At 67.4% G+C, this 52,935-nt stretch carries 63 protein-coding genes and 2 pseudogenes (2 of these 65 running past the window's edge); 57 read left to right on the top strand and 8 right to left on the bottom strand.

Going from position 1 to position 52,935, the window contains the following annotated elements; genetic code table 11:
• From rplX to AB0M15_RS02700, 14 genes are all read left to right on the top strand, one after another.
• Nucleotides 1–56 carry the final stretch of a 50S ribosomal protein L24 gene (gene rplX, locus AB0M15_RS02765; protein ID WP_343976436.1) on the top strand. Its footprint begins 352 nt before the window's first position, so 56 of the gene's 408 nt are visible here — the last part of the coding sequence; its start codon lies beyond the left edge, outside the window; its stop codon occupies nt 54–56.
• Nucleotides 56–628: a 50S ribosomal protein L5 gene (gene rplE / locus AB0M15_RS02760; protein WP_343976439.1), complete on the top strand. Its 573-nt coding sequence runs from the start codon at nt 56–58 to the stop codon at nt 626–628. The genes rplX and rplE overlap by 1 nt, the downstream gene beginning before the upstream one ends.
• Nucleotide 629: 1 nt before the next feature.
• Nucleotides 630–815, top strand: a complete 186-nt coding sequence (locus tag AB0M15_RS02755) for a type Z 30S ribosomal protein S14 (RefSeq protein WP_132167346.1) — start codon at nt 630–632, stop codon at nt 813–815.
• 94 nt (nt 816–909) lie between these two features.
• Nucleotides 910–1,317 carry a 30S ribosomal protein S8 gene (gene rpsH / locus AB0M15_RS02750; protein ID WP_164598719.1) on the top strand — a complete coding sequence of 136 codons (408 nt, stop codon included), beginning with the start codon at nt 910–912 and terminating at the stop codon, nt 1,315–1,317.
• A gap of 27 nt (nt 1,318–1,344) precedes the next feature.
• Nucleotides 1,345–1,887 (top strand): 50S ribosomal protein L6, encoded by a 543-nt coding sequence (gene rplF, locus AB0M15_RS02745; protein ID WP_343976443.1) that lies wholly within the window; start codon nt 1,345–1,347, stop codon nt 1,885–1,887.
• On the top strand, nt 1,887–2,270 hold the full coding sequence (gene rplR, locus AB0M15_RS02740; protein WP_020388094.1) for a 50S ribosomal protein L18: 384 nt from the start codon (nt 1,887–1,889) through the stop codon (nt 2,268–2,270). Before rplF ends, rplR begins: the two co-directional genes overlap by 1 nt.
• A gap of 33 nt (nt 2,271–2,303) precedes the next feature.
• A complete protein-coding gene (rpsE, locus tag AB0M15_RS02735) occupies nt 2,304–2,903 on the top strand; it encodes a 30S ribosomal protein S5 (RefSeq protein ID WP_328329388.1) in 600 nt (199 codons plus the stop codon).
• Nucleotides 2,903–3,085: a 50S ribosomal protein L30 gene (gene rpmD / locus AB0M15_RS02730; RefSeq protein WP_328329386.1), complete on the top strand. Its 183-nt coding sequence runs from the start codon at nt 2,903–2,905 to the stop codon at nt 3,083–3,085. The genes rpsE and rpmD overlap by 1 nt, the downstream gene beginning before the upstream one ends.
• A 1-nt stretch (nt 3,086) precedes the next feature.
• Nucleotides 3,087–3,527, top strand: coding sequence for a 50S ribosomal protein L15 (rplO, locus tag AB0M15_RS02725; protein ID WP_343976453.1), 441 nt, complete (start codon nt 3,087–3,089; stop codon nt 3,525–3,527).
• 135 nt (nt 3,528–3,662) lie between these two features.
• Entirely contained in the window at nt 3,663–4,964 is a 1,302-nt protein-coding gene (gene secY / locus AB0M15_RS02720; RefSeq protein ID WP_363813224.1) for a preprotein translocase subunit SecY, read from the top strand.
• Complete coding sequence (locus tag AB0M15_RS02715; RefSeq protein WP_363813222.1) at nt 4,964–5,536, top strand: adenylate kinase; 573 nt, start codon at nt 4,964–4,966, stop codon at nt 5,534–5,536. Before secY ends, AB0M15_RS02715 begins: the two co-directional genes overlap by 1 nt.
• Before the next feature lie 19 nt (nt 5,537–5,555).
• Nucleotides 5,556–6,380, top strand: coding sequence for a type I methionyl aminopeptidase (gene map / locus AB0M15_RS02710; RefSeq protein ID WP_363813220.1), 825 nt, complete (start codon nt 5,556–5,558; stop codon nt 6,378–6,380).
• Nucleotides 6,381–6,464: 84 nt separating this feature from the next.
• On the top strand, nt 6,465–6,917 hold the full coding sequence (locus AB0M15_RS02705; RefSeq protein WP_363813218.1) for a DUF1707 domain-containing protein: 453 nt from the start codon (nt 6,465–6,467) through the stop codon (nt 6,915–6,917).
• Nucleotides 6,914–7,726 carry a hypothetical protein gene (locus AB0M15_RS02700; protein ID WP_363813216.1) on the top strand — a complete coding sequence of 271 codons (813 nt, stop codon included), beginning with the start codon at nt 6,914–6,916 and terminating at the stop codon, nt 7,724–7,726. The genes AB0M15_RS02705 and AB0M15_RS02700 overlap by 4 nt, the downstream gene beginning before the upstream one ends.
• On the opposite strand, the gene AB0M15_RS02695 is transcribed toward AB0M15_RS02700, so the two are convergent.
• A complete protein-coding gene (locus AB0M15_RS02695) occupies nt 7,723–8,592 on the bottom strand; it encodes an NAD(P)-binding domain-containing protein (protein ID WP_363813214.1) in 870 nt (289 codons plus the stop codon). The two genes, AB0M15_RS02700 and AB0M15_RS02695, sit on opposite strands and share 4 nt — an antisense overlap.
• An 84-nt stretch (nt 8,593–8,676) precedes the next feature.
• Between AB0M15_RS02695 and AB0M15_RS02690 the strand changes: the two genes are divergently transcribed.
• The 13 genes and pseudogenes from AB0M15_RS02690 to AB0M15_RS02630 all read left to right on the top strand — a co-directional run bounded on the left by AB0M15_RS02690 (nt 8,677) and on the right by AB0M15_RS02630 (nt 15,886).
• Nucleotides 8,677–9,015, top strand: a complete 339-nt coding sequence (locus AB0M15_RS02690; protein ID WP_363813212.1) for a helix-turn-helix domain-containing protein — start codon at nt 8,677–8,679, stop codon at nt 9,013–9,015.
• Between the two features lie 143 nt (nt 9,016–9,158).
• Nucleotides 9,159–9,380 (top strand): translation initiation factor IF-1, encoded by a 222-nt coding sequence (gene infA / locus AB0M15_RS02685; RefSeq protein ID WP_012923661.1) that lies wholly within the window; start codon nt 9,159–9,161, stop codon nt 9,378–9,380.
• 34 nt (nt 9,381–9,414) lie between these two features.
• Nucleotides 9,415–9,528 carry a 50S ribosomal protein L36 gene (gene rpmJ, locus AB0M15_RS02680; RefSeq protein ID WP_008361054.1) on the top strand — a complete coding sequence of 38 codons (114 nt, stop codon included), beginning with the start codon at nt 9,415–9,417 and terminating at the stop codon, nt 9,526–9,528.
• Between the two features lie 187 nt (nt 9,529–9,715).
• On the top strand, nt 9,716–10,087 hold the full coding sequence (rpsM, locus tag AB0M15_RS02675; protein WP_012923660.1) for a 30S ribosomal protein S13: 372 nt from the start codon (nt 9,716–9,718) through the stop codon (nt 10,085–10,087).
• Nucleotides 10,088–10,125: 38 nt separating this feature from the next.
• Entirely contained in the window at nt 10,126–10,533 is a 408-nt protein-coding gene (gene rpsK, locus AB0M15_RS02670; protein ID WP_012923659.1) for a 30S ribosomal protein S11, read from the top strand.
• A gap of 25 nt (nt 10,534–10,558) precedes the next feature.
• Nucleotides 10,559–11,167 carry a 30S ribosomal protein S4 gene (gene rpsD / locus AB0M15_RS02665; protein WP_328329366.1) on the top strand — a complete coding sequence of 203 codons (609 nt, stop codon included), beginning with the start codon at nt 10,559–10,561 and terminating at the stop codon, nt 11,165–11,167.
• A gap of 114 nt (nt 11,168–11,281) precedes the next feature.
• Entirely contained in the window at nt 11,282–12,307 is a 1,026-nt protein-coding gene (locus tag AB0M15_RS02660) for a DNA-directed RNA polymerase subunit alpha (RefSeq protein WP_112243143.1), read from the top strand.
• A gap of 59 nt (nt 12,308–12,366) precedes the next feature.
• A pseudogene (rplQ, locus tag AB0M15_RS02655) lies at nt 12,367–12,705 on the top strand (50S ribosomal protein L17); the annotation flags it as partial.
• A gap of 204 nt (nt 12,706–12,909) precedes the next feature.
• Nucleotides 12,910–13,071 (top strand): annotated as a pseudogene (locus AB0M15_RS02650) (50S ribosomal protein L17); the annotation flags it as partial.
• Nucleotides 13,072–13,144: 73 nt separating this feature from the next.
• Nucleotides 13,145–13,957 carry a tRNA pseudouridine(38-40) synthase TruA gene (truA, locus tag AB0M15_RS02645; RefSeq protein ID WP_363813209.1) on the top strand — a complete coding sequence of 271 codons (813 nt, stop codon included), beginning with the start codon at nt 13,145–13,147 and terminating at the stop codon, nt 13,955–13,957.
• The gene (locus tag AB0M15_RS02640) at nt 13,950–14,570 is read left to right on the top strand and encodes a methyltransferase (protein ID WP_363813207.1); all 621 of its coding nucleotides are present in this window, start codon (nt 13,950–13,952) and stop codon (nt 14,568–14,570) included. Before truA ends, AB0M15_RS02640 begins: the two co-directional genes overlap by 8 nt.
• A gap of 52 nt (nt 14,571–14,622) precedes the next feature.
• Entirely contained in the window at nt 14,623–15,144 is a 522-nt protein-coding gene (locus AB0M15_RS02635; RefSeq protein ID WP_363813205.1) for a SigE family RNA polymerase sigma factor, read from the top strand.
• A complete protein-coding gene (locus AB0M15_RS02630; protein WP_363813203.1) occupies nt 15,137–15,886 on the top strand; it encodes a hypothetical protein in 750 nt (249 codons plus the stop codon). Before AB0M15_RS02635 ends, AB0M15_RS02630 begins: the two co-directional genes overlap by 8 nt.
• On the opposite strand, the gene AB0M15_RS02625 is transcribed toward AB0M15_RS02630, so the two are convergent.
• Together AB0M15_RS02625 and AB0M15_RS02620 are read right to left on the bottom strand one after the other, a co-directional pair.
• Nucleotides 15,872–16,879 carry a hypothetical protein gene (locus AB0M15_RS02625; protein WP_363813201.1) on the bottom strand — a complete coding sequence of 336 codons (1,008 nt, stop codon included), beginning with the start codon at nt 16,877–16,879 and terminating at the stop codon, nt 15,872–15,874. The genes AB0M15_RS02630 and AB0M15_RS02625 overlap by 15 nt on opposite strands.
• Nucleotides 16,876–17,298: a hypothetical protein gene (locus AB0M15_RS02620; RefSeq protein ID WP_363813199.1), complete on the bottom strand. Its 423-nt coding sequence runs from the start codon at nt 17,296–17,298 to the stop codon at nt 16,876–16,878. Before AB0M15_RS02620 ends, AB0M15_RS02625 begins: the two co-directional genes overlap by 4 nt.
• A 71-nt stretch (nt 17,299–17,369) precedes the next feature.
• On the opposite strand from AB0M15_RS02620, the gene AB0M15_RS02615 reads away from it, so the two are divergent.
• Together AB0M15_RS02615 and AB0M15_RS02610 are read left to right on the top strand one after the other, a co-directional pair.
• A complete protein-coding gene (locus tag AB0M15_RS02615; protein WP_363813197.1) occupies nt 17,370–19,052 on the top strand; it encodes an ATP-binding cassette domain-containing protein in 1,683 nt (560 codons plus the stop codon).
• 9 nt (nt 19,053–19,061) lie between these two features.
• Entirely contained in the window at nt 19,062–20,822 is a 1,761-nt protein-coding gene (locus AB0M15_RS02610) for a hypothetical protein (RefSeq protein WP_363813195.1), read from the top strand.
• Here AB0M15_RS02610 and AB0M15_RS02605 read toward each other — a convergent pair.
• The gene (locus AB0M15_RS02605; protein ID WP_363813193.1) at nt 20,815–21,843 is read right to left on the bottom strand and encodes a hypothetical protein; all 1,029 of its coding nucleotides are present in this window, start codon (nt 21,841–21,843) and stop codon (nt 20,815–20,817) included. The genes AB0M15_RS02610 and AB0M15_RS02605 overlap by 8 nt on opposite strands.
• Nucleotides 21,840–22,403: a TetR/AcrR family transcriptional regulator gene (locus AB0M15_RS02600; RefSeq protein ID WP_363813191.1), complete on the bottom strand. Its 564-nt coding sequence runs from the start codon at nt 22,401–22,403 to the stop codon at nt 21,840–21,842. The genes AB0M15_RS02605 and AB0M15_RS02600 overlap by 4 nt, the downstream gene beginning before the upstream one ends.
• A gap of 92 nt (nt 22,404–22,495) precedes the next feature.
• On the opposite strand from AB0M15_RS02600, the gene AB0M15_RS02595 reads away from it, so the two are divergent.
• Nucleotides 22,496–22,951: a nuclear transport factor 2 family protein gene (locus AB0M15_RS02595; protein ID WP_363813189.1), complete on the top strand. Its 456-nt coding sequence runs from the start codon at nt 22,496–22,498 to the stop codon at nt 22,949–22,951.
• Nucleotides 22,952–23,027: 76 nt separating this feature from the next.
• On the opposite strand, the gene AB0M15_RS02590 is transcribed toward AB0M15_RS02595, so the two are convergent.
• On the bottom strand, nt 23,028–24,314 hold the full coding sequence (locus AB0M15_RS02590) for a citrate synthase (RefSeq protein WP_363813187.1): 1,287 nt from the start codon (nt 24,312–24,314) through the stop codon (nt 23,028–23,030).
• 283 nt (nt 24,315–24,597) lie between these two features.
• Here AB0M15_RS02590 and rplM point away from each other — a divergent pair, with 283 nt between their 5' ends.
• From rplM to AB0M15_RS02565, 5 genes are all read left to right on the top strand, one after another.
• Entirely contained in the window at nt 24,598–25,041 is a 444-nt protein-coding gene (rplM, locus tag AB0M15_RS02585) for a 50S ribosomal protein L13 (protein ID WP_343976510.1), read from the top strand.
• A gap of 37 nt (nt 25,042–25,078) precedes the next feature.
• A complete protein-coding gene (gene rpsI / locus AB0M15_RS02580; RefSeq protein ID WP_328329332.1) occupies nt 25,079–25,600 on the top strand; it encodes a 30S ribosomal protein S9 in 522 nt (173 codons plus the stop codon).
• A 7-nt stretch (nt 25,601–25,607) separates the two neighbouring features.
• Entirely contained in the window at nt 25,608–26,954 is a 1,347-nt protein-coding gene (glmM, locus tag AB0M15_RS02575) for a phosphoglucosamine mutase (protein WP_363813184.1), read from the top strand.
• Nucleotides 26,955–27,018: 64 nt separating this feature from the next.
• Complete coding sequence (locus tag AB0M15_RS02570) at nt 27,019–27,528, top strand: SigE family RNA polymerase sigma factor (protein WP_363813182.1); 510 nt, start codon at nt 27,019–27,021, stop codon at nt 27,526–27,528.
• 11 nt (nt 27,529–27,539) lie between these two features.
• Entirely contained in the window at nt 27,540–28,562 is a 1,023-nt protein-coding gene (locus AB0M15_RS02565) for a hypothetical protein (RefSeq protein WP_363813180.1), read from the top strand.
• Between the two features lie 24 nt (nt 28,563–28,586).
• Here AB0M15_RS02565 and AB0M15_RS02560 read toward each other — a convergent pair whose 3' ends face one another.
• Nucleotides 28,587–29,588 carry a LacI family DNA-binding transcriptional regulator gene (locus AB0M15_RS02560; RefSeq protein ID WP_363814546.1) on the bottom strand — a complete coding sequence of 334 codons (1,002 nt, stop codon included), beginning with the start codon at nt 29,586–29,588 and terminating at the stop codon, nt 28,587–28,589.
• A 239-nt stretch (nt 29,589–29,827) separates the two neighbouring features.
• Between AB0M15_RS02560 and AB0M15_RS02555 the strand changes: the two genes are divergently transcribed.
• From AB0M15_RS02555 to AB0M15_RS02495, 13 genes are all read left to right on the top strand, one after another.
• The gene (locus AB0M15_RS02555; protein ID WP_363813178.1) at nt 29,828–31,057 is read left to right on the top strand and encodes an ABC transporter substrate-binding protein; all 1,230 of its coding nucleotides are present in this window, start codon (nt 29,828–29,830) and stop codon (nt 31,055–31,057) included.
• Entirely contained in the window at nt 31,054–31,956 is a 903-nt protein-coding gene (locus tag AB0M15_RS02550; RefSeq protein ID WP_363813176.1) for a sugar ABC transporter permease, read from the top strand. Before AB0M15_RS02555 ends, AB0M15_RS02550 begins: the two co-directional genes overlap by 4 nt.
• A 13-nt stretch (nt 31,957–31,969) precedes the next feature.
• A complete protein-coding gene (locus AB0M15_RS02545; protein ID WP_363813174.1) occupies nt 31,970–32,785 on the top strand; it encodes a carbohydrate ABC transporter permease in 816 nt (271 codons plus the stop codon).
• A 28-nt stretch (nt 32,786–32,813) separates the two neighbouring features.
• Nucleotides 32,814–33,605 carry a ThuA domain-containing protein gene (locus AB0M15_RS02540; RefSeq protein ID WP_363813172.1) on the top strand — a complete coding sequence of 264 codons (792 nt, stop codon included), beginning with the start codon at nt 32,814–32,816 and terminating at the stop codon, nt 33,603–33,605.
• Nucleotides 33,598–34,701, top strand: coding sequence for a Gfo/Idh/MocA family oxidoreductase (locus AB0M15_RS02535; RefSeq protein ID WP_363813170.1), 1,104 nt, complete (start codon nt 33,598–33,600; stop codon nt 34,699–34,701). The genes AB0M15_RS02540 and AB0M15_RS02535 overlap by 8 nt, the downstream gene beginning before the upstream one ends.
• Before the next feature lie 58 nt (nt 34,702–34,759).
• Nucleotides 34,760–35,200, top strand: a complete 441-nt coding sequence (locus AB0M15_RS02530) for a hypothetical protein (RefSeq protein WP_363813168.1) — start codon at nt 34,760–34,762, stop codon at nt 35,198–35,200.
• A gap of 84 nt (nt 35,201–35,284) precedes the next feature.
• The gene (locus tag AB0M15_RS02525; protein WP_363813166.1) at nt 35,285–36,322 is read left to right on the top strand and encodes a hypothetical protein; all 1,038 of its coding nucleotides are present in this window, start codon (nt 35,285–35,287) and stop codon (nt 36,320–36,322) included.
• Between the two features lie 317 nt (nt 36,323–36,639).
• A complete protein-coding gene (locus AB0M15_RS02520) occupies nt 36,640–38,433 on the top strand; it encodes a glycoside hydrolase family 3 protein (protein ID WP_363813164.1) in 1,794 nt (597 codons plus the stop codon).
• A gap of 23 nt (nt 38,434–38,456) precedes the next feature.
• Nucleotides 38,457–39,743 carry a DUF1343 domain-containing protein gene (locus tag AB0M15_RS02515; protein ID WP_363813163.1) on the top strand — a complete coding sequence of 429 codons (1,287 nt, stop codon included), beginning with the start codon at nt 38,457–38,459 and terminating at the stop codon, nt 39,741–39,743.
• 35 nt (nt 39,744–39,778) lie between these two features.
• Nucleotides 39,779–41,464 (top strand): serine hydrolase domain-containing protein, encoded by a 1,686-nt coding sequence (locus AB0M15_RS02510; RefSeq protein WP_363813161.1) that lies wholly within the window; start codon nt 39,779–39,781, stop codon nt 41,462–41,464.
• A gap of 35 nt (nt 41,465–41,499) precedes the next feature.
• Nucleotides 41,500–42,402 carry a MurR/RpiR family transcriptional regulator gene (locus tag AB0M15_RS02505; RefSeq protein ID WP_343976550.1) on the top strand — a complete coding sequence of 301 codons (903 nt, stop codon included), beginning with the start codon at nt 41,500–41,502 and terminating at the stop codon, nt 42,400–42,402.
• 32 nt (nt 42,403–42,434) lie between these two features.
• Entirely contained in the window at nt 42,435–43,328 is an 894-nt protein-coding gene (gene murQ / locus AB0M15_RS02500) for an N-acetylmuramic acid 6-phosphate etherase (RefSeq protein ID WP_363813159.1), read from the top strand.
• A gap of 382 nt (nt 43,329–43,710) precedes the next feature.
• The gene (locus AB0M15_RS02495) at nt 43,711–45,111 is read left to right on the top strand and encodes a class I adenylate-forming enzyme family protein (RefSeq protein ID WP_363813157.1); all 1,401 of its coding nucleotides are present in this window, start codon (nt 43,711–43,713) and stop codon (nt 45,109–45,111) included.
• Here AB0M15_RS02495 and AB0M15_RS02490 read toward each other — a convergent pair.
• Entirely contained in the window at nt 45,042–45,800 is a 759-nt protein-coding gene (locus AB0M15_RS02490) for a 4'-phosphopantetheinyl transferase superfamily protein (RefSeq protein WP_363813155.1), read from the bottom strand. The genes AB0M15_RS02495 and AB0M15_RS02490 overlap by 70 nt on opposite strands.
• A gap of 17 nt (nt 45,801–45,817) precedes the next feature.
• Here AB0M15_RS02490 and AB0M15_RS02485 point away from each other — a divergent pair, with 17 nt between their 5' ends.
• The 9 genes in view from AB0M15_RS02485 to AB0M15_RS02445 are tightly spaced (at most 14 nt apart) and all read left to right on the top strand, a layout consistent with a single transcriptional unit that may run on beyond the window.
• Entirely contained in the window at nt 45,818–46,072 is a 255-nt protein-coding gene (locus AB0M15_RS02485) for an acyl carrier protein (RefSeq protein ID WP_363813153.1), read from the top strand.
• Nucleotides 46,072–46,323, top strand: a complete 252-nt coding sequence (locus tag AB0M15_RS02480) for an acyl carrier protein (protein ID WP_363813151.1) — start codon at nt 46,072–46,074, stop codon at nt 46,321–46,323. The genes AB0M15_RS02485 and AB0M15_RS02480 overlap by 1 nt, the downstream gene beginning before the upstream one ends.
• Nucleotides 46,316–47,344 carry a beta-ketoacyl synthase N-terminal-like domain-containing protein gene (locus AB0M15_RS02475; RefSeq protein WP_363813149.1) on the top strand — a complete coding sequence of 343 codons (1,029 nt, stop codon included), beginning with the start codon at nt 46,316–46,318 and terminating at the stop codon, nt 47,342–47,344. The genes AB0M15_RS02480 and AB0M15_RS02475 overlap by 8 nt, the downstream gene beginning before the upstream one ends.
• Complete coding sequence (locus tag AB0M15_RS02470) at nt 47,341–47,868, top strand: beta-ketoacyl synthase chain length factor (RefSeq protein WP_363813147.1); 528 nt, start codon at nt 47,341–47,343, stop codon at nt 47,866–47,868. Before AB0M15_RS02475 ends, AB0M15_RS02470 begins: the two co-directional genes overlap by 4 nt.
• Nucleotides 47,865–49,478, top strand: coding sequence for a class I adenylate-forming enzyme family protein (locus AB0M15_RS02465; RefSeq protein WP_363813145.1), 1,614 nt, complete (start codon nt 47,865–47,867; stop codon nt 49,476–49,478). The genes AB0M15_RS02470 and AB0M15_RS02465 overlap by 4 nt, the downstream gene beginning before the upstream one ends.
• A complete protein-coding gene (locus AB0M15_RS02460) occupies nt 49,475–50,734 on the top strand; it encodes a beta-ketoacyl-[acyl-carrier-protein] synthase family protein (RefSeq protein WP_363813143.1) in 1,260 nt (419 codons plus the stop codon). The genes AB0M15_RS02465 and AB0M15_RS02460 overlap by 4 nt, the downstream gene beginning before the upstream one ends.
• Nucleotides 50,734–51,807, top strand: a complete 1,074-nt coding sequence (gene hppD, locus AB0M15_RS02455) for a 4-hydroxyphenylpyruvate dioxygenase (RefSeq protein ID WP_363813142.1) — start codon at nt 50,734–50,736, stop codon at nt 51,805–51,807. The genes AB0M15_RS02460 and hppD overlap by 1 nt, the downstream gene beginning before the upstream one ends.
• Nucleotides 51,804–52,712: a phytanoyl-CoA dioxygenase family protein gene (locus tag AB0M15_RS02450; RefSeq protein WP_363813140.1), complete on the top strand. Its 909-nt coding sequence runs from the start codon at nt 51,804–51,806 to the stop codon at nt 52,710–52,712. The genes hppD and AB0M15_RS02450 overlap by 4 nt, the downstream gene beginning before the upstream one ends.
• Before the next feature lie 14 nt (nt 52,713–52,726).
• Nucleotides 52,727–52,935 carry the beginning of a DUF3050 domain-containing protein gene (locus AB0M15_RS02445; protein WP_363813138.1) on the top strand. The gene runs 607 nt beyond the window's last position, so only the first 209 of its 816 coding nucleotides appear in the window; the start codon lies at nt 52,727–52,729; the stop codon falls past the right edge of the window.

Below are 52,935 nucleotides of genomic sequence, written 5' to 3'. Positions count from 1 at the left end.
CGTACACCGGTTTCCGGAGCGTTCGGATCGCGCGGCGTACCGGCGAGGAGATCTGATGACCACCGCAGCCCCCGAGGCGAAGACGTTGCCCCGGTTGAAGACCAAGTACCGCGAAGAGATCGTGGCGAAGCTGAACGAGGAGTTCAACTTCGAGAACGTCATGCAGGTGCCCGGGCTCACCAAGATCGTGGTGAACATGGGTGTCGGCGAGGCGGCTCGCGACTCCAAGCTGATCGACGGTGCCATCAAGGACCTGGCCGCGATCACCGGCCAGAAGCCGTCGGTGACCAAGGCCCGCAAGTCGATCGCGCAGTTCAAGCTGCGTGAGGGCATGCCGATCGGCGCGCACGTCACGCTGCGCGGCGACCGGATGTGGGAGTTCCTGGACCGGTTGCTCTCGCTCGCACTGCCGCGTATCCGCGACTTCCGCGGCTTGTCGCCCAAGCAGTTCGACGGCAACGGCAACTACACCTTCGGTCTGACCGAGCAGGTGATGTTCCACGAGATCAACCAGGACAAGATCGACCGGGTTCGCGGAATGGACATCACCGTGGTGACCACCGCCAAGAACGACGACGAGGGGCGCGCGCTGCTGCGGCAGCTCGGCTTCCCGTTCAAGGAGAACTGACGTGGCGAAGACAGCACTCAAGGTCAAGCAGGCCCGGACGCCGAAGTTCGCGGTGCGTGGATACACGCGCTGCCAGCGCTGCGGCCGGCCCAAGGCCGTCTTCCGCAAGTTCGGCCTGTGCCGGATCTGCCTGCGCGAGATGGCGCACCGGGGCGAGCTGCCCGGTGTCACCAAGTCCAGCTGGTGACCATCCGCACTGCCCGCACTGTTCTTTCTACTCAAAATCTAGTCACCGTAGGTCGCCATGAGGCGAAACCACGGCGGGAAAGAGGCCCCAGGCCATGACGATGACCGACCCGATCGCAGACATGCTCACTCGTCTGCGCAACGCCAACCAGGCGTATCACGAGTCGACCCAGATGCCGTACAGCAAGATCAAGCAGGGCATCGCCGACATCCTCCAGCAGGAGGGTTACATCTCCTCCTACCAGGTGGAGGAGCCCAAGGAGGGCACCGTCGGCAAGACGCTCGTCGTTGATCTGAAGTTCGGCCCGAGCCGGGAGCGTTCGATCGCGGGCGTTCGCCGGATCAGCAAGCCCGGCCTGCGGGTGTACGCGAAGTCGACCAATCTGCCCAAGGTGCTCGGTGGCCTCGGCGTCGCGATCATCTCGACGTCGCAGGGACTCCTGACCGACCGGCAGGCCAAGAACAAGGGCGTTGGCGGGGAAGTCCTCGCCTACGTCTGGTGACGAAGAACCGGAAGGAGGACCACTCTCATGTCTCGCATCGGTAAGCTCCCGATCACGGTCCCGTCCGGCGTCGACGTCACGATCGACGGCCAGACGGTCACTGTGAAGGGCCCCAAGGGTCAGCTCTCGCACGTTGTTGCGGAGCCCATCGTGGTCGACCGCGACGAGGACGGCACGATCGCCGTCAAGCGTCCGGACGACCAGCGCAAGAGCAAGGAACTGCACGGCCTGTCCCGCACTCTGATCGCCAACCTGGTGACCGGCGTGACGGACGGCTACGAGAAGAAGCTCGAGATCGTCGGCGTCGGGTACCGCGTCCTGGCCAAGGGACCGACCCAGCTGGAGTTCTCGCTCGGATACAGCCACACCATCACCGTGGACGCCCCTGAGGGCATCACGTTCGTGGTCGAGGCCCCGACGAAGTTCTCGGTGCAGGGAATCGACAAGCAGTCGGTCGGCGAGGTTGCCGCCAACATCCGCAAGCTGCGTAAGCCGGAGCCCTACAAGGGCAAGGGTGTGCGGTACGCGGGCGAGCAGGTGCGCCGCAAGGTCGGAAAGGCTGGTAAGTAATGGCGATCGGATTGCGTCACAACAAGCACTCCGCCAAGAAGACCTCTTCCCGGCTGCGTCGCCAGATCCGCGTCCGCAAGAAGGTCAACGGCACGGCCGACCGGCCGCGCCTGGTGGTCAGCAAGTCGTCGAAGCACCTGTTCGCTCAGGTCATCGACGACGTCGCCGGCGTCACGCTGGTCTCGGCTTCCACGATGGAGGCCGACCTGCGCGGTGCGGAGGCGAACAAGACCGACAAGGCCAAGACCGTGGGTGGCCTGATCGCCGACCGCGCCAAGGCCGCTGGCATCGACGAGGTCGTCTTCGACCGCGCCGGGAACAAGTACCACGGCCGGATCGCGGCCCTGGCCGACGCCGCCCGTGAGGGCGGCCTCGGCTTCTGACATGGCGACACAAAAGGAAGAAGGTAGTTCGAAATGAGCGGAGGCCAGCAGCGTCGCGGAGGCGGCGCCGGTGGTGAGCGCCGTAACCGCGACGGTGGTCGTGGTGCGGCAGCTGACAAGACCGCCTACATCGAGCGCGTGGTAGCCATCAACCGTGTCGCCAAGGTCGTGAAGGGTGGTCGTCGCTTCAGCTTCACCGCCCTCGTGGTCGTCGGCGACGGTGAAGGCACCGTCGGTGTGGGTTACGGAAAGGCCAAGGAGGTGCCCGCGGCGATCGCCAAGGGTGTCGAGGAGGCCAAGAAGTCGTTCTTCAAGGTGCCGAGGATCCAGGGCACCATCCCGCACCCGGTCCAGGGCGAGAAGGCCGCAGGCGTCGTGCTGCTGCGTCCGGCCGCTCCGGGTACCGGTGTGATCGCGGGTGGTTCGGCGCGCGCAGTACTGGAGTGCGCCGGGATCCACGACATCCTGAGCAAGTCGCTGGGGTCCAGCAACGCCATCAACGTGGTTCACGCCACCGTCGCGGCGCTGCAGTCCCTGGAGACGCCGGAAGCCGTGGCCGCGCGCCGTGGCATGCCGGTCGAGCACGTCGCCCCGGCGGCGCTGCTGAAGGCGCGGGCGGAGGGGATCTCCTGATGGCACGCTTGAAGGTGACCCAGACCCGTTCCGGCATCGGTGGCAAGCAGAACCAGCGGGACACGCTGCGCACCCTGGGCGTCAAGCGGATCGGCGACACCGCCGTCCACGAGGACCGGCCCGAGGTTCGCGGAATGGTCCGTGCGGTTCGCCACCTCATCACCGTCGAAGAGGTTGACTGACATGGCGCTCAAGGTTCATCACCTGCGTCCGGCGCCCGGAGCCAAGACCGCCAAGACCCGCGTTGGTCGTGGTGAGGGCTCGAAGGGCAAGACGGCCGGCCGCGGTACCAAGGGCAGCAAGGCCCGTAACAACATCCCCGAGAACTTCGAGGGTGGCCAGATGCCGTTGCACATGCGGCTCCCGAAGCTGAAGGGCTTCAAGAGCAGGAACCGAGTGGAGTTCCAGGTCGTTAACCTGGACAAGCTCGGACAGCTGTTTCCCGACGGTGGCGAGATCGGCGTAGCCGACCTGGTCGCCAAGGGCGCGGTCCGTGACAGTCTCCCGGTGAAGGTGCTGGGCGACGGCGAGCTCACGGTTGCTCTGCAAGTTTCGGTCCACAAGTTCTCGAAGTCCGCCAAGGAGAAGATCGCGGCGGCCGGAGGAACCACAACCGAGGTGTGAGTACCCAGGGCTCGTGCGAGCCAGCGCTTGTATATTGTGCGCTGGAGTTCGGACGGGCCCTGGTTCGTCTCTTGCCCAGCTGCTTTGCTAGTGCCCTGCCCTGCCCGGGGCAAGGAAAACATGTGGGAGGACAGGGTGTTAGGCGCCTTTGCCAACGCGTTCAAGACTCCGGACCTGCGCCGGAAGATCTTGTTCGTGCTCTTCATCGTCGTGATCTTCCGGATCGGCTCCGTCGTGCCGGCGCCTGGCGTCAACGTCCAGTCGCTGCGCAGTTGCATCGACATCAGCAAGAACGGCTCGAACGCGAACCTGTACAACCTGATCAACCTGTTCTCCGGCGGGGCACTGCTGCAGCTCGCGATCTTCGCGCTCGGCATCATGCCGTACATCACCGCCAGCATCATTCTGCAGCTGCTCACCGTGGTCATCCCGCGGCTGGAGTCGCTGAAGAAGGAAGGCCAGGCGGGCCAGACCAAGATCACCCAGTACACCCGCTTCCTGACCGTCGGCCTGGCGATCCTGCAGGCGACCGCGTTCGTCGCGCTCGCCCGGACCCCCGGCCGGCTGTTCCAGGGCTGTAACGACCCACTGCTGTACAAGGACGGCTGGTTCCCGGTCGTCGTGATGGTGCTGACGATGACCGCCGGTACCGGCGTGGTGATGTGGCTGGGCGAGCTGATCACCGATCGCGGTGTCGGCAACGGCATGTCGATCCTGATCTTCACCCAGATCGTCGCCACCTTCCCGACCCAGCTGTGGAGCATCCGCAAGGCCAAGGGCATCCCGACCTTCGTCGTGGTGATCCTGATCGGGTTGGTGATCATGGCCGCGGTCATCTTCATCGAGCAGGCACAGCGCCGGATCCCGGTCCAGTACGCCAAGCGGATGGTCGGCCGCAAGATGTTCGGCGGCACCTCGACGTACATCCCGCTGAAGGTGAACCAGGCCGGCGTCATCCCGGTCATCTTCGCCTCGAGCCTGCTGTACCTACCGGTCCTGGTCAGTCAGTTCCGACAAGACAAGCCATGGGCCCAGTGGATCCAGGGCAACCTGGTCAAGGGCGATCACCCGATCTACATGGTGACGTATGTCGCCCTGATCATCTTCTTCACGTACTTCTACGTCTCGATTACCTTCAATCCGAAGGAAGTTGCAGACAACATGAAGAAGTACGGCGGCTTCATCCCCGGGATCCGGGCGGGCCGGCCGACCGAGGAGTACCTCTCCTACGTTCTGTCCCGCATCACGTTGCCCGGCGCGATCTACCTGGCGATCATCTCGATGATCCCGCTGGTCGCCCTCGTCCTGCTCAACGCCAGCCAGAACTTCCCGTTCGGTGGTACCTCGATCCTGATCATGGTCGGCGTCGGTCTGGACACGGTGAAGCAGATCGAGTCGCAGCTGCAGCAACGTAATTACGAAGGGTTCCTGCGCTGATGAGAATGTTGCTGATGGGTCCGCCCGGAGCGGGTAAAGGTACGCAGGCAAAGGTGCTTGCGGACCGGCTCGGGATCCCGGCCGTATCCACCGGCGACATCTTCCGCGCGAACGTGAAGGACGAGACCCCGCTGGGTCTCGAGGCGAAGCGGTACATGGACGCGGGCAACTACGTCCCCGACGAGGTCACCAACGCAATGGTGCGCGACCGGCTGTCGGAGGCGGACGCGGGTGCGGGCTTCCTGCTCGACGGGTACCCGCGGACACTGCCGCAGGTCGGCACGCTGGACGACATCCTGGCCGAGCACGGGCACCAGCTCAACGCTGTGGTCGCGCTGATCGCGGACACCGACGTACTGGTCGACCGGATGCTCAACCGGGCCAAGGTGGACGGGCGTACCGACGACTCCGAGGATGTCATCCGGCATCGCCAGGAGGTCTACACCGCCGAGACCAAGCCGCTGCTGCGGGTGTACGCCCAGCGCGGCCTGCTGGTCGAGGTGGACGGCGTCGGCGAGATCGAAGAGGTCAGCGAGCGCGTGCTCACCGCCCTCAAGACGCTGGAAGGCTGAAACAGCGAAGTGATCTGCAGTGATTTTTAAGGACCGCGGGATCGAGATCAAGACCCGCGAACAGATCATCTCCATGCGTGCGGCCGGCCTGGTCGTCGGCCGCACGCTGGAACTGCTCCGCGGCGAGGTCAAGCCCGGTATCACCACCGGTGAGCTGGACGCCATCGCCGAGGACGCGATCCGCTCGGTCGGCGCGACGCCTTCGTTCCTGGGCTATCACGGCTTCACCGGCTCCATCTGCGCGTCGGTGAACGACGAGATCGTGCACGGCATCCCGGGCGACCGGGTACTGGCCGACGGCGATCTGATCTCCATCGACTGTGGCGCGATCGTCGACGGCTGGCACGGCGACGCGGCCATCACGGTCGGCGTCGGCGAGACCGCTCCGGAGCTGCTCGAGCTGGCCCGGATCTGCGAAGAGTCGATGTGGCGTGGGTTCGCCGCCGCGAAGCTGGGTGGCCGGCTGACCGACATCTCGGCGGCGGTGGAGCGGCACGTGCGCGCCAACTCGTCGTACGGGATCGTCGAGGACTTCGTCGGGCACGGGATCGGGACGGCGATGCACCAGCCGCCGAACGTGCCGAACTACGGCAAGGCCGGCAAGGGCCCCAAGCTGGTCGAGGGTCTGGCGCTGGCGGTCGAGCCGATGCTCACGCTGGGCAAGCAGGACAACCACACGCTCGAGGACGACTGGACGGTCGTCACCGACGACAGCCTGGCCGCTGCCCACACCGAGCACACCTTCACCCTCACCCCGCAAGGGCCCTGGGTGCTGACCGCCCTCGACGGCGGCGAAGCCAAGCTCAAGGAGCTCGGGATCACGTTCGGCCCGCTGGCCGACTGACCCACTCGGTCCACTCACCGAGTGACTCCGGCATCCACCGGCCGGGGGACGCCGTGCGGTCCTGAGCTGAGGCACACTTGAGGCATGCCCAGTCAGTACCAGCCACACCAGCGCTTCACCGAGGCCGACCGCGACAAGATCGCCGGCCGGTTGCGGGACGCCTTCGCCGACGGACGGCTGGATCAGCCCGAGTTCAGCTCGCGGCTCGACCAGCTGTACGCCGTCCAGACGTACGGCGAGCTGGAACCGCTGGTCCGTGATCTGCCCCCGGTACGGACGTACCAGACCCCTGCGGTGGTACAGAACACGACGCCCGCGCCGGCTCCCGGTGACTTCCCGGAGCGGCAGCCGAAGAACAAGCGGGGCAACGGACTGGTCGCCCTCGGCGGTGGCTTCGGCGGCATCGTCTTGCTGAACGTGGTGATCTGGTTCGTGATCGGGATCGGCAACGGCGGCCACTGGCCGAACTTCTGGCCGGTCTGGCTGTTGATCCCGTGGGCCTTCATCGTCCTCGGCCAGCTCGGAAAGCGACGTTGACGGCGGCCCCGGTCAGCGGTCACACCCGGCGTCCACGGCTACGGCCGGACTGGGTGTGGCAACTGCGGCAGGGGTCCGCGCTGGTCTTCGTACTCTGGTTCGCGATCGCGTTCCCGCTGGTGATCGTCGGCCTGCTGGTCGAACCGCGCTGGGTCGGCTGGCTCGTACTGGCCTGGTTCCTCGTCCTGGTGATCTTCACACTGGCCATGCGACTGTCCGACGGCAAGCAGCGGCGGGCCTGGGTGGAGACCGCCGAGCAGCTCGGCTGGCAGACCGACGTGGCCGACTCGACCTTGCTCGAGCGCTGGCCGTTCCCGCCGTTCAGTACTGATCCCGCGGCCGAGGTCTTCGACGTCACCGCTGGCCGGCACCGCGGTCGTGAGCTGTTGACCGGCCGCTTCCGGCACCGGGTCCGCCGACGCCAACTGGGCTTCGACTTCCTCGACCTGGCCGTCGACCGCCCGCTGCCGCCACTGCAGGTGCTCCCGGCCGAACTCGCCCCGGTCGCGGCGGCCAGCCTGCTGCCGATCAGGCTCCAGATCGCTGGGCTTCCCGGTGCGTACCAGCTCTTCAACGGTCGCGAGGACCTGGCCGGCCAGGTCCTGCATCCCAGCGCGGCCGAGGTGCTCGCGCAGGTTCCACCGTTCGGCTTCAGCTGCGAAGGCCGCCGCTTCGTCGTCATCCTGCCCGCCTACCGCGATACAGGTACTGCGCTCGCCCAGCTCGACGCAGCCTGCGACCTCCTCGACCTGATGCCGGAGCACGTGTGGCGAGCCGGCGAGCAGTGGCTGGCCACCAGACCCCTTTAGTTCTTGGCGAGTAGCCGCACCAGCACCGCCAGATCCTCGTCACCGTGGCCCTCTGCGACAGCCCGGTCGAGCAAGCTGTGGATCGGCCGCAACACCATGGGATCGACTCCCTGAGCCTCCGACGCTTCGATGAAGTTGTCGAAGGCCGCTGCCTGCATAGCGAGGTTGGAGCCGGCCGCACCCGGCTCGGCGCCGTACTCGAGATCCTTGGCCAGCCTGGTGACCGAGCCGAGCATGGCGGTCAGCCAGGGGACCAGCAGGTCATCGGTGAAGGCGGTCGGTGAGAGCTTCTCGCTGGAGGTCATCGCGAGCGCATGCGCGACACCGCCGAACATTCCGTACATCGCGCTGAGCAGTGCTAGGTCCTGCAAGGCGGCCAGCCCCGCGTCACTACCGACGTACGTCGGCCTGCCCAGTACTGCGAGGTCGCCCCGGTACTGTTCGAACGCTTCCGCCGAACCGCTGTAAAGGATGAACGCGGCCGGCCCGCCGATCATCGCGGGGACTGCCATGATCCCGCCGTCCAGGTACTGCGCTCCGTGCTGTGCGGCCCAGTCGAGGCCGCGCCGGGCCTGCTCGGGGGTGCCGTTGGTGAGGTTGACCAGCGTCCGCCGGGAGAGCTCGGACGCGGCCGGCTGGAGCGTGCTGCGGACCGAGGCGTCGTCCAGTAGGCAGACGACGACCAATGGGCTCGCGACGACGGCGTCGATCACGCTCTTGGCGCGGACGACACCTTGGTCGTCGAGTTCGGGGGAGCGGCCGGGGCTGCGGTTCCAGACGGTGGTCGGGTGGCCGGCGGCCAGGAAGGTCCGGGCGAGGGCGGTGCCCATCGCGCCGAGACCGAGGACGGTGACAGGTGTCTTCATGTGGTCCAGACTTGCCGCCAGGCTATAAAGTCGACAAGTACCTACTAAATAGTCAGGTACTCACCAAAAGGTAAGGATGGGACGATGGTCGCGGTGAGGCCCTACACCTGTGGACTGGACGCCGCGGCGGACGTGATCGGCGGGAAGTGGAAGCCACGGATCCTGTGGGCGCTGCACCACGGGCCGCGGCGGTTCGGGGAGCTGCGCAAGGACGTGGCCGGCGTGACCGAGAAGATGCTGATCCAGCAGCTGCGGGAGCTGGAGAGCCGCAACGTCGTCCACCGCGAGGTGTTCCACCAGGTTCCGCCCAAGGTCGAGTACTCTCTTACCAAGCTCGGCGAGTCGCTCAATGTGGCCCTGATGCCCCTCGACCAGTGGGGTGCTGACCACCTGGCCGAGATCGAGGCCTCCCGCCCCTGTTAGGCGGTCCTGAGGCCCGATTGGGTTTTTCCCGGGTGGGTGGCGTAAACTCTTTCCTTGGCCCTTCGTGGCCTCTTCTCGTGCTGCCCACGGCGGTGCGGGTCGGTAGTACCCAATTCAGTTGTCGTCTACAGAAGTGCGAGGACATGCCCAAAAAAGAGGGAGTAATCGAACTCGAGGGCACCATCGTCGAGGCCCTGCCGAACGCGATGTTCCGTGTTGAGCTGTCCAACGGGCACAAGGTGCTCGCGCACATCAGCGGCAAGATGAGGCAGCACTACATCCGGATCCTCCCCGAGGACCGGGTCGTCGTGGAACTGTCGCCGTACGACCTCACCCGGGGTCGCATCGTCTATCGGTACAAGTAAGACCACCACACCACCTGTCGAAGAAAGAAGCTCGATGAAGGTCAATCCGAGCGTCAAGAAGATCTGCGACAAGTGCAAGGTGATCCGCCGTCACGGTCGGGTCATGGTGATCTGCGAGAACCCGCGGCACAAGCAGCGGCAAGGCTGATTCAGCCTTACTCGAGCAGCACACAGCACTTTCGCACCACAGCGCGCATGCTCGTCCAGCACAGGAACAAGCTGGACGCTGCCCCCGGAACAGAGGCCGGGGCCTTGCCGGTGACCAAAAAACTCACCGAGGCGGGCAAGGACGCAGCGCGCCACCACACCTCTGCCGACGAAAGGAACACCGCCACATGGCACGCCTCGTAGGAGTTGACCTGCCGCGCGACAAGCGCATCGAGGTCGCTCTCACCTACATCTTCGGTGTAGGTCGCACTCGCGCCCTGAAGACGCTCGAAGCCACCGGTATCTCCGGTGACAAGCGCGTCCACGAACTGGGCGACGAGGAGCTGGTGAAGCTCCGGGACTGGATCGAAGGCAACTACAAGATCGAAGGTGACCTCCGTCGCGAGGTGACCGCGGACATCCGCCGCAAGATCGAGATCGGGTCGTACCAGGGTCGCCGGCACCGCAGCGGCCTGCCGGTGCGTGGTCAGCGCACGCGGACCAACGCCCGCAGCCGTAAGGGTCGTCGCAAGGCGATCGCCGGCAAGAAGAAGAAGTGACCCGGATGACTTTCGACCACCCCAGGAGTATCTGACCTATGCCTCCCAAGAGCCGCACCGCGGCCGGCGCGAAGAAGGTGCGCCGCAAGGAGAAGAAGAACGTGGCCGCCGGCCACGCGCACATCAAGAGCACGTTCAACAACACGATCGTGACGATCACCGACCCGACCGGCGCGGTCATCTCGTGGGCCTCCGCGGGCACCGTCGGCTTCAAGGGCTCGCGTAAGTCGACCCCGTTCGCCGCGCAGATGGCCGCCGAGGCCGCTGGGCGCCGCGCGATGGAGCACGGCATGCGCAAGATCGACGTGTTCGTCAAGGGTCCGGGCTCCGGCCGCGAGACCGCGATCCGTTCGCTGGGAGCTGTCGGCCTCGAGGTCGGCACCATCCAGGACGTCACCCCGACCGCCCACAACGGCTGCCGCCCTCCCAAGCGGCGCCGGGTCTGACCCAGAGAGAGGCAGGTAACCAACAATGGCCCGTTACACCGGACCCATGACCAAGAAGTCGCGCCGTCTCGGGGTCGACCTCGTCGGTGGCGACAAGGCGTTCGAGCGTCGTCCGTACCCGCCGGGTATGCACGGCCGCGGCCGTCCCAAGGAGAGCGAGTACCTGCTCCAGCTTCGTGAGAAGCAGAAGGCCCGCTACGCCTACGGCGTGCTCGAGAAGCAGTTCAGCCTGTACTACAAGGAGGCCTCGCGGCGTCCTGGTAAGACCGGTGACAACCTGCTGATCATCCTCGAGTCCCGCCTCGACAACGTCGTGTACCGCGCCGGTCTGGCCCGGACCCGTCGTCAGGCCCGTCAGCTCGTCGTACACGGTCACTTCACCGTGAACGGCATCAAGGTGAACATCCCGTCGTACCGCGTGTCCGCGCACGACGTGATCGACGTCCGGCCGAAGTCGGTCGAGATGACCCCGTTCATCATCGCCAGGGAGACCCACTCCGAGCGAGTGGTTCCGGCCTGGCTGGACGCGCTGCCCGAGCGGCTGCGCATCCTGGTTCACCAGCTGCCCACCCGGGCGCAGATCGACACCCAGGTCGCCGAGCACCTGATCGTCGAGCTCTACTCGAAGAACTGATTCCGTCGCCGCCGGTGGCTGTGCAGATGGCCACCGGCGGCGCGGATCGTAGAGTTCTTCGGTTCGCGACCTCAAATAGTGGTCGTCGCGGAAATCTAGAAGGAAGAACACACAGTGCTTATTGCGCAGCGTCCCACCCTGGCCGAAGAGGTCGTCGACGAGCACCGCTCGCGGTTCGTGATCGAGCCGCTGGAGCCGGGCTTCGGTTACACCCTCGGCAACTCCATCCGCCGTACCCTGCTGTCGTCCATCCCGGGCGCGGCCGTCACCAGCATCAAGGTCGACGGGGTACTGCACGAGTTCTCCACCGTCGCCGGGGTGAAGGAAGACGCCACCCAGCTGATCCTGAACCTCAAGGACCTGGTCGTCTCCTCCGAGCACGACGAGCCCGTCACCATGTACCTGCGCAAGCAGGGCCCCGGTGACGTGACCGCCGCCGACATCGCGCCGCCGGCCGGTGTCGAGGTGCACAACCCGGACCTGAAGATCGCCACCCTGAACGAGAAGGGCCGGCTCGAGATGGAGCTGGTCGTCGAGCGGGGCCGCGGCTACGTGTCCGCGATCCAGAACAAGTCCGCGGACGCCGAGATCGGCCGGATGCCGGTCGACTCGATCTACTCCCCGGTCCTCAAAGTCACGTACAAGGTCGAGGCGACCCGGGTCGAGCAGCGCACCGACTTCGACCGCCTCGTCGTGGACGTCGAGACCAAGCCGTCGATGCTGCCCCGCGACGCCGTCGCGTCGGCCGGTAAGACCCTGGTCGAGCTGTTCGGCCTGGCCCGTGAGCTGAACGTCGAGGCCGAGGGCATCGACATCGGCCCGTCGCCGGTCGACGAGCAGATGGCGGCCGACCTGGCCCTGCCGGTCGAGGACCTGCAGCTGACCGTCCGGTCGTACAACTGCCTCAAGCGCGAGGGCATCCACACCGTGGGTGAACTGATCTCGCGCAGCGAGCAGGACCTGCTGGACATCCGCAACTTCGGCTCCAAGTCGATCGACGAGGTCAAGCTGAAGCTGGCCGAGATGGGCCTGTCGCTGAAGGACTCGCCCCCCGGCTTCGACCTGCGCGCCGCCGCTGAGGCGTATGGCGACGACGCTGAGGACGAGGACGAGAGCTTCGCCGAGACCGAGCAGTACTGAGCTAGCAAGGCCCATCCCAAGGCCCGTACCCGGGCCTGAGATTTCTGGAGTAAAGACAGATGCCTACCCCTACCAAGGGCTCCCGCCTCGGCGGCAGCGCGGCGCACCAGAAGCTGATCCTCAGCAACCTGGCCACCTCGCTGTTCGAGCACGGCGCGATCACCACCACGGCCACCAAGGCCAAGCGCCTGCAGCCGCTGGCCGAGTCGATGATCACCAAGGCCAAGCGTGGTGACCAGCACTCGCGTCGTCAGGTGATGAAGCGGATCCGCGACAAGTCCGTCGTGCACGTGCTGTTCACCGAGATCGGCGAGCGCTACGCGGACCGTCCGGGCGGCTACACCCGGATCATCAAGCTCGGCCCCCGCAAGGGCGACAACGCCCCCATGGTGAAGATCGAGCTGGTCGAGGCGCTGGCCGACTCGCCGAAGGCCAAGGCCGCGGCGAAGAAGGCTGCTCCGGCCAAGAAGGCGACCGCGAAGAAGGCGGCCGCCAAGGACGAGGCCAAGGTCGAGGACACCCCGGCCGAGGACGCGAAGGTCCAGGACGTCGTCGCGGGCAAGTACGAGGGCTCCGCGGCTCCGCTGGACGGCGGCGCCGCTCCCGAGGGCTACGACATCAAGGGCAACGAGGACTCGATGAAGTACCACGGCACCGACTCGCCGTGGTACGACCAGACGGTCGCCGAGGTCTGGTTCAAGACCGAGGAGGCCGCTCAGGCCGCCGGCTTCACCAAGGCGGGCGAGACCGCCGAGGAGAAGTAACCCCTCAGCAGTGCATGAGCAGCGCCCTTTCGCCCGTTTCGGGTGGAGGGGCGCTGCTGCGTTAGATTGCCCTGTGCGCTGGCGGATCGATCTCAGGTATGACGGCACCGAATTCCACGGCTGGGCCCGTCAGGAGGGCCTCAGGACCGTCCAGGGGGTGCTTGAGCAGGCGCTGGCCACCGTACTGCGGCAGCCCGAGCTCCCGGCGGTCACCTGCGCCGGCCGGACCGACACCGGCGTCCACGCCCGGGGCCAGGTCGTCCACGTCTGGCTGCCCGAGGGAATCGTCGCGCGGAACCTGATCCACCGGCTGAACGGCGTACTGCCCGATGACGTCTGGGTGACTCGTGGGGCAGAGGCTCCGGACGGGTTCGACGCCCGCTTCTCGGCCCTTTGGCGCCGCTACGTCTACCGGATCTGCGACGACAACATCGCCCGGGATCCGCTGACCAGGAACCACGTACTGCGGGTCCTCCAGCCGCTCGACGTGGACCGGATGAACGAGGCCTCTGCCCGGCTGCTGGGCGAGCACGACTTCGCCGCCTTCTGCAAGCGGCGGGAGGGGGCCAGTACGGTCCGCGCTCTGCAGGAGTTCAGCTGGCGTCGTACTGCGCCCGGCCTGGTCGAGGCGACTGTGATCGCGGACGCCTTCTGTCACTCGATGGTGCGGGCCCTGGTGGGGTCGATCGTCCCGGTGGGCGACGGACGGCGTGACCTGGACTGGCCGGCCAAGGTGCTGGCAGCGGGGGTCCGGGACTCGGCAGTGACCGTTCTGCCCGCCCATGGGCTCACCCTGGAAGAAGTCGGGTACCCAGAAGACGACCAACTGGCAGCGCGGGCCATCGAGGCTCGCAACGTCAGGGGAGAGGTTCACACGCGTGGCTGACCATTTCTTCACGGCAGAGCCGACCTCAGCCGACGTACGCCGTACCGTCGGCGCCCGGATCTGGGGACGTGAGTACAGCTTCACCACGTCGAGCGGTGTCTTCTCCCGGGACCGCCTGGACCTCGGTACGTCGATCCTGCTGCGGGAAGCGCCCGTACCGACCAGTGGCGGCACCTACCTGGACCTGGGCACCGGCTACGGCCCGATCGCGTGTGCCCTGGCTGTGGAGGACCCTGAGGCGCAGGTCTGGGCAGTGGACGTGAATACCCGGGCACTGGAGCTCACTGTCGAGAATGCCAAGGCTGCCGGGGTCGCTGCGCGAGTGCATGCCAGCCTGGTCGAGGACGTGCCGGAGGACGTGCGGTTCGACCAGATCTGGTCCAACCCGGCCATCCACATCGGCAAGCCCGAGCTGCACAAGATGCTGCTGCACTGGCTCGCCCGCCTTGCCCCCGACGGCGTGGGATGGTTCGTCGTCGGCAAGAACCTCGGTGCGGACTCGCTGCAGCGCTGGCTGGGTGAGCAGGGCTACCCCTGCGAGCGGATCGCCAGCGCGAAGGGCTTCAGAGTGCTGCGAGTGACTGCAACGAACCAGGATCCAGCGCCGTCCTGAAGGTATGGAGGCAGCCTTGGCGGCAGCAGAGGCCCCTGACCGGGGTGGTGGGGTGGGGTCAGAATTTACACAGCCCAGTGCGATCGACTTCGAATTGTGGGTGACCGAGAAGTCGGACGCGCTGCTGCGGTTCGCGTACGTCCTGACCGGTGACAAGACACTGGCCGAGGATGCCGTTCAGGACGCCCTGACGACCGCTTGTGCACGCTGGGGCCGGGTCAGCCGGGCGAACGACCCTGAGGCCTACGTGAAGCGGATGGTGGTCAACGCGCACATCTCCTGGTGGCGCCGGTTCCGCCGCCGGGAGGCCCCCGTGGAGGAGCCGACCAGGACTGCTGCCGCAGCTCCGGACGGTGCGGGCTCCAGAGCCGAGGCAGAGGCCGTCTGGGCGCTGTGTGCGACCTTGCCGGACAAGCAGCGCACAGCGGTGGTGCTGCGTTTCTACGAGGACCTCTCGTACGCCGAGATCGCAGACCTGCTGCACTGCGCCGAAGCCACGGCCAGATCGCACGTACACCGAGCACTGGCAGTACTGAAGGACACGCTGAGCAAGGAAGGAGCCGAGGATGCCTGAGCCGGATGAGCAGGAGCTCGGCCCGCAGATCGCGGACGCCTTCCAGAGCAAGGCCCACACCGTGCAGGGTTTGCGTAGTACCGGCTATGCGACGGAGGCACGCAGACGGGTCCACAGGCGCCGGCAACGGCTCGCCATGGCCGCGGCGGCGGTAGTGGTCGTCGCGGCGATCGGCGGAGTGTGGGGGATCATCGGCGGTCCGTCGCCGGTCACCACCAGTTCGTCCGCTGGTGCTGCGGCCGACAACGGCTCGAAGCTCGCACCGGAAGCTCCGGCGGAGGCCACTGGTGCCTGTCCTGAACAGCACCCGATCCTCACGGCCGGCCGGCAGGTGGCGATATCGCAGGGGACCGGGCTGGACCTCGACAGCACTCCGGTCTTCGGACTCGAGGCCTGCCGGTATCGCCTTACCCCGGGTGCCCAGATGTTGCTGGGGTCAGCCAGGTTCAACGCGACCACGGCCCAGCAGGTGGTGGATGCGATCAAGGTGCTGCCGGAGCGCAATCCGGAGCTGCCCGTGTTCAAATGCCCGGCAGGCGACCCGTCCGAGGCGATCGTGCTGCGCTTCGACACGGCCATGGGGCTGAAGGAGATCTGGGTCGAGTACGACAGCTGCGCCACTGTGGGTCTCTTCAGCGGAACCCGCACCTACGGCCTGTACGCCGCCCCGCTCAAACTCTTCATGACGGGCACGGTCCGCCCGTCCGGCAGCATCTACCTGGACCACCTAAAGGGCTGGTGACTGCCCCTTCTCCGGTTTGGCCCGCAACGCCCGCACGTTGTCCGGTACCGCGCCGTCCCCCTGAGCCCCGCGATAGCTACCAGTCTGCGGCGGCGTCCCACCCAGAAACTTCCGCAGATGATCCACCTCAGGCGACGGCTGAGGCTGGGCGGCCGCGTTGCGGTAGTGCTCCTCGAGCCCGGCCGTCGTCGTACTCAACGCCGTAACCGCCCGCTGGGCACTCTGGTGTCCACCGATGCTCTTGGCGACATCGGAAAGCTGCCGGCTCCGTTGCGTCGTGGCGACCTCGGCGAAGGCGGGCCGCATCGACTGCAGCAGTTGGGTTCTGACGGCTTCGCGATCCTGCGGTGGCAGTACGTCGCTCAGCCGGTTCTCGATCACCAGGTCGGCGACCGCGCCCCAGCGCTGGGTTCGTGGGGTCTGGTCCAACTGCTCCCGCACCTGGCTCTGGGACAGGCCGGTGACGTCCGCCGTACCGCGCACCAGTTCGTCTGTCGCCGCCGTGTACGCCGGGTAGGAGTTGGGCGAGTCGACGCCGACGAGGTCCGGTTGCACCCGGTCCATACCGATGTCCTGGATGACGTCGTTGACGTTCTCGTGCGCCCAGGTCTCGGTCAGTCCCTCCTCGACCGCCAACGTGTCGGGGGAGTAGAGCTCGGTCGCGCCGGGTTGGGTCTCGTCGCCCAGCGCGTTGGTGAGGTGCTTGGCCTCGTGGACCACGGTGAGGACGGCGTCCTGCGCGTCGACCAGTTCCTCCGGGGTGAGCGGACGCCCGGCCGTGTACGCCTGGGCGACCGGCTTGAGCACCTTGTCGAGATTGAGCGTCATCCCGCCGTCGTCGAGCGCACTCCCGGCCACGTTCGGACGGGTCTCCTCGAACAGCTCGCCGTTCCACCGGGACGGCCGGCCGGTGAGCTTCTCCACCGACCGGACCACGCTCTGGACCCAGAGATATTCGTTGCTGTCGCGGGGGACCGGCCGACCCTCGTTCATCCGGCGGTGGTCCGGAGGTGATCGACGAGCCGGATCAGCGGGCTCGACATCCGCCGGATCGCACCGGCCTCGCGGTGCGGTGCCTGGGTCGACAGCAGGCCGATCTGCTCGATGGCGCGCTCGATCTCCGGTATCCGGGTCTGGGCGGTTCCGTCGCCCTCGATCGCCTCGGCGAACAGGATCTGCGCCTGCCGGAACTGCTCGCTGGTCGCCGGGGCCGGCCCGGCCAGCAGGCGCGGCAACTCCGCGGCGCGGAAGCGGGCGCGTTCGCGGCCGCGCTCGTCCTGGACCTGCTCGGCCATCGCTTGCAGCCGCCTGGTCTCCGCCTCGACCACCTCGGGGGCGGCGCCCTTGAGATCGGACAGCAGCCGGCGCATCTCGGCCTGGAAGGCTTCGTAGCCGGCCGGGTTGTCGTTCATCGTTCTCCCTGTTCGGTCAGGAAGACGATAACCGGTCGCGGCCGGCTGGGGCGGGCCGTCAGACTGGGGGCATGGGTCACGTCGAGGTTGCGGGGATCGGGTTCGAGCTGCCGGACGGGCGGGTGTTGCTGGACGACATCACGTTCCGGGTCGGGGACGGGGCCAAGGTCGCCTTGGTCGGGGCCAACGGGTCGGGCAAGACGACGTTGACGAAGATCATCGCGGGTGACCTGAAGGCGCACAGCGGAAGCGTGGCCCGGTCGGGTGGGCTCGGCGTGATGCGGCAGTTCGTCGGATCGGTACGAGACGACACGAACGTCCGTGACCTGCTGCTCGGCGTCGCGCCGGACCGGATCCGGACGGCCGCGGCCAAGCTGGACCAGGCCGAGCTGGCGATGACGGAGGCCGACGACGAGAAGACCCAGCTGCGCTACGCCCAGGCGGTCTCCGACTGGGGCGAGGTCGGCGGGTACGACGCCGAGGTGCTCTGGGACGTCTGCACGATGGCCGCGCTCGGGATCCCGTTCGACAACTGCCGCTGGCGTGAGGTGAAGACGCTGTCCGGTGGAGAGCAGAAGCGGCTCGTGCTCGAGGCGCTGTTGCGCGGCCCGGACGAGGTGCTGATGCTCGACGAGCCCGACAACTACCTCGACGTACCGGCCAAGCGGTGGCTCGAGGAGCAGCTCAACGCGACGCAGAAGACCGTGCTCTACATCAGCCACGACCGGGAGCTGCTGGCCAACACCGCGACCCGGATCGTCACCGTCGAATTAGGTGCTGCGGGCAACAGCATCTGGACGCACGGCGGTGGCTTCCAGACGTACCACGAAGCGCGCAAGCACCGGTTCGAGCGGCTGGAGGAGTTGCGCCGCCGCTGGGACGAGGAGCACGCCAAGCTCAAGGCGCTGGTGCTGATGTACAAGACGAAGGCGGCCTACAACGACGGGCTGGCCTCGCGCTACAAGGCGGCGCAGACCCGGCTGGCCAAGTTCGAGCAGGCCGGCCCGCCGCAGGCGATCCCGCGCGAGCAGAAGGTCAGCATGCGGCTCACCGGCGGCCGGACGGGCAAGCGCGCCGTCGTCGCCACCGGTCTCGAGCTGACCGGTCTGATGAAGCCGTTCGATCTCGAGGTCTGGTACGGCGAACGCGTGGCTGTCCTGGGCTCGAACGGTTCCGGCAAGTCACATTTCCTGCGGCTGCTGGCGAACGGCGGGTCCGACCCGGACATCGAGCACCAGCCGGTCGGCGAGATGGTCATCCCCTCGGTCGCGCACACCGGCAACGCCAAGCTGGGCGCCCGGGTGCGACCGGGCTGGTTCGCGCAGACGCACGAGCACCCCGAGCTGGCCGGCCGGACGCTGCTGGAGATCCTGCACCGCGGCGACGAGCACCGGGAAGGGATGGGCCGGGAACTGGCCTCCCGCAAGCTGGATCGGTACGAGCTTGCCCACGCGGCCGAGCAGAGCTTCGACTCGCTCTCCGGCGGTCAGCAAGCGCGCTTCCAGATCCTCTTGCTGGAGCTGTCCGGCGCCACCTTGCTGCTGCTCGACGAGCCGACCGACAACCTCGACGTCGAGTCGGCCGAAGCGCTTGAGGAGGGCCTGGACTCCTTCGACGGAACGGTTCTGGCAGTCACCCACGACCGCTGGTTCTCCCGCGGCTTCGACCGCTACCTGGTCTTCGGCAGCGACGGCAACGTGTACGAGGCGCCCGAGCCGATCTGGGACGAGGCCCGGGTCCAACGCGCTCGCTAACCTTGGGCGATGAGGGACGAGCTGGCGAAGCAGTGGCTGGACGCGGCCGTGCCGAGCTGGCTCTATCGCTGGCTGATGCCGCTCGGCTGGCTGGCCGCGCTGGCGACCTCTGTCATCGGTGACGACCGGCCGTGCTCGGTGGCGGATCCGACGATCTGTGGACCCGACCTGACCTTCTCGCTGGCTCTGATCCCCTGCCTGGCATCGTTTCTGGGGTGGTGGTGGGTGCCGCGGCTCGCTGCCGCCGGCGGTCTGGTGTTCCTCGTCCTCGACCTCCGGTACGACGACGTGCAGCCGGCGCGCGTGGGGTGGACGGCCTACGGCGCCGCCTGTATGGCGGTCCTCCTCGCGTTGACCTGGAGCCAGATCCGCAGGCGTGAGCTGCTCGCCCGCGTTCACCGGGTGCCGGTGACGATCGGTCCTGCGAACCCGATCGGTTTCACGCCTGCGTTGGCGGGAACAGCCGCCCTGGTGGTCGCAGGATTCGCGGTGCTGGGTGTCATGCGCTGGCAGGTCGACCGGGAGCAGGTGCACCTCGACCGGGCCGTCAAGACGACCGCTGTGGTCGTGGGCTTCAAGGACGACGACCTCCAACTGAGGCTTCCCGACGGCAGCATGCGCAGAACTTCGTCCCTGGACTACCCGAAGAAGGGGGACGAGCTTCCCGTCCTGGTGGACCCCCAGGACGCTGACTGGGTCCGGCTGCAGGCAGAGCTCGCCGACTACACGACGTGGTGGACGGTCGCCGGCGGCGGATGGCTGCTCGCGTTGCTGATCCTCCGCCACGACCTGGTACGCCGACGCGCACGCCCCCGGCGCACCTGGTCGGCGGCCGGGTTGCCGGTGTGGATCGAACCGGACGGCTCGATGGGGTACAGCGTCCTGCCGGGGGAGGGCAGCGAGCAGGTGCTCGGCTTCATCGCGCTCGAACTCGACGATGACGACGCGGGCGGTCGGTTGGCGGCCGCGTACGACGTACTGGATGACTTCGAGGAGGACGACGCACCACCGCCGGCTGCTGCCCGGCGGGAGTGGAGGGGCGTGCTGGGCCGCCACCGTGGCAAAGCGTTGCTGGTGGGGGAGCTGGCCGATGGCTCGTGGCCGACCGTGGCACTCGGCGAGCAGGTCCTCCGGCCGGCAACGCCTTTCCGGTTGCCCCGGAGGTCGCCATGGGGAGTCGAGGAGCCGGGAATGCGGCTGTCCGACCTCGACGACGAGCCTGACGCGGACTTGGAGGCGGTCCAGGCGGAGCCGGTTGCTGTTCTGCATGATCTGCCGTGGCGGATCCCGCTGACTCCACCGCGCTGGTGGATGAAGCCGGCGCTGATCGCGGCATTGGTTGGCGTTCCCGCGGCTGATTGGGTCCTCGTGGTGCTGTGGGACGAGTGGGCGCTCGCGATCGTCGGAGCCGCCGCCGTTGCTCCGGAGGTGATCCTCCTGGCGCGAGCGGTGTTCCAACGGGTGGTGGTGACGTCGACTGCCCTGCAGATCCGAGGCGCCGTCGTCGACGAGACCGTCAGTTGGCGGGATGTGGAGGCAGTTCAGATCGAGGACGGCGACCTGATCCTGCCCGCCCCCGGCAGCTGGCACGTCATTGCCCACGTCCCGAAGGACCGGCTCGAGGAGGTCGCGGGCGTCTTCGAAACGCTCCGTCGCCAGGCGGTTCGCCCGCAGCAGTCCGCTCGGCGACGCTTGAGTCCAGGTGCTTACGTCATTGGCTTGTATCTCGTGGCGTGCGCCGCCGTGTTCGCGGTGCTCCTGCTCACGTGAGGTTGTCGCACCACATGTCGCGGTAGGTGGACCAGTGGTCGGGGGTGGCGGCGAAGTCGACGTACAGGGCGAGGCCGAAGTTTTGGCGGGTGGACTTGTTGAGGCCTAGTTGGGCGCCTCGGATGGCGGCTTGGACGGTCTCGGCGGAGCCTCGGTGGGAGAAGTTGTCCTCCCAGTAGAAGGGCAGGCCCATCAGCAGGTCGACGTTGGGTGGGGTCACCTCCAGTGCCATCTTGGTCTGCCGGGCGACGTAACCGCCGTACAGGGATTCCAGTGGGGTCCAGGTGTCGTACGACATCACGGCGATCTGTTCGACCCGGCTGGCCACGGCGCCGAAGTACGACTTCGTCCACCACTTGCTCTGGCCGCTGACGCCGACCAATAGGCCGTTGAGGCCGGGTGCTGGGTTGATCTGCGCGGCGGCGACCGAGAGGGGGACGTTGCGGGCCGAGGTCATCGCGTGGACCTGGTCGAGCAGCTTGAGAAAGCCTTGCGAGCCGGAGCGGACCGGCTCCATGTCGAAGTGGATCCCGTCGAAGCCCTGGGCGAGAACCTGCTCGGAGGTCTCGGTCACGCGGGTGCGGACGGCAGCGTCGTCGAGATCCATTCCGGGGCTTTTCTCCGGCTGCAGGACGTCGCCGAGCCAGGCCTGGACGCGGAGCTTCGGCAGTGCCTGGTGGATGGCGTCGGTGAACCAGCGAGCCTTGGGAGAAACCTTTGCCAAGGGCAACGTTCCGTCGTGTTCGAGCGGGCCGGTATGGACGTAGAGGTCGCGGATTCCGGTGCCCTGCAGCTGGTCCGCGAGGGCAGTGATGTCGGCGGCGGTCTTCCGGCCGTCGACCCAGGCGTGGCCGAGCCAGATGGCGTCCTGGCCGCGGGTCTGGGCGGTGGCGTCACCCGTGTAGGCGATCCGGAGGGAGATCGCCAATGCGCTTAGTGGCAAGGGGATCAGCAGGACGAAGGCCAGCGCCAGGCTGATGAGCACGCGCCGGCGGCGGGACCAGGATCGCCAGCGTTTCACGACCCGGCACCGGCCCGGAGGCCGTCATACAGGAGGGCGAGCATGCGGTCGCGCGCGTCGGATTCGAGACCGGTCGCGGTGGCGCCACGGGAGGCGCCGACCAGTAGGGCGTAGACCTCGGGGAAGGCGGCGTCCCGGCGTACGGCGCCTGCCTGCTGGGCCCGGTCGAGAAGTGCCCCGAAGGCTTCGCGCATCCCTTGGCCCGCTGCTTTCGCCTCGTCGCCGGCGACGGTCCCCGACGCGCTGAGGGCCTCCGCGATGGCCAGCTTCGACGCCGATTCGGCGACCACCTGGCTGAAGAAGCCGAAGAACGCGGGGCCGGCGTCGTCGCTGTCGGCGAGTTCGAGAGCGCGGTCGCGCAGCCGTTCCAGCCGTTGCGTCAGGACCGCCTCGAGCAGCTCCACCTTGGTCGGGAAGTGCCGGAAGACAGTGGCGATCCCCACCTCGGCGAGCTTGGCGACCTCGTCGGTCGAGGCGTTCGGCGACCGGCCGAAGACGTCCTCGGCGGCGGTCAGGATCCGCTCCCGGTTGTCCCGGGCATCCGCACGCAACGGCCTCATCGCACTCCTCGCTGTGATCGTCATCAGCTTAGGAGACGTTCGAAAGCACTCCGTGGTTGTAAACGGAGTCGCAACTCCTTATATTCGGAGTCATGACTCCGGAAAACGTGTTTCTCCGCCTGGTACACGGCGTCGCCGACCGCGAGCTCGAAGCGCTGCCGGCCCTGTACGCCGAACAGACCGACGTCCGGCACCCGATGTCGCCGTACGGCGATCACCCGCTGCTCACCCGCGACGCGCTCCGCGAACACTTCAACGGCCGCGGCCCGCGGGTGGCGGAAGCAGTGCGGTTCCAGCCGGACGCGATCCGGATCCATCAGACCCAGGATCCGGAGGTGATCGTCGCCGAGTTCGACTATGCCGGGACGGTGATCGCGACCGGCGAGAGCTTCCGGGTGCCCTGCGTCTTCGTCCTGCGCGTCCGCGACGGCGAGATCGTCGAGTCGCGCGACTACATCGACCACGTGGCGATGGCGCGAGCTCGTGGCCAGGTCGAGGAACTGATCGCGGTACTACGGGAACCGGCGCCGTCGCGGTCTGCGTCGTAGTACCCAGAAGCGCAGAAACGGCCCCGATCCCTGGCAGCTAAGCCGGATCGGGGCCGTTCCCAATGGCGCTAGCGGATCAGCGGTCGCCCATCGGGACGTACTGGACGCCGCGGGCGCCGGTGTAGATCTGCTTCGGGCGCGCGATCTTCTGGTCGGTGTCGCCGAGCGACTCCTTCCACTGCGCCAGCCAGCCCGAGGTGCGCGGGATGGCGAACAGCACGGTGAACATCTCCGGCGGGAACTGCAGGGCCTCGTAGATCAGGCCGGAGTAGAAGTCCACGTTCGGGTAGAGCTTGCGGGAGACGAAGTACTCGTCCTCCAGCGCGATCTTCTCCAGCTCGACGGCGATCTTCAGCAGCGGGTTGATGCCCGTCACCTCGAACACGTCGTCGGCGGCCTTCTTGATGATCTTGGCGCGCGGGTCGTAGTTCTTGTAGACCCGGTGGCCGAAGCCCATCAGCCGCTCCTCGCCGGCCTTCACGCCCTCGATGAACGAACCCACGTTGTCGACGGTGCCGATCCGGCGGAGCATCTTCAGCACCGCCTCGTTGGCGCCGCCGTGCAGCGGACCGTAGAGCGCCGCGATGCCGCCGGTGACGGCGGAGTACGGGTCGACCTGGGTGGAGCCGATCGCCCGGACCGCGTTGGTGGAGGCGTTCTGCTCGTGGTCGGCGTGCAGGATGAACAGGATCTCCAGCGCGCGCACCAGCCGGTCGTCGGCGGCGTACTTGGGCTCGCTCATCTTGAACAGCATCGACAAGAAGTTGGCCGCGTAGCTCAGCTCGTTGTCGGGGTAGACGTACGGCTTGCCCTGGGCGTGCCGGAAGGAGAACGCGCCCAGCGTCGGCATCTTGGCGATCAGCCGGCGGATCTGCAGGCCCCGCGACTCCTCGTCGAAGATGTCGCGCGACTCCGGGTAGAAGGTGGACAGCGCGCCCACCGAGGCGAGCAGCATGCCCATCGGGTGCGCGTCGTAGCGGAAGCCCTGCATGAAGGTCTTCAGGTTCTCGTGCACGAACGTGTGATACGTCACGTCGTGCACCCAGGCCTCGTACTGCGTCTTGTCGGGCAGCGCACCGTTCACCAGCAGGTACGCGACCTCCAGGTAGTTCGACTGCTCGGCGAGCTGCTCGATCGGGTAACCGCGGTACTCCAGGATGCCCTTGTCACCGTCGATGAAGGTCACGGACGACCGGGTCGAGGCGGTGTTGACGAAGCCGGGGTCGTAGGTGGCCAGGCCACCGTCCCCGTCGGTTGCACTGATCTGCTTGAGATCGGCGGCACGGATGGTGCCATCGGTGATGGCAAGGTCGTAGTCCTTGCCGGTCCGGTTGTCCCGGACGGTGAGCGACTGTTCGGTCACAATGCCCTCTTCGGAAGCTGGCGCATCGCCGGAGTGAGTGAGGGTCATCGTCGCCGGCGGGACGCGGATCGGACTGCAATCTTCACCGCTAAACTAGTGCGGTCCCGGGTTGGTTCCAAGCCGGGGTCTCCGACCGGCTCAGGCTCGCTTTGACCCCGAGGCGTCCACGCCGGTATTCTGGGCTGCTGTTGTGCGTTCCTGGTCCTCGCCGGTGTGATTGCGGGCCGCTCGCCGACGTACCAGTTCTGATTTGTCAACCTCTGAGAAACGAAGGTCAACGACCGTGCGCACGTACAGCCCGAAACCTGCTGACGTCACCCGTGAGTGGCATGTGATCGACGCCACCGACGTCGTGCTCGGTCGGCTCGCCGTCCAGATCGCCACCCTGCTGCGTGGCAAGCACAAGCCGACGTTCGCCCCGCACGTCGACGGTGGCGACTTCGTCGTCGTCATCAACGCGTCGAAGATCGCCCTGTCCGGCAACAAGCGGACCGACAAGCTGGCGTACCGCCACTCGGGTCACCCGGGTGGTCTGACGGCCACGCCGGTCGGCGAGATCCTGGAGAAGGATCCTCGCAAGGCTGTCGAGAAGGCCGTCTGGGGCATGCTCCCGAAGAACCGCCTGAGCCGTCAGCTGCTTGGCAAGCTGAAGGTCTACGCCGGTCCGGAGCACCCGCACGTGGCCCAGCAGCCGAAGCCGTTCGAGATCACCCAGATCGCTCAGTAGTAGCGATCGCCGAGCCAGGTAAACGAGGATTCACAGCGTGAGCGACATCACCACCGAGACCGAAGAACTCGACACCGAGGTCCCCATCGACACCGAGGGCCCGGTTGCCTACACCTCCGAGACGAACCCGAGCCCGGAGCAGCGCGCCGAGTCCGGTCGCGTCGCGGTGATCAACCCGGCCGGTGCCACCGGCCGTCGTAAGGAAGCTGTTGCGCGCGTCCGGCTGATCCCGGGCTCCGGCAACATCACCGTCAACGGCAAGCCGATCGACGTCTACTTCCCGAACAAGGTTCACCAGCAGCACGTGAACGAGCCGTTCGTGGTGGCCGGCCTCGAGGGCTCCTACGACGTCATCGCCCGGATCAACGGCGGCGGCATCACCGGCCAGGCCGGTGCGCTGCAGCTGGGCATCGCCCGGTGCCTGAACGCGGCCGACGAGGAGGCGAACCGTCCGGGTCTGAAGAAGGCCGGTCTGCTCTCCCGTGACGCGCGGATCAAGGAGCGGAAGAAGGCCGGTCTCAAGAAGGCCCGTAAGGCTCCGCAGTACAGCAAGCGCTGATCACCTGATGTCGCGTTTGTTCGGCACGGACGGAGTCCGTGGCCTGGCGAACGTGGATCTCACCGCGGAGCTGGCGCTCGACCTCTCGGTCGCGGCAGCTCACGTACTCGGCGAGGCCGGTGCCTTCGAAGGGCACCGGCCACGCGCCGTTGTGGGGCGGGATCCTCGGGCCAGTGGCGAGTTTCTGGAAGCAGCGGTGGTGGCCGGTCTGGCCTCCGCCGGCGTCGATGTCGTCCGGCTCGGTGTGCTGCCGACCCCGGCCGTCGCCTATCTGACCGGCTCGACCGGCTCCGACCTCGGGGTCATGCTGTCGGCCAGCCACAACCCGATGCCGGACAACGGCATCAAGTTCCTGGCCCGGGGCGGGATCAAACTCGACGACGTCATCGAGGACGCGATCGAGGTCCGTACCGGCGAGGAGTGGCAGCGCCCGACGGGTTCCGCCGTCGGCCGGGTGCTCGACGACGGGCAGGGCTTCGAGACGTATGTCTCGCACCTGGTCCGGTCGGCCCCGAACCGTTTCGACGGCGTCAAGGTGGTCATCGACTGCGCCAACGGCGCGGCCTCGCTGACCGCACCGGAGGCGTTGCGCCGGCTGGGCGCCGAGGTCATCACCTACGCCGCGGCCCCGGACGGTCTGAACATCAACCTCAACTGCGGTTCGACCCACATGGAGGGTCTGCGCCGCGAGGTGATCGGGCACGGCGCCGACCTCGGTATCGCGCTCGACGGTGACGCGGATCGCTGCCTGGCAGTGGATGCGGCCGGCGAGTTCGTCGACGGCGACCAGATCCTGGCCGTGCTCGCGCTGGCGATGCGCGACTCGGGCCGGCTGTCCAACGACACCGTCGTCGCGACCGTGATGAGCAACCTGGGCTTCGTCCAGGCGATGGTCCGGGAGCGGATCGCGGTCGAGCAGACCAAGGTCGGCGACCGGTACGTGCTGGAGGCGATGAAGGCCGGCGGGCACAAGCTGGGCGGCGAACAGTCCGGCCACGTGATCCTCTCCGACCACGCGACCACCGGCGACGGCACCCTGACCGCGGTCATGCTGCTCGCCCGGATCGCCCAGACCGGCAAGTCACTGGCCGACCTGGCCGCCGTGATGACCCGCCTGCCGCAGGTCCTCGTCAACGTCCCCAACGTCGACAAGACCCGCGCCGGCACCGACGCCGACGTACAGGCAGCAGTAGCCGCAGCCACCGCCCGCCTGGGCGACACCGGCCGCGTACTACTCCGCCCGTCCGGCACAGAGCCGCTCGTCCGCGTCATGGTCGAGGCCGAGTCCTCCGCTACCGCCCACGAGGTCGCTCATGACCTCGCAGGCATCGTGGAGACGTCCCTCAAGCTCTGATCCGATGCAACTCCGCCTCCTCTTCCTTCCGTACTAAGGGAGACAGAGGAGAGTGGAGGGCGCGATGCCTGATCGGGATCGGGACTACGTCGAGTTCGTCGAAGCGTCCAGTACGACGCTGCGCCGGACCGCCTACCTGGTCTGTGGTGATTGGCATCGTGCCGATGACGTGGTCCAGGACGCGCTGTACAAGCTGTACCTGTCCTGGTCGAAGGTGGACCGCGGCGGGAATCCGCTCGCCTACGCCCGCCGGATCGTCATCAACGCGGCCCTGGACATCGGTCGGCGCCCCTGGCGCCGGGAAGTGTCGACCGACAGTCCGCCCGAACTGGCCCGCAACGACGACACGGCCGACGCCTATGCCGAGCGCGACGAGGTCCTGTCGGCTCTGCTCCAGCTCGCGCCGCGCCAACGGGCCTGCATCGTCCTGCGGTACTACGAGGATCTCTCGATCGAGCAGACCGCCGAGATCCTCAACTGCACGCAGGGCACGGTGAAGAGCCAGTCGGCCCGCGGACTCGAGACTCTCCGTCGAGCCATCAACCTGACCCGCTCGATCGGGCGGCTCTCGTGAAGGAGACGGAAATGCATGACCCGGAGATCGGCGCCGAGCTGCACCGCCTGGTCAGCAGGGATCCACTGGCCCCGGTCGACGCGGCCGGCCTGCTGGAACGCGGCCGCCGCGGCCGTCGCCGGCGCCGAGTGGCTTCTGTCGCCGGTGTGACCGCCGCAGTGGTCGCGATCGGGGTCGGCGCTGCGTTGGTACCGGGGATCGGTTCTGCTCATCGGGAGCCGGAGGTCGCGGAGACGGCCGCGCCGTTGTTCACGCCGATGCCCGGCGTACCGCAGGGCGAGGCTGCGCTGGGGAAGATCACCCAGGCGGAGGCAGAGCGCCGCTGCACCATCCGGTACGGCGCCCGGACCTGGGACAAGTTCCATCCCAGCGTCTACCGCGCCACGATGAACCTGATGAGCCCGCTGCCCGGGAAGCCGAACAGCTACGGCCCGGTATGCATCGTCTCGGGCGACTCGAAGCCGACGGCCGCCGCGCTGGCGAAGGTGAAGCAGAATCCGGTTCCGCGGACCGCCGACGATCAATTGCTGAGCTGCTCGGTCCAGCTGTGGCACGACCTGACGAAGTGGCGACTCGTGGCGACGGAGCAGGGTGATTGGGGGAACGGCCAACTGCTGAGGATCCTGGCCATATCCCCGACCGGCCGCAGCGCCGCCAGTTGCGACCTGCTGCTGTCCGGCCAGGCCGTGCCTCTGCCGAGGTCGTCCATGCCGAGCATTCGCACAGCACAGGACGAAAGCCTGATGTCGCTGTCGGGCGTCGCAGTGAACGAAGGCAGCGGCCAGATCGGCTGCAAGTCGAATTGCACCGGCTGGACCTACACCAACTACGGCCGGGTCGACCCAGCCATCACCCGCATCCACATCAAGGCCGCCAACGGCGCCACCCACGACGTGACCGCCACCAACGGCTGGTACGTCCTGTGGTGGTCCAACGGCGACCCCAAATCCCGCCGAGCCGCCACCGTCACCGCCTACAACGCCTCCGGCCAACTCCTCAAAACCGTCACGATCCCCGAGTTCAGCATCAGGTGATCACCCGCTAGGACGAACTGCGGCCTACGGAGGTGGGGCGGTGGATTCGCCTAAGTGGAGTTCGGCGGGGACGAGGTGGGGTGGGGGGAGTGCGGTGGCGCCCTCGAGTTGGCGGATGAGGGCTTCTGTGCCGAGCCGGCCTAGTTCGGGGCCGGGGGTGCGCATGATGGTCAGCTCGGGGTTGGACAGGGCTGCTGTGTCGGGGGCCATCAGTGAGAGCACTGAGATCTCGTCCGGGATGCGGCGGCCGAGGCGGTTCAGGCCGGACATCACGCCGAGTGCGGAGTACTCGTTCATGGCCAGGACGGCCGTCGTTTCCGGGTGATCGCGCAGTAGGCGGGTCGCGGCCTCCCGGCCCGCGCGGGCCGAGTCGGAGCACTCCAGCAGGATGGTCTCGATGCCGTACCCGGCGGTGACCCGGCGATAGGCGGCTTCGGATCGCACGTACGGTCCGTAGGTGTGGAATCTCGGGTCGGCCAGATCGCCCGAGACCAGTACCAGCCGGCGGTGCCCCAGGCCGTGCAGATAGCCGACCGCATCCTCGACCGTGGTGTCGAAGTCGATGTCGACGTGGATCAGGCCTTCCAGCGCGGTGGTCCGGCCGATCAGCGCGAACGGTGTCCCGGTCCGCTGGAGCACCGCGATCCGTGGATCGTCGAGCTGGACCTCCATCAGCACGACTCCGTCGACCAGTGCCTGCCCGACCAGTTCGGTGAGCTCGCCGCCGTCGTTCCCGACCGGCCAGAGCACCAGGTGGTAGTCCTGCTTGCGCGCCGCTTCGGCCGCACTGGTGAAGAACTCGGCCGCCGAGAACCCGAACCGGTGGTCCAGTGCCGGATAGGCCATCGCGATGATCCGGGTACGCCGGCTGGCCAGCGCGCGGGCGACCACGTTGCGGCGGAAGCCGAGCTCGGTCATCGCGCGCTCGATCCGCTCCCGGGTCGCCGGCGTCACCGGCTTGGTGTCGTTGAGCACGAAGGAGACGGTGGCGATGGACACGCCCGCCCGTTTCGCCACGTCCCGCATGGTCACCATCGGCCGTTTCCACCCCCGTTCTCGCCTGCCGCCCAGCTTGTCACGAGGACCGCCCCAGGCCCTTGACAGTGGTGTGACGTAGGGAACATAGTCCCTGACTACGCGGCTAGTTAACCGCTTTGCCAGTCATCCCACAACTGAATGACGGCCTTCCTTTCGTGATCGTGGTTAAGCGCTTGACCAGCGCCGGGACGGTGGCTGTCGCCGACTCACCCAAGGAGTGCAATGTCATGATCACGCAGCGGATCGCCGCAGCCCTGGCGGGTGCGACGGCTCTGTCACTCGTCATCGCCGGCTGCGGTGACAGCGGGAACAAGTCACCGTCCTCGTCCGGCGGCAGCGTCAGCAGCCTTTCGGTCCTGGACTACTACAACAACGACCCGGACAAGGCGTTCGTGCAGAAGGGGCTCGACTCCTGCGCGGGCAAGCTCGGCGTCACGATCCAGCGCGAGACGGTGCCTGGTGACACCTTGATCGCGAAAGTACTGCAGCAGGCCTCGTCGAAGACGCTGCCCGACGTGCTGATGCTGGACAACCCCGACGTCCAGCAGATCGCCGCGACCGGCGCGCTCGCGCCGTTGAACGACATGGGCCTGACCGGGGACGGGGTCATCCAGGGCATGAACGACGCGACGTCGTACCAGGGCAAGCTCTACGGACTGGCGCCGGTGACGAACACGATCGCGTTGTTCTACAACACCCAGATGCTGCAGGAGGCCGGCGTCCAGCCGCCGAAGACGTGGGACGAGCTGAAGGCCGCGGCCAAGAAGCTCACCAAGCCCGGCCGGTACGGCATCGCCTTCAACGCCAACGCGACCTACGAAGGCTCGTGGCAGTTCCTGCCGGCGATGTGGACCAACGGTGGCGACGAGACGGACCTGAAGAGTCCGCAGGTCGCGGAAGCGCTGCAGTTGTGGGTGGATCTGGTGCAGTCGGGGTCGGCGTCGAAGAGCGTGATCAACTGGACCCAGGGCGATGTGAAGGACCAGTTCGCCGCAGGCAAGGCCGCGATGATGGTGAACGGTCCGTGGCAGATCCCGGCGCTGGCCAAGACCCCGAACGTCAAGTGGGACGTGGTCACGTTCCCGCTGAACAAGCCGGACCAGACGCCGGTCGCCCCGTTGGGCGGTGAGGCCTGGACCGTCCCGCTCAGCAAGGACCAGGCCAAGCAGCAGAAGGCCGCAGACTTCGTGAAGTGCCTGAACTCGGACGAGAACGAGCTGGCCTGGGCCAAGGCCCGGTTCACCCTGCCGACCAAGACCGCGCTGCTCGACCAGTACGCCAAGGAGGTGCCCTCGATGAAGGCGTTCGCCGAGCAGGTCAAGACCGCCCGGGCCCGGACCGGCAAGCTCGGCGAGAAGTGGCCCGACGCCGCCAAGGTGATCTACCAGGCGATCGCGCTCGCGCTGACCGGCAAGGCCTCGGCGCAGGACGCTTTCAGCAAGGCCTCCGGCGGGTGAGCTCTCGGGGACGGCGCCGTCGCGGGGAGGACCTGACCAAGGTCCTCTTCGTGGCGCCTGCCGCGCTGGCGATGCTCGCGCTGTTCGGGTATCCGGTGCTGAAGAACCTGATGATGAGCCTGCAGGACTACACCCTGCGGACCTTCTTCACCGGGCAGGCGCCCTGGGTCGGACTGCGGAACTACACGACGGTGGTGACCGGCCAGTTGTTCTCGCAGGCGATGGTGAACACGGCGTTGTTCACCATCGGCTCGATCGCCTTCCAGTTCGCCGCCGGCCTGGCGCTGGCGCTGTTCTTCCGGCGCCGGTTCCCACTCAGCGGACTGCTGCGGTCGCTGCTCCTGCTGCCCTGGTTGCTGCCGCTGATCGTCTCCAGCGCGACCTGGCGGTCGATCCTCGAACAGGACAGCGGCATCCTGAACCGCACGCTGACCGGGCTCGGCCTGATCAACGATCCCGTGCCGTGGCTGAACTCTCCGTCGGTGGCGCTGATCGCGGTGATCGGGGTGAACATCTGGATCGGCATCCCGTTCAACGTGACCCTGTTGTACTCCGGTCTGGCCGAGATCCCGCAGGAGTTGTACGAAGCCGGGCAGTTGGACGGCGCCACCGGCTGGCGGGGCTTCCGGTACATCACCTGGCCGAACCTGCGCGCGGTGGCCAGTGTGCTGCTGGTGCTCGGCGTCGTCTACACGATCAAGGTGCTGGACATCATCCTCGGCCTGACCGGCGGCGGCCCGGCCAATGCCACCCAGACGCTGGCGACCCAGTCGTACCAGCGCTCGTTCGTCGACTTCAAGTTCGGCGAGGGCGCGGCGCTGAGCAACATCCTGATCGCGATCTCGCTGCTGTTCGCGGTCGTCTACCTGCGCGGCACCCGCCGTGCCGTCGACGAGTAGGAGGGGTACGACGATGTCCGACTCGGCTGCTCGTCGTGCGATCTACACCGCGATCGGCGTACTGATCCTGGGCCTGATGCTGTTCCCCGTCTACTGGATGGTGAACGCCTCGCTCCAGCCGTCCGGCAACACCCTGACGGCCGGCTTCCTGCCGCTGGACCCGACCTTCGAGGGCTACCGGCGGGCGCTCAGTGAGCAGGGGCGCAACCTGGTCACCAGCGTGCTCATCGCGGGTGGCACCGTGGTGCTCTGCCTGCTGATCTCAGCGCCCTGTGCGTACGCGTTGTCGCAGTTCCGGTCCCGCTGGGTGGGGATCGGGCTGCTGGCGATCCTGGTGTCGCAGATGATCCCGGGGATCGTGATCGCCAACGCGCTCTACACGGCCTACGAGCGGATCGGGCTGCTGAACTCGATCCCCGGCCTGATCGTGGCCAACTGCAGCAGCGGGATCCCGTTCGCGATCCTGATCCTGCGCTCGTTCATGCTCTCGCTGCCTCCCTCGCTGGTGGAGGCCGCGCGGGTGGACGGCGCCGGCCTGTTCCGCGCGTTCGTGGCGATCGTCCTGCCGATCAGCCGGAACTCGCTGATCACCGCGGGACTGTTCACCTTCCTCTTCTCCTGGAGTGACTTCCTCTTCGCCCTCACGCTGACCACCAAGGGTGGCGTGCGGCCGGTCACCCTCGGGATCTACCAGTACCTGGGTACCCAGGTACAGAACTGGAACGCGGTGATGGCGACCGCCGTACTGTCCGCGATCCCGGCGATCGTGCTGCTGGTCGCCGCGCAGAAGTACGTCGCCGCCGGCGCCATCGGCGGCGCCGTCAAATGACCCTCTTCACCTCCAAGGACTGACACCGATGACACTTCGCGTACTCGTCTGGGGCGAGAACCGGCACGAGCAGATCGAGCCGCATGTCGCCGAGATCTACCCCGACGGCATGCACTCGACGATCGCAGCGGGCATCACCGAGAACCTCGGTGACACCGCCGAGGTCGCCACCACGACCCTCGACGAACCGGAGCACGGCCTGACCGAGGAGGTGCTCGCCGCGACCGACGTACTGGTCTGGTGGGGTCACGCCGCGCACGGCGAGGTCGAGGACAAGGTGGTCGACCGGGTGTACCAGCATGTGCTGTCCGGGATGGGCCTGGTCGTCCTGCACTCCGCTCACTGGTCGAAGATCTTCGGCAAGCTGATGGGCACCACCTGCACCCTGCGCTGGCGCAGTGAGCAGGATCGCGAACTGGTCTGGACGGTCAACCCGACGCACCCGATCGCGCGCGGGGTGCCGCATCCGATCGTGATCGATCAGCAGGAGATGTACGGCGAGTTCTTCGACATCCCGGTGCCGGACGAGCTGGTCTTCGTCTCCACGTTCAGCGGCGGCGAGGTGTTCCGTTCCGGCTGCACCTTCCGCCGCGGCCACGGCAAGATCTTCTTCTTCTCGCCCGGCGACCAGGACTACCCGGTGTACCACCACAAGGATGTCCGCAAGGTGATCGCCAACGGTGTCGAGTGGGCCAGGACCGATCTGCCGGAGCGGGCGCTGCCGACGCTGCTGCGGTACGACACCGGCGACTTCTTCAACGGTCACGGGTACGCCGGGCCGATCGAGGCTGAGTCCGATGAAGAGCGTGCCGATGCCTGAACCCCTGCGACTCCTTCAGGTCGGCGCCGGCGGGATGGGCCGCGCCTGGCTGCGCAACATCAAGCAGAACCAGGACGTCGTACTGGCCGGGCTGGTCGACCTCGACGTCCCGCTGGCCAGGGCGGCAGCCGACGAGCACGGGTACGCCGACGTCCCGGTGGCGGCGTCGGTCGCGGAGCTGGCCGAGCGGACCGGTGCCGAGGCGGTGATCGACGTGACCGTCCCGGCGGCTCATCCGACGGTAAGCGTGGATGCTCTGCTGCGCGGTCTGCCGGTGCTGTGCGAGAAGCCGCTGGCCGAGTCGGTCCGCGAATGCCTGACGATGGTCGCGGCCGCCGAGGCGAGCGGCAAGTTGCTGATGGTCTCGCAGTCCCGCCGGTACTTCCGGACGGGTGAGGCCTTCGGGCGGCAACTGGCCGGGCTCGGCCCCGCCGGGTCGTTGTCCTGCGAGTTCTTCAAGGCGCCGCGGTTCGGCGGCTTCCGGGAGCAGATGGCCGAGCCGCTGCTGGTCGACATGGCGATCCACCAGTTCGACCTGGCTCGCAAGCTGATCGGGTCCGAGCCGTTGTCGGTGTACTGCGACTCGTACAACCCGGACTGGAGCTGGTTCGCCGGGAACGCGGCCGCGGACGCGGTCTTCAGCTTCGAAGGAGGTACCAGATTCGTCTTCACCGGAAGCTGGTGCGCGCCGGGGCTGGAGACCTCGTGGAACGGTCGCTGGCGGGCCAGTTCCGCGAACGGTACGGCGATCTGGGACGGCGACTCCGCACCGGTCGCCGAGGACGCCTCGGGGACCGCGATGCCGGTCGAGATCGGCACCGGGCCGGAGGAGATCGGCGGATCCCTGGCCGAGTTCGTCGATGCGTTGCGTACCTCCAGTACGCCGCAGACGGAGGTGCACTCCAACGTGGTCAGCGTCGCGATGGTCGAGGCGGCGGTCCGCTCGTCGGCGTCGGGTACGCCGGTCCGGATCGCCGATGTCGTCTCGGCCGCCCACGCCGCGGCCATCGAGACCGTACCGGCCGGGGTGCTGCTCGACGTGCTGCGCTCCTGGCCATCGGCTGAGCGGGTGGTCGGGCTGCCGGAGAAGGACTGAAACGATGTTCTAGCTAAAGGTCCACCGTTTCAGGAACCGGCCACCCTACCGTTGGCATATGCACTTAGGTGAGGTCGAGCGGGTCTACATCGAGTCGGATCGGTATGACGGTCCGTGGGCCGGAGTTGCGGATGTCGGTGGGGTGGCGCACTACTTTCAAGCGCTGGAAGGCCTCGACATGGACCGGCGGGTGTTCCAGGTCTGGCCGATCGTCGGCGAAACCCTCGCACTGGAGCAGGAGCAGTGGGCGATCTACGTCCGCTGGAACGACCGGCACGAAGCCGGCGAGGAGCCACTCGCGACGCATCCCGGCCACGGCGGGGTCGACAGCCGGTACGACGAACTGGAGCAGCTACTCGAGCCCCTCAGACAGCCACCGGACGACACGCTGCTGCTCAGGGCGGAAACCGTCTGGCTAGAGCCCAAGCCCCCGCGCTACTACCTCGACGGAGTGGACTACGGCATCCGCTGGAGGGCTGCGGGGGTGTTGCCCGCGTGATGGTGGGGCAACAACGGGGCAGTGTGGGGCAGGTTGTGGATAAGTGTCGGGTGGGCCGTCGTCGCGGACTTAGGGTTACTCTCCGTGCGCAATGCCCTCGTCCTCTGCGGTCCGCCCGCCAGCTCGAAGCTGGTCGCACATGCCCTGAGTGATACCGATTCGCGATTCGTGCAGTTCAGACGGCTCGACGCGATCGATCGGCCGAGTCTGGTCGAGCAGTTGGCCCACGGCGTGATTCCAATCGTTCAGTTGGATGAAGCCGAACGAGTCCGAGTCTTGCTGTCGGCGGGCCTGCCCGTGACGTGGCTCGCCGTGTGCCTTTGGGGTGCTGGAGAGGTCGATCTGCGAGGTGCTGAACCAGAGCTGTTCGACCTGAGCCTGAATACGGTCGGCCTGTCGCCAGATGTCGTGGCGGCGCTGGTCGTTCAGACGGCTGGATTGGAGCAGTTGCCGAGCCTGTCGGCCGGTGTGGTCAGCAGGCGTGCGCGGCGGCTGTTCGGAAGGCCGCGGTTCATCGGCTATCTCCAGCACTGCGGTGGAAACGAACCCGCGGCTCTGGAGTTCTACCGCTGGAACAGCACGACTTCCGCGGCGATGTGGGAGTTGCTCGGTTATCTCGAGATCGCGCTCCGCAACGCTCTTGCTGCCCGGATGAGCGATCGGCATCGTCGTAAGCGCAGACAAGGGTCGTGGCTGGACGACCCCCTCAACGAGCTGGACGCGAACAGTCGAGCCGACATCCGCAAGGCCCGGGAGCGGGTGGTCCGTAAGTCGAAGCCCGCCAGCGATGGCCAGACCATCGCGGAGCTGGGCTTCGGCTTCTGGCGCTATCTGTTGGCTCGTCGCTACAGCTCGAACCTCTGGCCGGACTTGGCGGGTGCGTTTCCCAACGCGCCGGACCGGGCTCGGGAGACCGTCGAGCTTCCGGTGATCCAAATCCACCACCTCCGGAACAGGCTTGCTCATCATGAAAGGATCTGGACGGTGCCGCTGCGGGAGTTGCACGCCGAGATGCTCGTGCTTCTCGCCTACATGGACGAGGATCTCCGGAGCTGGGTCGCGGACCAGAGCAGGGTGATCGAGCTTCTGCGCAGCTGTCCACAGCCATTGCCCAACCCTTGACTCGGCGAGTCTTCGGGCCGGTGCCGGGTTGGTGTAAAGTTGGGTTCGAAGACTTCGGGACAGTCCCTGGTAGTCCATTACGGGCAGGCCACACTTCCGAGGTTCCGGTATTTCAGAGCCCCCGGGTACGCCCGGGGGCTCTGCTGTTTTCTGGGGGCCGCACCCTGGAGTACAAGCGATTGAAGGGTGCTGTTGGTTGTTGGGTGGGTGCGGGGAGTGTTGGATGGGAGCGGGTTTCCCCTTGACCCGGGCGGAGTGCGTGGGTAACTTTCGCGTGCGGGGGCATGGTTGTAATTCAATTACCTGAGGGGTCGGTTATGTCCGCCTTGCGCCGTTTCGCTGTTGCCAGCCTCGCCGTCGTGACCATCGGGTCACTGGTGCCGGCCAGTGCTGTGAGTGCTCCACCGCCTGAGCCGCTCACGAATCTGCAGCTCGCCACCAAGACGCTGCAGGGGATGTCGCTCGAGGACAAGATCGGGCAGATGTTCGTGCTGTTCGCCTACGGGCCGGACGCGAGCAAGCCGGATGCGCGCAACACCGCCCTGTACGGCGTGGCGACGCCCGCCGAGGTGGTGGCGAAGTACAAGCCGGGCGGGTGGATCTACTTCAACGCCCGGGACAACGTGACCAGCCCGACCCAGCTGGCGACGTACTCCAACCAGTTGCAAGCGGCCGCTCTCAAGACCGGCCTGCACCTCCCGCTGACGATCGCCACCGACCAGGAGCAGGGCGTCGTCGTCCGGATCGGCCCGCCCGCCACCCAGTTCGGCGGCAACATGGCTCACGGTGCGACCCGCGACACCAAGGACGCCCGGACGGCAGCCGGTATCACCGGCCGCGAGCTCAAGGCGATGGGGATCCGGCAGGACTACGCCCCGGTCGCCGACGTCAACGTCAACGCGCTCAACCCGGTGATCGGCGTCCGCTCCTTCTCCAGCGACCCGAAGCTCGTCTCGGACATGACGGTCGCGCAGGTCAAGGGCTACCAAGAAGACGCCGGGATCATGGCGACCGCGAAGCACTTCCCGGGCCACGGTGACACCGTCGACGACAGCCACAGCGCGCTGCCGACGATCAACCACACCCGCGAGCAGTGGAACACGATCGACGCGCCCTCCTTCAAGGCCGCGATCAAGGCCGGCATCGACTCGATCATGACCGCGCACATCGTCGTACCGTCCCTGGATCCGTCCGGCGACCCCGCGACGTTGAGCAAGCCGATCCTGACCGGCGTCCTCCGCAAGGAGCTGGGCTTCAAGGGGCTCGTCATCACCGACGCGCTCGAGATGGCCGCCGTCCGGTTGAAGTACGGCGACGCCGAGGTGGCGGTCCGGGCGATCGAGGCCGGCGCCGACCAGCTCCTCCTGCCGCCCGCGCCCGACGTCCAGTTCAAGGCCGTCATCGACGCCGTGAAGTCGGGCCGGATCAGCGAACGCCAGGTCAACGAGAGCGTGCTGCGCGTCCTGCTGATGAAGCTCAAGAACGGCGTCCTGTTCCAGCCGTTCGTCGACCCGGCGAAGATCGCGACCAAGGTCGGAACGCCGGCTAGCCTCGCCACCGCGCAGAAGATCGTCGACAAGTCCGTCACGCTGGTCAAGAACGACACCTCGGCCCTCCCGCTGACCAAGGACCCGCGCAAGATCCTCGTCACCGGCTGGGGCGTCACGACGACGCAGTCACTGGCCAACAGCCTCACCAAGAGAGGCGCGACCACCACCGTCGCCCAGACCGGCGCGGCACCCACTGATGCCGCCATCACCGACGCCGTGACGAAGGCGCAGGCCAACGACGTCACCGTCGTCCTCACCCAGAAGGCCTGGGACACCAAGGTCGTCGACCCCAACGCCAAGCAGCAGAAGCTCGTGAAGGATCTGCTCGCCACCGGCAAGACAGTGATCGTCGTCGCCGTTCGCGACCCCTACGACATCGCCTACTTCACCGCCGCACCGACCTACCTGGCCACCTACGGCTACGCGGCCGTCTCGATGGAGTCGCTGGCCAAGGTCCTGTACGGCGAGATCGCGCCGACCGGCAAGCTCCCGGTCGACATCCCCGTCGCAGGCGACCCCGCCACCCCGCTCTACAAGTTCGGCCACGGACTGTCCTGGTGACTCGTACTTCCAAAGGAGAACCGATGAAGCGCCGCAGCCTGCTCGCCGGTGCGGGAGCACTCGCCGCAGCCCCGCTGATCGACATCCAAGGAGCCGCCGCGGCGGAGCCTGCCAAGAAGAAGGCCGTGACGACCGGCGCGCAGGCGCTGGCGAAGGACAACTGGAAGGCGCTGGCCGGCCAGAAGGTCGGCGTGATCAGCAACCCGACCGGCATCCTCGACGACCTCAACCACATCGTCGACACCATGCACGCCTCCGGCAAGGTCAATGTGGTCGCCGTCTTCGGCCCCGAACACGGCTTCCGCGGCAGCGCGCAGGCGGGCGGCTCCGAGGGCGATCATGTCGATCCGCGGACCGGGATCATGGTCTACGACGCGTACGGCGCGGCCGCGGCCAAGCTTGCCACGCTCTACACCAAGGCCGGCGTCGAGACCGTCGTCTTCGACATCCAGGACGTCGGCGCCCGGTTCTACACCTACATCTGGACCATGTACGAGGCGATGCTCGCGGCCGTCCAGACCGGTGCGAAGTTCGTCGTACTCGACCGGCCGAACCCCACTGGCGGTTCGGCCCGCGGCCCGATGTTGAAGCCGGGGTACACCTCGGGCGTCGGCAAGCGGGAGATCATCCAGCAACACGGGATGACGGTCGGCGAGCTGGCCAGGCTGTTCAACGCGGAGTACCTGCCGCTGGACACGAACGGCGCGCGGCTCAAGGAGCTGCAGGTCATCCAGGTGAAGGGCTGGAAGCGCGACCAGCTGTACGCCGAGACCGGGCTGACCTGGGTGATGCCGAGTCCGAACATGCCGACCCCGGACACCGCGTTGCTCTACCCGGGCGCGTGCCTGTTCGAGGCGACCAACATGTCCGAGGGGCGCGGCACGACCCGGCCGTTCGAGCTGATCGGCGCACCGTACGTCGACTACAAGTGGGCGCAGGCGCTGCAGGCCAAGAACATCCCGGGCATCGAGTTCCGCGAGGCCTACTTCACGCCGTTCATCTCCAAGAACGCCAACGTGCTGTGCGGCGGCGTCCAGATCCAGATCACCGATCCGGACTCCGCCGAGGCGATCGTGGCGGCGACGCACATGATCGTGGAGGCCAAGAAGCTGTACCCGGGGTTCGCCTGGCGTACTGGTGACAACCCGCCCGGCCGCTGGATCGACCTGCTCACCGGCTCGGACCGCTACCGCACGATGGTCGACGGCGGCGCCACCGCCGAGGCGATCGTCGCCGCCTGGCAGAGCGAGACCGACGCCTGGACCGCCCGCCGCGCGAAGTACCTGCTCTACAAGGGAGATCACCGGTGAAGAGAGCCTTCGTATTCACGGTAGCCTCTACCCTCATGCTGACCATGGCCGGCCCTGCAGTTGCTTCAGGCAACAAGTCCGGACGCTTCGACCACCCGTACGACGGCTACGCGCCGAAGTCGACCCTGCTGCGCGACTCGACTCCGGCCAAGGCCGGTCTCGACCCCGCGCCGATCGACGCCGCGCTGGCCCAGGTGGCCGGCTGGACCCAACCGTCCGGCACCACCAAGCCCCTGTACGCCGGTGCCGTCACGCTGCTCGGCCACGACGGCAAGATCGTCACCCGTACCGCGACCGGGCTGGCCCTCAAGTACTCCGACGGCAGCGGCACCGAGCTGCCGCCCGACCAGCAGATCCCGATGCGCACCGACACCATCTTCGACATGGCGTCGGTCTCCAAGCTGTTCACCTCGATCGTCGTGATGCAGCTGGTCGAGAAGGGCAAGGTCGGCCTGGACACCCCGATCGCGACGTACATGCCGGAGTTCGCCGAGAACGGCAAGGCCGCGATCACCGTCCGGCAGGCGCTCACCCACACGACCGGACTGCCCGCGTTCCTGCCGCTCTGGAAGGACCAGCCGACGCCGGAGCTCCGGCTCAACGAGGCGCTCACCGCCAAGCTGGTCAACCCGCCCGGCGGCACCTATCTCTACAGCGACCTGAACCTGATCTCCCTCGGCGAGGTCGCGCACCGGGTGACCGGCAAGACGCTCGACAAGCTGGTCGCGGACGGCATCACCAAGCCGCTGCAGATGCGCGACACGGGCTACAACCCGGACGAGAAGAAGAAGCCACGGATCGCCGCCACGGAGTACCAGACAGCCCCGCCGCGCGGGATGGTCTGGGGCTCGGTGCACGACGAGAACGCCTGGTCGCTCAACGGCGTCGCCGGGCACGCCGGTGTCTTCTCGACCGCGGACGACCTCGCCGTGCTGGCGCAGACGTTCCTCAACGGTGGCAGCTATCGCGGCGCGCGGATCCTCAAGACGGATTCCGTCACCGCGATGATCACCAACTTCAACCAGGGCTTCCCGGGCAACAATCACGGGCTGGGCTTCGAGTTGAACCAGCGCTGGTACATGGGTGGGCTGTCGGGTCCGCGGACGGCGGGGCACACCGGCTACACGGGGACGTCGATCGTTATCGACTTCGATTCGCGGTCGTTCGCGATTCTGTTGACCAACCGGGTGCATCCGAGTCGCAACTGGGGGAGTAACAATCCTGCCCGCAGGGCCGTAGTACAGGGCCTGGCGTTGTCGCTGGGGGTCGGGCCGCAGCACGGCAAGGATGCCTGGTTCTCGGGCACGACGGACGCCAGTACGACGACGTTGGCGGCCAAGGTCGCCGTGCCGGCCGCCGGGGCCAAGGTGTCGTTCGACCTGTTCGTGGACACCGAGGACTCGGATCTGCTGTACCTGGAGAGCTCTGCCGACGGGACGACCTGGACGAAGGTGCCTTTCACCGTGCGCGATCGGGGCACCGTCATCGACACCGACGGCTCGATCAGCGGGTCGGGCGACCGGCACTGGCACCAGGTGACCGCGGACCTCGGGGCCGGTGACCAGACGCTGCGCTGGCGCTACACCTCGGATCCGCTGTACCAGGGTCGGGGCGTCTATGTGGACGGCGTGAAGATCACCTCGGGGCGGCAGGTCCTTTTCGACGGTGAGCGAACGCCTGAATCATTTGTCGCAACTGGTTGGAGACTTTCGCGTCGGTGACCCCGCTCGGTGCTTAATCGCCGTACGGTGGCGTCATGACTTCAGTTACCTCTCCAGAACCCACGGGGCCGCTGCTGGTCCGGGTCCGCGCGGTGATGCCCGCGCTGGCGCCGGCCGAGCAGCGGGTGGCGAACGCGGTCCTCGCGGACCCGGGCGGAGTGGCGGCGATGACGATCTCGGAACTGGCCGAGGTGGCGTCCACCTCGGAGACCACGGTCATCCGGTTCTGCAAGCAGATCGGCGTCCCCGGCTATCCGCAGCTCCGCCTGCAACTGGCGGCTCAGTCGGCCACGGAGAACATCCGGCCTGAGGTCGGCGGCGACATCGAGCCCGGTGACTCGCTCGCCGACGTGGTCGGCAAGGTCGCGTTCGCGGACGAGAAGGCGGTCCGGGAGACCGCGCAGCAGCTCGACATCGAGTCCCTGAGCAAGGTCGTCGCCGCGGTCGCCAAGGCGCCGCGGGTCGACCTGTACGGGACCGGCGCGAGCGCGTTCGTGGCGCTCGACCTGCAGCAGAAGCTGCACCGGATCCGCCGGGTCGCGTTCGCCTGGTCGGACGTGCACGTCGCGCTGACCAGTGCCGCCCTGCTCGGCGAAGGCGACGTCGCGATCGGCATTTCCCACACCGGTACCACGGCCGAGGTGGTCGAAGCGCTCGAGGAGGCCGCCAAGCACGGCGCCACCACGGTCGCGGTGACCAACTTTCCGCGGTCGCCGCTGGCCCGGACCGCCGATCTTGTGCTCACCACGGCCGCGCGCGAGACGACTTACCGTTCGGGCGCGATGTCCAGCCGGATCGTCCAGTTGATGGTGATCGACTGCCTGTTCATCGGCGTGGCCCAGTCGGTGCTGCCGGACGCCCGCAAGGCGCTCGAGGAAACGGCCACCGCGGTCCGTAGCCACCGGCTGAAGACTTCTGTCAATGATCAACAGAATTGAAAATCCTTCAGTAGAAAACTAACATCGTATCTGTGATCACACCCACGGAGCAGCGCAACCCCCGGACGCTCGCGATCGATGCGGTGGGCACCACCGAGATTCTCCGGATGGTCAACGCGGAGGACGCCCGGGTGGCCGGCGCGGTCGGTGCGGTGATCCCCGAACTGGCGCGGGCGGTGGACGCCGCCGTCGAGGCCGTGCGCAACGGCGGCCGCGTGCACTACTTCGGCGCCGGTACGTCCGGGCGACTGGCGGTCCTCGATGCCGCTGAGCTCCTGCCGACCTTCCACGCCCCCGACGACCTGGTGGTCGCCCACCACGCCGGTGGCATGGAGGCGCTGCTGCGCGCGGTCGAGAACGTCGAGGACTCCGAGGAGGGTGGCGCCGCCGACGCCGCCGCCGTCACCAGCCGGGACATCGTCATCGGCCTCGCGGCATCGGGCAGTACGCCGTACGTCGCCGGCGCCCTGAAAGCCGCCCGAGCGGTCGGCGCGACAACGGCCCTGGTGACCTCGAACCCATCGGCTCCGCTCGCCCCGCTCGCCGACATCGTGATCGCGGCCGACACCGGCCCCGAGGTGATCGCCGGGTCGACTCGCCTGAAGGCCGGCACCGCCCAGAAGCTGATCCTGAACAGCTTCTCGACCACCCTGATGATCAAACTCGGCCGCACCTGGTCGAACCTGATGGTCGACATGGTCGCCACCAACCAGAAACTCCGAGGCCGCATGCTCCGCATCCTCGGCGAGGCCACCGGCGCCGACCCCGAGGCTTGCGCCGCAGCCCTGGCCGAGGCCGACGGCGAACTGAAACCCGCTCTCGTCCACCTCCTGACCGGCTCTCCGATCCCGGAGGCCCGTCGAGTCCTCTCCCAAGCAGGCGGCCGCGTAGCCGTCGCCCTGGGCCTGCTCAGCGCGTCTGCCTGACCTCTCCGCCCGGCCGGCGGAAAATCTGAAAAATTTCTGCCGGCGCAGTTGTGGAACAGTGCGGAATTCAAGGGATTGAATTCGGCGGGGGGAACCCTTCGCGGTCCGGTTGTTGATCGTAAAAGCTAACCAGTCGTGGTCTTGATACCGGTTTTTGGCTTAGTCGGGTGTTTGATTTTTGTGGACCGCAAAACGGAGCAGCATGGCTGATCCGGGACCGAAAGAAAAGCGATCTCGGCCACATAGCGAAGGGTAGCTTTCCCATCACTTTGGGTCCGTAGACCGACCGCGTGATCGTGTCGTATCGTCACGTCATCGCCAAGCCTTGGTGGGGGCTCTGGTGCTCTGAATCCTTTGTGTTCAAGGCAACCTCGGAGCTCGGATGACCATGGACGGTACTGTCGTGGTGCCCGGAACCACTACGGGCGCCCAGTGGGTCGATGAGGTGCTGCTGGCCGGTGCGGCCAGTGACATCTGTTTCAGACTCCCTACTCCAATTGATCGCGGAATGCTGCGCCGGCTGGTGCTGGAACGGCAGACCGAATTGGCGGAATCGGGTTTGCGCCCGGGTGGTGCAGCCGCATTGCGGTTACCCCCGTCAATGGCATTTGTGACGCATTTGCTGGCGGTCTGGCGGCTCGGTGGGCAGGCGATCCTGCTGGACCACCGGCTGACCGACTACGAGGTGCGCCGGGCGGTCGAGCGGCTGGTGCCGCAGGTCGTCGTGTCGCCCGATGGCCCGGCAGCGGCCGGGTTGCGCACGTTCGTGGACGTCGAGACGGCCGTCGCCAGCTACTCGGGTCACCCGGCCAACACCTCGCATGCCGTCGTCCAGCTCAGTTCCGGCTCGACCGGGCCGTCGAAGGTGATCGGGCGGACCGCCCAGGACCTGATCGAAGAGGTTCACCGGTACACGAAGATCGACGGCGTTCCGGTGCGGGGCGAGCGGGTCATCCTGCTGCCGTCGATGGTGCACGTGCTCGGTCTCGTGGGCGGGCTGATGTACGGGCTGCACGCCGGCGTCGAGTTGGTCCCGCCCGCGCGGTTGACCGGCGACGCCATCGTCGCGGCGATTGCCAGTGGCAAGAGTCCGGCGACGGTGCTCGGGGTGCCATTCCACATCGGGTTGCTTGCGTCGGTCAACGAGCCGCCGCCGTTGCCGCAGTTCAAGCGGATGACGACCGGTGGCGAGCTGGTGCCGTCGGCGATTTCGGGTGCATTCGAGGACAAGTACGGCGTGCCGCTCGGCAACATGTACGGGATGACCGAGGTCGGGGTCATCGGCACCGATCTGTTCGGCGCGCATCGGCCCGCGATCCAGCCGGCGCCCGGGATCGAAGTACGGGCTGTCGATGGGGAGCTGCACATCCGTCGTCCGGAGTCGCCGTACCTGGGGTTGTCGGACCCGACTCGCTGGGCCGATGGGTGGTTGCGTACCAAGGACGCGGGTGTCATCGACCCGGACACCGGGCTGGTGTCGATCAAGGGGCGGCTGGACTCGCAGGTGTCGGTCGGTGGGCTGAAGGTCGACCTGACCGAGGTCGAGTACACGATGAACACGCTCCGCGGCGTCGAGGCCGCGGTGGTGGTCCACGACGGTTCGATCACGGCGTACGTGCAGCTCAACGAGCAACGCGACGTGGCGCGGATCGAGGCTGATCTGGCGCAGTTGCTGGCGTCGTACAAGCGGCCGCGCAGTGTTCGCGTGCTGGCTCAGTTGCCCCGGACAACCACCGGGAAACTGGTCCGCGACACCGCGGTACTCCGCAAAGCGGCCCCGTGATGCTCACACACCTCGACGGCCGGAGTACCGACCGGCACGACAACAGCAACCACCGCGTCGGCCGCCACGGGCAACCGAACCAGGACAAGCCCCGGCACGGAGCCGATCGGCGCACCGACGAGAGGCAGCAAAGGGTCGCGGAGAGTGGGCGTGGGCAGCGGGTCGCGGACGGTGGGGAGGGGCAGGGGCATTTCTCGGTGGAGGCCGGTGTTGCGGAGGCCGGTGCCGAGGGCCTTGCCTACCGCTTCCTTTGCCGTCCAGAGGTGCAGGAATGCCTCGAGTTCTTCGGGCTGGAGGCTCATCCAGGCGAGCTCGGCCGGGGTGAACCAGCGCCGGGCCAGGGCGGTGACGGGTCGGGGGTAGCGGTCTTCGAGGTCTATGCCGACTGGGCCCGCCAGGCCGGCGGCGACCGCGACCAGCCGCCGGCTGTGGCTGAGGCTCACGGCGAGCGGGTCGACGTGCGGAGCGCCGGCGGCGTCGTGCCGAAGGACCGGGGCGCCCTCGAAGCTGGGGACGGCGTCGGAGCCGGAGCCGAAGCCGGAGCCGAAGCGAGTGTCGGTGTCGGCGTCGGTGAGCAGGGTGGCGGCGAGGTCGAGGAGGAGGGCGTGGGCGGCGGATCGCTGGTCGCGCTCGACGGGTTTCAGCCAGACGTGCACGGGGGCCAGATCGGTGCCCGGACGCTGAATCACAGGAAGAAGGTATCCCGATGAGGGAAGAGGTCCGCGCGTTCGTCATCGCGCAGCTGCAGGACATGAACTACGACGTCGAGGGCATCGACGACGAGACGACGCTCGGCCCGGCCGGCGTCGACCTGGAATCGCTCGCGCTGGCCGACCTGTCGGTCCGGGTCGAGGACAAGTTCGGCGTCCGGTTCTCCGACGACGAGTCCGAGGAACTGGCCCTGATGACCGTCGGCGAGTTCACCACCGCGGTGGCCGGCCGGGTAGCGCAGCAGGTCTGATGAGCAGCGTTCCCCAGCCCGCGGCCCTGCCCCCGCCCGGTAGAGCTGAGATCGTCGACTGGCTGGCCGCGCTGGGCGATCGCCAGCCCGGCGAGGTCCGGGAGCGGATCGACTCGATGGAGCTCGCGTGGCTGGTCCATCAGGTCGAGCAGCGGTACGAGCTGGAGCTGGACGACGACCAGCTGGACCGGATGAAGACCATCGACGACGCCGTGACCGTGCTCGCGGAAGCGCTGAGGACCCATGTCTGATCAGGTCTCCGTCACCGGCTTCTCGGTACTGAGCGCGCTCGGCCGTGGTGCCGAGGCGCAACTGGCGGCGGCCCTTCCCGGTGCGGCCGCCTTCGGTGAGGTACGCCGGTTCGACACCTCGAACCGGCGGGTGACCCGTGCGGCGACGGCCGTCGACGTCCGGTCACTGGAGGAAGAACTGCTCGATGCGGTCATCGACGCCTGCGCCGACGCCGGTATGACCGCGGCCCAGCGGGCGACGACACCGTTGTTCCTCGCAGTCCACGGTCGCGCCGGCGTCCGCGGGCTGGCCACCAGGGCCGCGAAGATCTACACCAGCGCGTGCGTCTCGGCCAGTACTGCGGTCGCCGACGCGGCCGCGCTGATCCGCTACGGCTATGCGGAGCGGATCGTCGTGGCGGCCGGCTACCTGGTCGAGCCGGACCAGTTCGCCCTGTTCGACGCGGGCCGGGCTTTGTCGGACGACAGCACGGTACGGCCGTTCAGCCTCGACCGCAGGGGACTCCTGCTCGGCGACGCCGTCGTCGCGGTTGTCCTGCAAAGGGGAGAAGGCAAGGCCGAGATCGCCGGCTGGGGACGAGCCGGCGACGCGCATCACCCGTGCCAGCCCGCGCCGGACGGTCAGGGGCTGGCGGCGGCGATCGAGGCTGCCCTGCGCAAGGCGGAGCTGCCGTCGGACGTCGTCGGGTACATCAACGCGAACGCCACCGGGACGATCTTCAGCGACGCGTCGGAGGCGGCCGCGATCCGGACGGTGTTCCCGACGGACGTGCCGGTCAGCTCGACGAAGTCGGTGCACGGGCACGCGCTGGAGGCATCGGGGTTGCTCGAGTTGGTGATGACGATGCTGGCGTTGCGGGCCGGGAAACTTCCGGTCAATGCAGGGTTCACGGCCGCCGATCCGATGTGCCCGCTCGACCTGATCGTCGATGCGCCGCGGCCTGCGACAGCACAGTACGGGCTGACGCTGAATGCTGCCTTCGGTGGCGCCAACACGGCTTTGCTGGTGCGTGCTGGATGAACCACCTGGTCGAGATTCCCGAACTCCGCGTGATCACGGACAGTCACTGGCCGCAGCCGGGCGACGACGCGGTGGCAGGCCCGCCGGTACTTCCTGGCTTCATCGGGTCGACGTTCAGCCCGTTGGTCGCTGTCGTCGCCGATCGTTGCCTGCAGTCGCTGTACGGCGAAGTACCAGCAAAACAAGGGGAAAAGGTCGGCGTCGTACTGGTCAGCCGGACGGGGGACCGGGCCTCGGCCGAGCAGGTCCGGCAACTCGTTGCTGATGGCAAGCGAGTCGGACCGCTGTACTTCTTCCAGTCCGTCCCCAACAGCGTGGCCGGGTACGTCGCCGCGCGCTGGGGACTGCATGGGCCGGTCGTCTGTCTCAGTCCTGCTGGTGACGCGCGGCAGACCGGATTCGACCAGGCCGCGCTGCTGATCGCGGATGGGGACGCGGACCAGGTGCTGATCGTGCTGGTCGAACAAGCAAGTCAGGGCGACACCGCCGTCGCCCTGCTGGTGAGTGGGGGAGAACCTTCATGAAGAGTCTGAGAGCTGCACTCGCCGCGGATCCGGCCATCGGAGCCGGCAACGTGCTGGCGACGGTGATCGCGCACGGTGCTGATCTGAGTGGGCCGGGGTTGACCTTCGATACGGCTGTTGACGGGTTCCCGGCTGAGCATCCGTTGACGCTCGGGGAGCTTGATGAGCGGGTGCAGGCGCGTACTGCGTGGTTGCACGGGCGCGGGATCGGACGGCGGGATGTCGTCGCGATCTGGGCGACCGAGGCGGCCGACATCGTGCTGAGCTTCCTTGCGCTGACTCGTGTCGGGGCGATCCCCGCGCTGCTGAACGGGAAGATGGCGCCGGCGATCGCGGAGGAGTACATCCGGCGGTTGCGGGTGACCGGGGTGCTGGTCGACGAGGCACACGGTGGGTTGTTGCAGGAGGCACCGATTCTCGGGGCGCCGCGCGAGCTCGGTACCGGGGATCCGGCGCTGGCGCCGGCGGCGTACCGGCATCATCAGGACGATCCGGTGGTGATCACGCACACGTCCGGTACCACCGGGGTGCCCAAGGCCGTGCTGCACAGCCACAAGACGCTGTACGCCGCGTTGAAGCACCTGCTGACGATGCCGCAGTCGCAGGGCACCGATCGGATCCTCAACGCGCTGCCGATCCCGCACACGGCGACGATCCTGATGGTCAACCAGGTGCTCGGGAACCGGGCCGAGATGTTGCTGCTGTCGACGCAGGACGCGTCGACGGTGCTGGCCCAGATCGAGCGGTGGAAGCCACATGGCGTGTACGGGTTTGCCGTCACCTGGGCGGGGCTGGCTCGGGAGGATCTGAGCTCGCACGATCTGGACTCGGTGCGGATGTGGTTCAACACCGGTGACTGCGCGCATGAGCCGCACATCCGCAAACTCGTTGCCGTCGGCACCCGGGAGACGGTCACCCGCGCTGGGCGGACGACGGTGCGTGGGTCGCATTTCGTCGATGGGCTGGGGTCGAGCGAGATGGGGCACAACGGGTTCCACATCACGCACACGATCGACTCCGACCACTACGGGCGTTGCATCGGCAAGCCTTATCAGTTTGCTGAAGCCACGGTCCTCGACTCCTCTGGTGAGGAGCTTCCGCCGGGCAAGGTGGGGCTGCTCGGGTTCCGCTCGCCGACCGTCTCGCCGGGTTACTGGAACGACTCGGTCAACACGTACAAGTTCCGTCTCAACGGCTGGTTCCTGACGGGTGACCTGGTCTATCGCGACGAGACCGGCCACTACTTCCACCTCGATCGGGTTCCCGACGCGGTCGCCGGCTTCGACGGTCCTCAGCTCTACACGTCGATGTCTGAGGAGCGCATCCTCGCTGCACTGCCGGAGATCCAGGACTGCACGGTGATCATCGTCCAGGAGGACGGCCAGTTCCTCACCGACGTACTGCTCGAGGTCGCGGCCGACGCGGACCCGATCAAGGAACGCGACGAACGGATCCTCGCCGCGGTAGGCGAAGAGGTGGCGAGCACGATCCGCCGCATCCACGTGGTCGGCGAGGACGAGGTCCCGGTCACCGTCACCGGCAAGGTCCGCAAGGTCGCCCTCCGCACCGAACGCCTTGCAGAACAGAACGTTGTGGGGGCCGGCCGATGAGCGCCGTGACCATCACCGGGATGGGGCTGATGACGCCGGTTGGGCGTGGGGTGGATGACGTGTTCGGGGCCTTGCTGCATGGGCGGTCGGGGATCAGTCGGCCGCCTGCTGGTCATCCGGTGGCGAACTCGGTGGAGTTGGCGGGGTTTCTGCCGGACTTCGACGCGGGAGCGATCGCTGGTGGGCCGGACGGGAAGGTGATGGACCGGACCGTCATCCTTGCCCAGCTGACTGCTGAAGAAGCGTTGGCCGACGCGGGGCTGGTGATCGGAGAGAACGTCGAACCCGAGCGGATCGGCATCATCATCGGTGGGGTCGGTGGGATGGCGACGCTGGAGAAGCAGGTGCTGGCGAGGGCCGAGCGGGGGCGGGCTGCAGTCAGTCCTTATTTGCTGACTGGGATTTTGCCGAACATGCCGGCCGCCCGGGCAGCGATCCGGTTCGGCATCCGGGGCTACACCTCTTCGGTTGGTACGGCGTGTGCTTCCGGTGCTCAGGCGATCGCCGATGGCGTAAGGCTGATCCGCAGCGGTGAGCTGGACGTGGTGATCTGCGGAGCCAGTGAGGCGCCGCTGTTTCCGACGTTTGCGGAGACCTTCGCCAATGCGAGGGCATTGGCGCGCGGGTGGGACGACCCGACGGAGGCCAGTCGGCCGTTCGACCTGCGGAGGAACGGGTTTGTGCTGTCCGAAGGGGCCGCACTGCTTGTACTCGAGAGCGCCGAGCATGCCGACCAGCGCGGTGCGCGGGGATACGCCGACGTCGCGGGGTACGGCGTCAATGCCGACGCCCACCACCCGACGGCGCCGCGTCCGGACGGTACCGGCGCGGCCGCTTGCATGCGACTGGCGTTCGCCAGCGGCAAGATCACCCCGGATCGAGTCGGGTACGTCAACGCCCACGGCACCAGCACGAAGCTCGGTGACGTCGCCGAGTCGACGGCGATCGGCCTTGCGTTCAACGGATCCAGCCCGGCCGTGAGCTCCACCAAGGCGCTCACCGGGCACATGCTCGGCACGTCCGGGGTCGTCGAGGCCGCCGCGAGCGCGCTGGCGATCAGCACGGGACTGCTGCCACCGACGTACAACCTCGATGACCCCGATCCGGCCTGCCCGCTGGATCACGTGCGCAAGGAGCCGCGCGAGGCGCGTCCGGAGTACGCGCTGTCGAACTCGTTCGGGTTCGGCGGCCAGAACGTCAGCCTGCTGTTCGGACCTCCGAGCACAGAGATCAAGAGTGAGGGGAAGGCCTGGTGATGGAGATCTACGGGATCGACCACGTGGAGATGTACGTGGGCGACGCCAAGCAGGCGGCGTTCTACCTGGCACACGCCTTCGGCCTGCAGGTGCACGGTCAGGGCGGACCGGAGACGGGTCTGGCCGACCAGCGCTCGCTGCTACTGCGGGAGAGCGCCGTACAGATCGTGTTGACCTCGGGGCTGGCCGCCACCCACCCCGCGGCGGAGTACGTCCAGCGGCACGGTGACGGCGTTGCCGTGGTGGGCATCGAGGTGGACAACGCCTCGGTCGCCTACACCGAGCTGCTGAACCGCGGCGCCGAGTCGGTGAGCGAGCCGTCCACGTACACCGATGAGCACGAGACCACCGTGGTGATCGCGGAGGTGGCCGGCTTCGGCGACGTGATCCACCGGCTGGTCGAGCGGCACGGGCCGCGGCGGGAGTTCCTGCCGGGCGCATTCACGATCACCGAGCCGTCGAGGGGTCCGGACGAGAAGCTGTTCAGCGAGATCGACCACCTGGCGATCTGTGTGCCGTCGGGTGAGCTGAAGTCGACCGTCGAGTTCTACGAGAACGTCTTCGGGTTCCTGCCGATCTTCGACGAGTACATCGAGGTGGCCGGCCAAGGGATGGAATCGACCGTCGTCCAGAGCCCGTCGAAGCACGTGACGTTCACGCTGATCGAGCCCGACCCGAACCGCCGGCCGGGGCAGATCAACGACTTCCTCACCTGGCACGCGGGCGCCGGCGTACAGCACATCGCCTTGCGCACCAGCGACATCGTCGAGGCGGTCGGCACGCTGAAGGAGCGCGGGGTCAACTTCCTCGCCTCGCCGTCGGCGTACTACAAGGCGCTGCCGGACCGGGTCGGCGAGGTCGAGACGCCGATCGCGGATCTGGAGGAGCTCGGCATCCTGGTCGACAAGGACCACTGGGGTCAGCTGCTGCAGATCTTCACCGAGTCGATGCACATCCGCCGGACGCTCTTCCTGGAGATCATCGAGCGGCGCGGCGCGATGACGTTCGGCAGCGGCAACATCAAGGCCCTGTACGAAGCCAAGGAGCGCGAGCTGCAGGGGGTCGAGGTATGACCATGCTCGAGTTCACGCTGTCCGCCGAAGAGATCGACCTGCTTCCTTCGGACGAGGATGTCGCCTTCTACCAGGAGCACGGCTGGTACCTGTCCAAGAAGCTGCTCACCGACGAAGAGACCGACGAGCTGGTCGACGCCAGCGAGCGGTACTACGCCGGCGAACGCGACCGCAACCTCCCCGTCGCGCCGCCCAAGCTCGCGTACTGGGATCCGTCCAAGGGCGACGTCCAGCGGCACAACGACTACGTGCACTACGAGCACGACGGCCTGGCGAAGATCCTCACCAAGCCGCTGATCGGCGCGGTCGCCGCCCGGCTGGCGCAGGTCGACGAGATCCGGATCTTCCAGTCCACGCTGATCTACAAGCCGCCGATCGAGGGCGAGCCGTCGAACATCGTGCCCTGGCACTTCGACAAGCACTACTGGTCGTCTTCGTCGTCGGACCGGATGCTGACCGCGTTCATCCCGTTCCACGACTGCCCGCCCGAGATGGGCACGATCACGATGGTCGACGGCAGCCACCGGTGGAAGGAGATCGGCAGCGACGACACCGTCGTGCGGCACTTCGCCGACCGGGACAAGTCCCAGCTCGACCAGATGCTGATCGAGAACGCGCAGTACAACGGGGTCGAGGTGGCCAAGCTGCCGATCACGATCCCGCGTGGCCACATGAACTTCCACCACTGCCGGACGTACCACGGCAGCGGTGCGAACGTCAGCGACCGTCCCCGCCGGGCGATCTCGCTGCACCTGCAGGACGGCGGCAACTCCTACCGGGAGTTCCCGCTCTCCGACGGCACCCTCGCGGCGTACAACCACGACGCGCTGGTCCGCCGGACCCCGGACGGCAGGCCCGACTACGCCGACCCGGACTTCTGCCCGACGCTCTGGGCCGACCGCTAACCAAGGAGAAGGACATGTCACGTTACGACTGGGGTCAGACCCACCCCGGCATCGAGCAGCTGGAGAAGGCCGTCTCCGAGGCCCGCGACAAGGTCGTCCAGCACCCGCTCTACGCCAACCTGGACACGCACGAGTCGCTCGTCACGTTCATGGAGCACCACGTCTTCGCCGTCTGGGACTTCATGTCGCTGCTCAAGTCGCTGCAGCGCGAGCTCACCTGCGT

The sequence above is a fragment of the Kribbella sp. NPDC051718 genome (genome assembly GCF_040681515.1).
Lineage (GTDB): Bacteria > Actinomycetota > Actinomycetes > Propionibacteriales > Kribbellaceae > Kribbella.
This window is presented reverse-complemented; position numbering and strand designations above follow the sequence as displayed.

Excerpts from the sequence above, each read along its gene's own strand:
- AB0M15_RS02630 (WP_363813203.1), top strand. The coding sequence starts at position 15,137 with ATGCCTGAGCCGGATGAGCAGGAGCTCGGCCCGCAGATCGCGGACGCC.
- rpmD (WP_328329386.1), top strand. The coding sequence starts at position 2,903 with ATGGCACGCTTGAAGGTGACCCAGACCCGTTCCGGCATCGGTGGCAAG.
- AB0M15_RS02465 (WP_363813145.1), top strand. The coding sequence starts at position 47,865 with ATGAAGAGTCTGAGAGCTGCACTCGCCGCGGATCCGGCCATCGGAGCC.
- AB0M15_RS02545 (WP_363813174.1), top strand. The coding sequence starts at position 31,970 with ATGTCCGACTCGGCTGCTCGTCGTGCGATCTACACCGCGATCGGCGTA.
- AB0M15_RS02615 (WP_363813197.1), top strand. The coding sequence starts at position 17,370 with ATGGGTCACGTCGAGGTTGCGGGGATCGGGTTCGAGCTGCCGGACGGG.
- rpsE (WP_328329388.1), top strand. The coding sequence starts at position 2,304 with ATGAGCGGAGGCCAGCAGCGTCGCGGAGGCGGCGCCGGTGGTGAGCGC.
- AB0M15_RS02505 (WP_343976550.1), top strand. The coding sequence starts at position 41,500 with ATGACTTCAGTTACCTCTCCAGAACCCACGGGGCCGCTGCTGGTCCGG.
- hppD (WP_363813142.1), top strand. The coding sequence starts at position 50,734 with ATGGAGATCTACGGGATCGACCACGTGGAGATGTACGTGGGCGACGCC.
- AB0M15_RS02480 (WP_363813151.1), top strand. The coding sequence starts at position 46,072 with ATGAGCAGCGTTCCCCAGCCCGCGGCCCTGCCCCCGCCCGGTAGAGCT.
- infA (WP_012923661.1), top strand. The coding sequence starts at position 9,159 with ATGCCCAAAAAAGAGGGAGTAATCGAACTCGAGGGCACCATCGTCGAG.
- AB0M15_RS02570 (WP_363813182.1), top strand. The coding sequence starts at position 27,019 with ATGCCTGATCGGGATCGGGACTACGTCGAGTTCGTCGAAGCGTCCAGT.
- AB0M15_RS02610 (WP_363813195.1), top strand. The coding sequence starts at position 19,062 with ATGAGGGACGAGCTGGCGAAGCAGTGGCTGGACGCGGCCGTGCCGAGC.
- AB0M15_RS02705 (WP_363813218.1), top strand. The coding sequence starts at position 6,465 with ATGCCCAGTCAGTACCAGCCACACCAGCGCTTCACCGAGGCCGACCGC.
- AB0M15_RS02475 (WP_363813149.1), top strand. The coding sequence starts at position 46,316 with ATGTCTGATCAGGTCTCCGTCACCGGCTTCTCGGTACTGAGCGCGCTC.
- AB0M15_RS02510 (WP_363813161.1), top strand. The coding sequence starts at position 39,779 with ATGCTGACCATGGCCGGCCCTGCAGTTGCTTCAGGCAACAAGTCCGGA.
- rplO (WP_343976453.1), top strand. The coding sequence starts at position 3,087 with ATGGCGCTCAAGGTTCATCACCTGCGTCCGGCGCCCGGAGCCAAGACC.
- rplE (WP_343976439.1), top strand. The coding sequence starts at position 56 with ATGACCACCGCAGCCCCCGAGGCGAAGACGTTGCCCCGGTTGAAGACC.
- rplF (WP_343976443.1), top strand. The coding sequence starts at position 1,345 with ATGTCTCGCATCGGTAAGCTCCCGATCACGGTCCCGTCCGGCGTCGAC.
- AB0M15_RS02565 (WP_363813180.1), top strand. The coding sequence starts at position 27,540 with ATGCATGACCCGGAGATCGGCGCCGAGCTGCACCGCCTGGTCAGCAGG.
- AB0M15_RS02695 (WP_363813214.1), bottom strand. The coding sequence starts at position 8,592 with ATGAAGACACCTGTCACCGTCCTCGGTCTCGGCGCGATGGGCACCGCC.
- AB0M15_RS02460 (WP_363813143.1), top strand. The coding sequence starts at position 49,475 with ATGAGCGCCGTGACCATCACCGGGATGGGGCTGATGACGCCGGTTGGG.
- rplR (WP_020388094.1), top strand. The coding sequence starts at position 1,887 with ATGGCGATCGGATTGCGTCACAACAAGCACTCCGCCAAGAAGACCTCT.
- AB0M15_RS02690 (WP_363813212.1), top strand. The coding sequence starts at position 8,677 with ATGGTCGCGGTGAGGCCCTACACCTGTGGACTGGACGCCGCGGCGGAC.
- rpsD (WP_328329366.1), top strand. The coding sequence starts at position 10,559 with ATGGCCCGTTACACCGGACCCATGACCAAGAAGTCGCGCCGTCTCGGG.
- glmM (WP_363813184.1), top strand. The coding sequence starts at position 25,608 with ATGTCGCGTTTGTTCGGCACGGACGGAGTCCGTGGCCTGGCGAACGTG.
- rpsM (WP_012923660.1), top strand. The coding sequence starts at position 9,716 with ATGGCACGCCTCGTAGGAGTTGACCTGCCGCGCGACAAGCGCATCGAG.
- AB0M15_RS02625 (WP_363813201.1), bottom strand. The coding sequence starts at position 16,879 with ATGAACGAGGGTCGGCCGGTCCCCCGCGACAGCAACGAATATCTCTGG.
- AB0M15_RS02450 (WP_363813140.1), top strand. The coding sequence starts at position 51,804 with ATGACCATGCTCGAGTTCACGCTGTCCGCCGAAGAGATCGACCTGCTT.
- rpmJ (WP_008361054.1), top strand. The coding sequence starts at position 9,415 with ATGAAGGTCAATCCGAGCGTCAAGAAGATCTGCGACAAGTGCAAGGTG.
- AB0M15_RS02555 (WP_363813178.1), top strand. The coding sequence starts at position 29,828 with ATGATCACGCAGCGGATCGCCGCAGCCCTGGCGGGTGCGACGGCTCTG.
- AB0M15_RS02620 (WP_363813199.1), bottom strand. The coding sequence starts at position 17,298 with ATGAACGACAACCCGGCCGGCTACGAAGCCTTCCAGGCCGAGATGCGC.
- AB0M15_RS02560 (WP_363814546.1), bottom strand. The coding sequence starts at position 29,588 with ATGCGGGACGTGGCGAAACGGGCGGGCGTGTCCATCGCCACCGTCTCC.
- AB0M15_RS02520 (WP_363813164.1), top strand. The coding sequence starts at position 36,640 with ATGTCCGCCTTGCGCCGTTTCGCTGTTGCCAGCCTCGCCGTCGTGACC.
- rpsK (WP_012923659.1), top strand. The coding sequence starts at position 10,126 with ATGCCTCCCAAGAGCCGCACCGCGGCCGGCGCGAAGAAGGTGCGCCGC.
- AB0M15_RS02495 (WP_363813157.1), top strand. The coding sequence starts at position 43,711 with ATGACCATGGACGGTACTGTCGTGGTGCCCGGAACCACTACGGGCGCC.
- AB0M15_RS02715 (WP_363813222.1), top strand. The coding sequence starts at position 4,964 with ATGAGAATGTTGCTGATGGGTCCGCCCGGAGCGGGTAAAGGTACGCAG.
- AB0M15_RS02485 (WP_363813153.1), top strand. The coding sequence starts at position 45,818 with ATGAGGGAAGAGGTCCGCGCGTTCGTCATCGCGCAGCTGCAGGACATG.
- AB0M15_RS02540 (WP_363813172.1), top strand. The coding sequence starts at position 32,814 with ATGACACTTCGCGTACTCGTCTGGGGCGAGAACCGGCACGAGCAGATC.
- AB0M15_RS02595 (WP_363813189.1), top strand. The coding sequence starts at position 22,496 with ATGACTCCGGAAAACGTGTTTCTCCGCCTGGTACACGGCGTCGCCGAC.
- rpsH (WP_164598719.1), top strand. The coding sequence starts at position 910 with ATGACGATGACCGACCCGATCGCAGACATGCTCACTCGTCTGCGCAAC.
- AB0M15_RS02535 (WP_363813170.1), top strand. The coding sequence starts at position 33,598 with ATGCCTGAACCCCTGCGACTCCTTCAGGTCGGCGCCGGCGGGATGGGC.
- AB0M15_RS02470 (WP_363813147.1), top strand. The coding sequence starts at position 47,341 with ATGAACCACCTGGTCGAGATTCCCGAACTCCGCGTGATCACGGACAGT.
- AB0M15_RS02600 (WP_363813191.1), bottom strand. The coding sequence starts at position 22,403 with ATGAGGCCGTTGCGTGCGGATGCCCGGGACAACCGGGAGCGGATCCTG.
- AB0M15_RS02515 (WP_363813163.1), top strand. The coding sequence starts at position 38,457 with ATGAAGCGCCGCAGCCTGCTCGCCGGTGCGGGAGCACTCGCCGCAGCC.
- AB0M15_RS02530 (WP_363813168.1), top strand. The coding sequence starts at position 34,760 with ATGCACTTAGGTGAGGTCGAGCGGGTCTACATCGAGTCGGATCGGTAT.